We start from the raw sequence: 56,546 nt of genomic DNA, 5'->3' as shown, positions 1-56,546 counted from the left end.
GTGCTCAATGATCTGGTCAATGCTGGCTTTGGCCATATTGACAGGAATGGCGAACCCAATGCCGACATTGCCTCCAGACGGGGCCAGAATAGCGGTGTTGATGCCTATCAGCTCTCCGCGGAGATTGACCAGCGCGCCACCGGAGTTGCCGGGGTTGATGGAGGCGTCGGTCTGAATAAAGTCTTCATAGCCTTCGATGCCCAAGCCTGTGCGTCCCAGTGCGCTCACCACGCCCGTGGTGACGGTCTGCCCGAGTCCAAAAGGGTTGCCGATTGCGACCACAAAATCGCCGACTTCCAGTCCGTCTGAGTCCGCCATCTTCACTTCGCTGAGATCCTCCGCCTCAATTTTCAGCACAGCGATATCCGCGTCAGGATCGCCTCCCAGTACTTCCGCTTTCAAAGTACGACCATCCGTCAACGACACATGCACCTCATCCGCGCCTTTGATGACATGGTAATTGGTGACCACCGTACCCTTATCTTTATCAACGATGACCCCAGAGCCCGCGCTTTGCTGGCGACGTTGTTCACGAGGCCGCCGGTTGTCTGGAATATTAAAGAAGTGACGAAAGAAGGGGTCTTGCATCAAAGGACTGTAGCTTTCCTGCCTGGCGTAGGTCGCGATGTTGACGACAGCGGGGTTCACTTCCTTGAGCATGGGCGCCAAGGTAGGCAGTGGCTGGCCCTGGGAGTCGGCCAGCGGCAGTGCGGCGGCGCTGGAGGCCGCCCAGCCGACGCAAGCGGCCAGTACACATAATCTCAATCCAGTCAGGGTTTTACCCATCAACATGTATCATTCCTCCGCTGACGCAGACGGGCCGACGGCGAACGCACGCCACACGGCCTGACAGCGCGTTTGAAAATTTCCTTAGTTATAACGTCCTATGAGATGGGAGCGGTTTTGTCATAAATCCAGGTTAGATTTACAATCGCGGCTCTCTGTCACGTATGCTTCCATAACCTGCCCAACGCGGATATTACCAGAGTATGAATTTTTCTAAATCAGCGCCTAATGGACTGAATGCTATTACTTTTTGCTGCGCCTTGGCGCTGGGCGTCAACGCCCTTCCCGCCCATGCTCAGTTGCAAACCAATGATCAGGATGAAACCGAAACCTGCGTGTTCAAAGCGCTGACTCAGGGGCCTGGCGATATGACCATCGACGAGCTGAAAAACCGTTGCGGCCTAGAAATCCCGAAGATTCCTGAAAACGCCAGTCCGGCAGTGAAAAACGGTGACAGCGTTATCGTCAAACGCATCATTCGTGAGCAGCTGTCCGGCGACAGCCGCAGCGTAATCACGCCACACCTGCGCAACTACCTGATGCCAGTGTCTTACCTGAAAAACCCCAACAGCGAACCGTTACGCGAGGCCTACGACCTTGGGGAGGAGGCGGAACTGGATAACCTGGAGGCCAAGTTTCAGATCAGCCTGAAAGTACCGCTGGCGCAGGAAACCTTCATCGACTCGGACGCCATATTTTTCGGCGTAACCCTCAAGTCCTTCTGGCAGGTGTATAACCACGATTACTCCGCGCCATTTAGGGAGACCAACTATGAACCGGAAGTGTTCTGGATTGCGCCGGTAGACTGGACCTTTTCCACCGCGGATTTCAGTCTGCTGGCGGTGGGCTTCAGCCATCAGTCCAACGGCCGTTCACAGCCGCTGTCGCGGAGCTGGAACCGTATCTACGCCAACTTCATCTGGGAGCATAGCCGCTTCGTTTTCAGTCTGAAGCCCTGGTGGAGGATTCCGGAAGATCAGAAAAAGGACAAGCTCGATCCCAAAGGCGACGACAATCCCGATATAGACGACTACATGGGACACTTCGAGTTCACCACCGCCTATCGTTGGGATAACTACGAAGCCAGTCTCATGCTGCGCAACAACCTGCGCGAGGATAACAAAGGCGCGGTGGAGTTGGGGTTCACCTTCCCATTATGGAAGCGGCTGCGCGGTTACGTGCAGTACTTCAATGGCTACGGCGAAAACCTGATGGACTATAACGCGTCAGTAGAACGTATTGGCATCGGCGTGTTGCTGACGGACTTGCTCTGATCAGGCGCTGCAGCCCGTCAATTGGCGAGCAGGCGGTCGAACATTTTTTCCAGTTCCGCCTGCCGGTCATAATGGGAGATCTGATATTGAGGCTCCAGGGCGCTCGACAGATCCTCGCCATAACGCGCCAGGCCGCGTAGAGACTCCAGAGCGTTCTGCGCCTCCGCAAGCGAGTCGTTATCCGGTAAACCCGCTTGCGTCAGCGCAGCGACGCTCTCTCCTGACGAAGGGACGAGCAAACGCCACTCGCCGCGGCTGTATGGCGCTATTGGTTCTCCTCGCCACAAACCCGGCGCGTCCAGACCAAACGCTCGCAAACGCAGCCAGCCCTGCTCCGGCGCAAATACGCGCAGCCCCCCCGGCGTTAAACGCCAGGGGCTTTGATTGTCCACTTGCACCAACAACTCGCCCTGTCCGACAACCTCGTCATAAAGACGCTTATCCACGCTGATGTGCGTACGCCCGTCCACTATCAGCCGCCGCACGGAACCGATATCGACGACCTTATGCAGGGACAGCAGGTTATACACTGGATAGGTGGCGGCGACGATACCGGTTTTGAGGCCACCCCAACGCGGGGCTTCCGCCGCCTTGCCCAGCAAACCAATCAGACCCAGCGTCACCGCAAATACGATAAAAAACTGGGTGGTGCGACGACCGTATAGGTTAGGAAAGGCTACGCCAGCGGCGCAAAATACAGCGAACGCCAGCCACCATAATATGGCTGTCGGCGTCACCCAGCCGAATGGCAGCGCCAGCACGCCAATCGCCGCGAGAATAGCGACGCCGGCGAAAACAAAACGCCGGGAGCGAAGGTGAGAAGCGAGCGTTTTTTTAACGTCCGGGCGCACCACCCGCACCGCCCGGTTCATCGCTTTGGGTTCGGCGGCGACGCCATTGCCGGTTTTAAAAGTCGCCGGCTGGGGTTGCGGTTTTGGTTTGGGGGAGGACTTTTTCAGCTGCAGGTTCCAGAACTTATGCTCCAGCCCCTGCCTGCACAGGCTATCGACGATGCCTTGATTAATAGCGTCCTGAATCCCGCTGTCTTTATCTGACCCGCTGGGCGCATCAAGCAACACCACGCCCAAACGCTCCTGCAGCTGTTCGCCCAACTTGCGCCAGACGGTTTCCACCTGCGCCATCGCCGTCTGCAACTCTTCCGAGTCCGCCGCCCGGTTGTTGCTCATCGCCCTGCCGACCAGTTCATTCTGCAAGCGCGTCCAAAACGCCCGCCAGGCCGATGGCGACAGAATGTCGTCCACCGTCCCCCGGGATTTTATAAATTCTTCGATCTGCGCTTTTTCCATTCCGTCGTAATCCGCCGTCACCTAGAGTTTATTCGGCAAAGGCTATCGTTGATATTAGTCGCGCCCACTTGGGGACGCATGAGTTCAAAGGGTTCCGCCAGACATTTCCCGGGAGGGAAGCTTTTTATCCACGCTATTGGCGGAATCCTCCGGGGCGGCGTCCGGAGTCATCCCCCCAGCCATCAGCACCCTGCGCAGGTTATTCAATGATTTCTCCGCCTGCGCCAGCGCCCCTTTCGCATATTTCTCCAGCCAATGGCGGAACAAACGCTCCTGCTCCGCTTTTCGCTTTGCGGAGAATGCGTCTTTTATAGACTTATCCCGGCTCAGCCGATCATAAAACTGCTGCATCGCCAACAAATTGTCGGCAATCTCTTTTTCCACCTGCTCATGGGTCTCCTCGATCTTGCCACGTAACTTACCCTTGGCGGCGGTGGCGTCATGCAAATCCAGCAGCGCCTCCGTTTGCGCAAGCTTGCCAAGCAGGTAACCGTCGTACTCCTGCAGACACTCCAGCCGTTCGCCCAGCTCTTCCACGCCGGACTCAGTGAACGCCAGCAGGTATTCCTCACACCCGAAAGCCTCCACCGATTTGACGCCAAACCGCTCCGTTTGCTGTAACAAGTAGTCATATTGCGCCTGCAGGCGCAGCGCCTCATTGGTCTCATCCCGCCACACGCGCCGATACAAACTCTGCTCCCACTCCAGCTTCTGGGCGCGCGCCTGTTTATCCAGCTCAGCCACCCTTCGGCTGCGGGCGACGTCTTCGCGCGCCATGTCGGAACGCACGCGCAATGCCTGCTGCGTCAGGGCGTCCCGACGCTCGGGCTCAAGCATGGGGTCCAGCATGCCGGCGTCAAACTTGGCGAGAATTGCTTTTAGTTTGTCCCGATAAACCATGGGCGTATGCGCGCTTTTATAGGCGCTCAGCTTTTCACGAATGGGAGTTAACGACAGGTGATGCGCTCTGGCGATGACATCGAGCTGGCTGAACACACGTACTTCCAGATTACGGATTTCTTCGAACGGATAGAATTCGGCGGCCCAGCGGCGCAAACCTGACAAGTCCCAATTCACCTTGGCGATACGCACCCGGGTCGGGGTAAAGCCCTTGCGCACGACGCCCTTGGCCTGATCTTCGGTCAACCACAGTCGGCCTTCTTCTCCCGGCAGCCAAAACAGATTGCTCCAGTCGAGCTGACGCGGCAGCGAAAGCGACCACTCCCCACCTCCCGCTTTCGCCATACCTGGGTCCACATCCAGACAAACCGGTTTTTTGAATGCGTTATTTGGACCACAAAGGTACATGCTGATGTCATAAGGCAAGATGGTGTCGGCGACCTCAGGCGGAATACTGTCGCCTTGCACGCCGGCGCCCAGCTCGGCGTCCACCAGACCGGCCTGCATCCTCCATTTAATCGAGCCGCTCACAGCGGGGCCGCTCAGCAATGGATACAGCTCCCAACGCAGGGAGTACGATATCGGACGCAGACCGCCCTGATCTTGATGCTCCCCGGAGATCTCGCCTTTATGGCCGAAGGGGGAAACGGAAGGCGCGGCCGCCAGAGGCGCGGTGAATATAAGTAGGATAAGCGCTGACCACCAATGATTATTCAAAGCGCCAACCATGATGAACTCTCATTGCCATTCCTGTTGATGACCTGATTTACACTTTACTTCCATTTGCTCGGTCTTCCCCTGACCGTCAAGCGAACAGCGATCTCTTAACGGTGGGCTCCAGCCGGTGTGTGATTGTGCATATCCCTAAAAAAATAGTAATCCCGCCTTGCACTTAGGCCGAATGCCCGAGCTGGAGTCAACTACTCCCTCCCTCAGTTTATACATCCACTTAATGACTATATTGCCAAAATGCGGAATTGAACAGATAATGCCCTCCGATTTACGGCGACCAAACGGTTTCCACGCCGATTTCCCGGTCGTCGCCCAAGCAGATTCATATATCAAACCATCCAGAGTTAGCGCTGGTTGTTGTGCACGGAGTGTGTGGCAATGAGTGTGGACAACCCCTGTTTGTCCTGTGGCGCCTGTTGCGCCAGTTTTCGCGTGTCTTTTTATTGGGCGGAGGCGGACGCCGAGTCCGGCGGCGCTGTGCCGCTGGAGTTTACGGAGAAGCTGAACCCTTGGCGTAGCGTCATGGCTGGCACCAATCAGCCGCAGCCACGCTGTCGCGCGTTATGCGGCGATATCGGCGGTTATACGACCTGCTCCATTTACGAACAGAGGCCCACTCCCTGCAGAGAGTTCGAAGCCGGTTCAGAGGGCTGCCTGAAAGCCAGGGCGAAGCACGGCTTGCCTTTGGACTTTCCCGACTGGCGGGCCGCCTGACACAGGCGCCCGCTCTTCGTTTGAGAACAAGGGCTTAACGCAACCGACTGGCGCAATCCAGGCACTCCGGCACCTGCACGCGCTTGGTGAATGCCGGCGCCGCGCCGCTGTGGAAGGCGTCGCTTTCACTCAGCCTCTTGTAGACAGCCACATCGTAGGTCAATGGATATTGCCGCTCGGAAGATGCATAGCCCGCGCAATCGCCGTCGCTGCGCAATACACAGAACTCAAACCGGTAGGCTCGCGGCCGCACCAGCTCTACCGTTTCTTTCGCTAAACAAACCCGGTCACTGTCGCTCAAACCGCCTGTCACTGCATATTTACTGCAGATTTCAGTGGTCCCGCCATACAGGTATTCCAAGCCATCCGCGCCAATAAAACGGCTGACTTCATTCACTTTGGCGAAGATCAACTTTGAGCCCACGCCATTTGAAGACTTGGCGTGGAAGGTCACCACCGGCATATCCGGTGAATAGAAACGATTCCGATAGATATCGCCCCAGTCCGACTGGGGACCCAATTGCGCAGAAGCCAGCGCAGGAAACAGCGCCAGCATTAAGGACAGCAGTATCTTCATACAGGTTCTCCCCGGGGATTACGATGATCAACTGAGGAAACCGGCTCGGACGCAAGGCCCAGAGCCTTAACCACGTCTGCCGTGGTTAGACTCCGGTGAAAGAAGAAAGTTTCTTGAAAGCAAACAGTTTGTTGCGTTGACGTCCTGTCAGGGAATTTTGACGCCGCAGCCTTTCAGAATAATGCGAATCAGGTTATCCGCCGCAAAATCGAAATCCTTGGAGGTCAGTTTTTTACGCCCCAGCACCGCTTCAATCTGAGTGCTGAAGTCCGCGTAATGCTGAGTCGCGCTCCAAATCAGGAAAATCAGGTGTTCCGGGGAGATCGGATCAATTTTACCTTGATCGATCCAGGACTGAATCACCGCTGATTTTTCTCTGACCCATTGGCGGTTATTGGATTTCAGGTATTTACCCAGTGTGGGCGCCCCGCTGATGATCTCCGTTGCGAAGATCTTGGAAGCCAATGGATGGGTTTTCGCCAACATCACCTTGGAGCGGATATAACGTCCCAGGGCGTCCGCCGGGCTGTCTTCAGGACGGATAGCGTCAAAGGCGGAGTTCCAGAGTTCGACGATGTCGCTCAGCACCGCCAGATAAAGGTCGTGTTTGCTTTTGAAGTAATAATGAACGTTGGCTTTAGGCAGCCCCGCCGTGTCTGCGATCTGCTGAACTGTCGCGCCCTTGAAACCGTGGCGGGCGAATTCAATTTCCGCCGCCCGCAGGATAAGCATTTCATTCTTTTGCCTGATACGGCCCGGATTCTCCACACGGTTTGTTTTCAATACCATAGTCGCCCTAACCATCCCCTGCTGCTTAATGGGTGAACAGTTCGCGGGCCGCCGCGACAACGGCGACGACGCCCACGGTTAACTCACTGAATTAACGTATTGTTCATGTTATGGCGTCAACTGCAAGCAGCTTGGCGCAAACGCAGCGCCGCGGCAGTATGTTCCGCGCGCAATCGAGCCATATCCACATCCATAAGAACACTGTTTTTGACGCGCCAACGGCCGGCCACCATCACCGCATCCGCCTGATGGGCGCCGCACAGCACCAGCGCCGCCAGCGGATCGCCGGAGCCGGAGAAGCGATTCTCATCCAGCTTGAACAACGCCAGATCCGCCTGCTTCCCTGCCGCAAGCACGCCCAGCTCCGGGCGCTTGAGCAGCTTCGCCGAGCCTTTGGTGGCCAGGTCCAGCGCCCATTGATGGGTAATCTCACCCGGCGCATAACGCAAACGCTGTATCAGCAACGCCTGTCGCACTTCCTGAATCATGTTGGAGCAATCATTGGAGGCGGAGCCGTCCACCGCCAGTCCGACGGGAGCGCCCCGCTTCTGCAGATCCAGCGTCTGACACACGCCGGAGCCCAACAGCATATTGGAGCTGGGGCAGTGCGCTACGCCGACGCCGCGCCGTCCCAGCTCGTCCATCTCGTCATCGGTGAAGTGAATACCGTGGGCCAGCCAGACGCCTTCGTGCATCCATCCCACTTCCGCCAGGTATTCCACCGGCCGCACGCCGTAGACCCGCAGGCAGAAGTCGTTTTCGTCCTCGGTTTCCGCCAGGTGGGTGTGCAGCAAAACACCTTCCCGGGAAGCCAGATGATTGGTTTCCTGCATCAGTTCACGGGTAACGGAGAATGGCGAGCAAGGCGCCAGCGCGATCTGCAGCATAGAGCCGTCGTTGGCGTCATGATAAGCGCGGATAAGTCTCAGACTGTCATCCAGGATCGACTGCTCGTTCTGTACAACCGACTGCGGCGGCAGACCGCCGTCTTTTTCCCCCAGGCTCATGGAGCCCCGCGTCAATAAAGCGCGAATGCCCATCTTGCGCACCGCTTCCGCCTGGATGTCGATGGCGTTGTCGATCTGCATAGGAAACAGATAATGATGATCCGCCGCCGTGGTGCAACCTGACAACAGGAGTTCCGCTGACGCCATTTCCGTGGCCAAACGCACCATGTCCGCATCCAGATGCGCCCACACTTTGTACAGGCTCTGCAGCCAGGGGAACAAGGGCTTGTTCAAGGCGTCGGGCAACGCCCGCGTCAAGGTCTGATAGAAATGATGATGGGTGTTGATCAAGCCCGGCAGCAATACATGCTGCGAGGCGTCGAAGGTCTCGTCATAGGCCGTTGCAGGGGCGCCGCCCCTCGCCACCAGTTCAACGATTTCCGAGCCGCGCGTCACGACGCCGCCGCCGGCGTCGCAGTCTGTTTCCTGACCGTATATCGCCAGCGGATTCTTTATCCAGAGAGTCGTCATCTGATCACCCGTATTTTGATCGCCCAGATTACCTGGCGCCGGATAAACCGGCGCCGGGGCCATCATAAGTTAAAGCAGGACGGGCGCCTACTTGGGAAGCTCTCCTTCCACCCCTTCCACATACCAGTTCAGGGAGAGCATGTCTTCATCGCTCATCACTTGGCCAGCAGGCACTTTGATCGCGCCAGTCTGATCTTTGACCGGCCCCTGGAAGGGATGCAGCTTACCGTCAATGATCGCCTGCTTGCGTTCTTCCACCAGTTTGACGACGTCTTCCGGGATCGCCGAATTGAGGGGAGCCAAGGCTGTGGCGCCGGTCGCCAGGCCACCCCAGAAATCCGTAGAAGTCCAGTTGCCGTCTATCACAGACTTCACTTTATCCAGATAGACCGGTCCCCAGTTGTGGGTGGCTGCGGTCAGATGCGCGTCTTTGCCGTACAGAGACATGTCGGAGTGATAGCCGAACGCATACACGCCTTTGGCTTGCGCCGCCTGGATAGGCCCAGGGGAATCCGTGTGTTGGTTAATAATGTCGGCGCCTTGCAGAATAAGAGTTTCCGCCGCTTCCCGCTCTTTCGCCGGATCATACCAGGAGCTGACCCACACAACTTTCACCACCGCCTCGGGATTGACGCTGCGCAGGCCCTGTGTGAAGGCGTCAATGCCGCGCACCACTTCAGGAATCGGGAAGGAGCCGACATACCCGATAACGTTGGACTTGGTCATCTTGCCAGCGATGACGCCGGTCAGGTAACGGCCTTCATAGATACGATCGAAGTAAGTGCCCACATTCTTGGCGCGCTTATAGCCGCTGGCGTGCTCGAATTTCACTTTGGGAAACTGCTTGGCCACCTTTAGGGTAGGGTTCATATAACCGAAAGAGGTAGTGAAAATCAGATCGTTGCCGGATTTGGCCAACTGACGGATTACACGCTCCGCATCCGCGCCTTCCGCTACGCTCTCAACATAGGTGGTTTTCACTTTATCGCCGAGCTGCTCTTCGACATACTTGCGCGCCTTGTCGTGAGAGTATGTCCAGCCCGCGTCGCCGGTGGGTCCGACATAGACAAAACCGACTTTCACCGGTTCCGCCGCTGTCACGGACTGCGCCGACATAAACAGCGCCAGAGCGACGCCCGCGGCCTTGGCGAAGCGCTGCGCCAACGATTTCTTTTCTTGCTTCATACAATGTAACCCCTTCAGCAGGATAGTTTTTGAGTTATCCGCAGCTCCCTGCGCGTCGCCTGACGCAGGCCGTCCGGGCCTGACGCGTAAACAAACGGTATTTAATCCGCCGGGTGAAACGGTTTGCCCAGCGATACCGGCGCATAGAGCTTCACTCTGGCTTTATCCGAAGACAGCATCACCAGCACCACGATGGTCGCCAGGTAGGGCATAATCGCCAGCAGATTCGGCGACACTGAAAAGCCCAGCCCCTGCGCCACCAGATGCATGATGCTGAACGCGCCGAACAGATACGCCCCCAGCAACACCCTCTCGGCCTTCCAACTGGCGAACACCACCAGCGCCAGCGCAATCCAGCCGCGCCCGGCGGTCATGTTTTCCGCCCACAGCGGCGTATAGGCCAATGATAAATAGGCGCCCGCCAGGCCCGCCATGGCGCCGCCGAACATTACCGCCAGATAGCGAATCTTGAACACTGGCAGTCCAGTGGCTTTGGCGGACTGCGGCGACTCGCCCACCGCTTTCAGCGCCAGTCCGGCGTGGGAGCGGTTCAGAAACAGGTAGACGCCGAGAAAGAGTCCGAATGAAAGATAGACCAGAGGGTCATGACTGAACAGAATGCGGCCAATAAAAGGAATGTCCGAGAGCAAAGGAATATGCCAGGGCTGAATGCCTTCCAGCGGCGTCCCCACATAATCGCTGCCGACGAAGGCGCTAAGACCGGCCCCGAATATGGTCAGAGCCAGACCTGTGGCGACCTGATTGGCGCTCAGATTAAGCGAGATGAATCCGAATAACAGCGACATGAGCAGTCCCGCCGTCATGGCGAAGGTGACGCCCAGCCACAAGTTGCCGGTTTCCAGCGCTGCGATAAAACCGATCACCGCGCCCATCAGCATCATGCCTTCCTGACCCAGATTAAGCACGCCCGACTTTTCACACACCAGCTCGCCCAGCGCGACAAGAATCAGCGGCGTGCCCGTGCGCACGGTGGCGTACAGAATATTGACTATCAAATCGTAATCCATGGCGGCGCCCCGTTATTGCGAGTGAGTGGATAATTTTGCGTCTGCGCCGTTCACCAGCGCCGCAGAAGAAGGCTTGCGCATCGTGCTGAAACGCGGATTCAGGCGGATGCGGTATACGATCAGCACATCGCAGGCCAGCAGGAAAAACAGCAGCATGCCTTGAAACAGCCCCGTCAGCGCCAAGGGTAGATTCAGTTCAATCTGCACCAGCTCGCCGCCGATATAAATCAACGCCATCAACATGCTCGACAGGAGAATGCCCACAGGGTGCAGACGCCCCAGAAAGGCGACGATGATCGCCGCATAGCCGTAACCCGGTGAGACCTGCGGGACTACCTGACCAATCGGCCCAGTCACCTCACACACGCCGGCCAAGCCAGCTAGAGCGCCGCTCAAAAGCAGCGCCAGCCACACCAGGCGGCGTTCTTTGAAGCCGGCGAAATGGGCGGCGCGGGTATCCAGCCCCAACACCTTGATCTGAAAGCCGACAAAGGTTTTGCTCAACAGCACCCATACCGCCACCAGGGCGAACAAAGCGAAAAGGATGCCGATATGCATGCGGCTGTCTTCCAGCAACAACGGCAACGTCACGGCTTCCGTGAACAGGGCGGACTCGGGGAAATTGAACCCGCCGGGATCTTTGAGAGGCCCATGCACGCTGAACAGCAACAGGTTCAGCGCAATGTAGTTGAGCATGATGGTGGTGAGAATTTCGTTGGTGTTGAAGTGGGTTTTCAACAAGGCGGGAATCGCCGCCCAGGCCATACCCGCCAGCGCCCCCACCAGCAACACAAGCGGCAAGGCGAATGCGGAATCGCTTTCCAGAAACTGCAACGCCATAGCCCCGCCGACCAACGCGCCGAACAGGAGCTGCCCTTCCGCCCCGATATTCCAGACCTTGCCCCGAAAACACACCGCCAGTCCCAGGGCGCACAGCATAATCGGCGCGGCTTTCACGCCCAGTTCAGTCCAGCCGTACAGGTCCGACACCGGCGCGATAAAAAAGGTGTAAAGGGTTTGTAATGGATCTTTGTCCAACGCCCAGAACAGAATGGAGCCGGTAATCAGCGTCAGCGCCCCCGCCAGTATGGGAGAGAGATACGCCATCCAGCGGGAGTCGTCCACACGACGCTCCAATTTAAATATCATTGCCCGGCCCCCTTCGATAACAAGTCTGCTTCGTTATGCTCTCTCATCCTTCAGGCTCCCACCGCCTGCTGAGGCGCAGGCTGCGACGACTCCAGAAAGTCGCCGCCCATCCAGCCGCCCACTTCAGCAATAGTGGTATCCCTGGTCGCTTTAATCGGCGAGATCTTGCCCACATACAGAGCGCACAGCCGATCACTGATGGCGAAGAGTTCGTCCAGATCCTCCGACACCACCAGAATAGCCGCGCCACGGTCACGCAGCTCGATCAATGCTTTGTGAATCGCCAGGGCGGCGCCCACATCCACCCCCCAGGTCGGGTGCGCAGCGATCAGGAGCTTCGGGTTTTGAAGAATTTCACGGCCAATGATGAACTTTTGCAGATTGCCGCCTGAGAGGCATTTGGCGTGGGTTTCCGTGTTGGGAGCTTTGACGTTGAAGCGGGTGCGCACAGTTTCCGCAAATTTGCGCACCGCCGGCATGCTGATCAGCCCCGCCCTGGTCAGTCCCTGGAAATAGCCGGTCAACAGTCCGTTCTCTTTCAGGCTCATATCCGGCACGGCGCCGCGGCCCAACCGCTCTTCCGGCACAAAGCCCACGCCCAGTTTGCGGCGTTGCCCAGACGTCATCGCCGCCACGGGTTGCGTCAACAGGCGGATCGCCGCCGGGGTGTCCAGAACGACCGTTTCGCCGCTGAGCGCCGCCAGCAACTCTTCCTGGCCATTGCCGGCCACTCCCGCCACGCCGAGAATTTCACCGGCTTTCACGGTAAAGCTGAGGGACTCCAGATTGACGCCGAAAGGGTCGTCCGTCTTCACGGACAGGTTATCCACAATCAGGTAGTCCTCGCCGCCTTCGGTTTTCTCGTGCTCCGCATGCACCGGCGTATCGTCGCCCACCATCAGGCGGGCGATGCTGTGATTGGTTTCTTCCGCGGGAACACAGTGGCCGCTAACGCGTCCCGCCCGCAAAATCGTGGCGTTGTCGCACAGCGCACGTACTTCATTTAACTTGTGGCTGATAAACAGAATGCTGCAGCCTTCCTGAGATAACTGCCGCAGCGTAGCGAATAGCTGGTCGACCTCGTGGGGCGTCAACACCGAGGTCGGCTCGTCCAGAATCAACAACTTGATGTCCTGCAGCAGGCAACGCACGATTTCCACTCGCTGACGTTCGCCTATAGATAAGGTATGCACCAGACGATCCGGATTCAGCGCCATGCCGTACTTGCTGGACACCTCGCTGATGCGGCGGGACAAGGCGGCGCGATCGCGCACCTGCTCTTTCGGCAGGCTGAGAGAGATGTTCTCCGCGACAGTGAGCGTTTCAAATAACGAAAAGTGCTGGAACACCATCCCGACGCCCAAGCGACGCGCCGCCGCAGGATCGGCGATCTCCACTGGCTCGCCTTCCCAATAAATAACGCCGGCGTCTGGCCGGGTGACCCCGTAGATAATTTTCATCAAGGTGCTTTTGCCCGCCCCATTCTCGCCAAGAAGGGCGTGCACTTCGCCAGGACGGATGTTTAGATGAGCGCGATCATTGGCCAGGCAGCCTGGATACTGCTTGGTGATTCCCTGTAGCTGCAGCCGGTAATCCTTACTCGGCGGAGGAAGATCAATATCGATTGTCATGCGCTGCCAAGCCTCTTTGGAATATTTCTGCTGTTTTTATTCTGTCCGGCTCCGGGGTCTGACGCCGGCCCAGGTCAAACAGGGGCCGCATCATCAACATAAACCCCGGCAATTTCAACCGCCCAAACACCGCGAATGACGCGGGCTCAGACTGCTTATGCCGGTTTGCGTTCATTCCGAATGCAAATTTTTGGCCAATTGGTCAGTTTTTTATTATTTGACCAATTGATCAACTTTGGCAAAACATTTGCTAACCTTACATCGACGCCAAAATCCGCCTAATGTTCGATCAGATCTGACTTGAACTATAGGTTGACCGAATTTGTATGTAAATAATAACCTGACCATGTAGACAAGTTTTTTAAAGGGCGTAAGCTATAAGGACAGGCGTGAGAAACCAGCGACTGTCTGCGTATAAAATTAAGCGGCGTCATGTGGACGTTATAACAAAAAATTTTTAGTAAGCTGTATATAAAAAGATCAAGGTACGCCACGGTGATTCGATTTTTACTCAACGACGACGCCTTAGAGCTCGACAACTTTGACCCGGATTTGACCATTTTAGAGTTCTTGCGCACCAATAAGGGGCTAACCGGAACCAAAGAGGGCTGCGCATCCGGCGACTGCGGCGCCTGCACCGCAGTGATCGCCACAGAAGAGAACGGCGCATTAACCTACCGCTCCATCAACACATGCATTACCTTCCTGGGCGGCTTGCACGGCAAACAACTCATCACCGTTGAATATCTTAACCGGCGCGGAAGCCTGCACCCCGTACAACAGGCGATGGTCGATCAACATGCATCCCAGTGCGGCTTTTGCACCCCCGGCTTTGTGATGTCTCTGTACGCGCTTTATCAGCACAAACAGCAAAAGGCGGATACACGGGCTTGCTCACGCCAGGAGGGAGAGGCTTATCTTGCCGGCAACCTGTGTCGCTGCACTGGCTATCGCCCTATTCTGGACGCCGCCAGCCAGGCAACGTCTCCTGAACAACTGGCGCAGATAAGAGAAAATGAAGCCGCCATCTGCGCCAGACTGGCCGCGATCAAGACGCAAGGCCCCGGCTCCGTCACTCGTGATGAACCGGGCGGCGCCAAACATTTCCACCTGCCTGAGTCGCTCGACCAGCTCGCCCAATTTTACGACGCCGCGCCCAATGCGCGTTTGCTGGCCGGCGGCACCGACCTGGCCCTGGAAGTCACTCAGCAGCTGAAGCAAATCGACAACATTATCTATGTCGGCGCTGTCGCAGAGATGAATACTCTGAGCGTCGGCGACGACACGCTGGAAATCGGCGCAGCCGTCACTTACGAGCGCGCCATGTCCGCGCTGACGCAGGAATATCCCGATATGGAGCCCTTCCTGGAACGCCTGGGCTCAATGCAGGTGCGCAACCAGGGCACCTTGGGCGGCAATATTGGCAACGCCTCCCCTATTGGCGACATGCCGCCCGTACTACTGGCTTTAAATGCGGAATTGACGCTGCGAAAAGGCGACCAGAGTCGTCGGCTTCCCATCGATCAGTTTTTCCTGGACTACAAGAAAACAGCGTTACAGCCCGGCGAGTTCATTGCATCGATCAGCATTCCCCGCGCTCAAGCAAACGCCAAACTGCATCTGTATAAAGTCAGCAAACGACTGGAGGACGATATTTCCGCCGTGTGCCTGGCGTGTTATGTCCAAATCGAGAACAAGAAGGTGGCGAATATTCGCCTGGGCGTCGGGGGGATGGCCGCCATCCCCAAGCGCGCCACGCTCGCCGAGCAGGCCATGCTTGGCCAACCCTGGACGCCGGACACTATCAGCGCCGCTCAGGCTGCCATAACACAGGAGTTCTCTCCTTTGAGCGATGTCCGCGCCAGCGCCGACTATCGCAGCAAAGTGGCTGCGAACCTGTTGCAGCGGTTGTATATTGAAAGCGCCGATGGGGCGGTGGCGACGAGGGTATTTCACTATGCGTGATCTGTTGAACAAACTCGGCAAACCACTTGAGGTCAAGCTGGATAGCGCCGCCTCAGCGCAATCCCAGGCTCCGACGACCCAAGGCTCTCCCAAAACCAGCCGCGACGCCAAACATGACAGCGCCCACAAACATGTGGCCGGCGCCGCTCAATATATCGACGACCGTTTTCCTCACGCGGGACAACTGTATGGCTGCGTAGGCAAAAGCCCACACGCTCACGCCCGCGTCATTTCCATGAATCTGGACAAAGTCCGCGCTGCGCCGGGCGTGCTGTGCGTGATTACCGCCGACGACATACCCGGCCACCTAGATATCGGCCCGGTATTCCCCGGCGATATGTTGCTGGTTAAGGATAAAGTGGAATTCGTCGGTCAGCCCCTGTTCGCTGTCGCCGCGGAAAGCCATAGCGCCGCCCGCCGCGCCGTGAAACTGGCGGAGGTTGAGTATGAAGTATTGCCCGCAACCCTCAGTATTGAAGACGCCCTGCAACAACAACTGTTTGTGCGTCCGCCTCATCAGATGCGCCTAGGCGAGCCGGAAGCGGCGCTCGCCAGCGCGCCCAACCGGTTAAGCGGCGATATCGAGGTCGGCGGACAGGAGCATTTTTATCTGGAAGGCCAGATTTCCCTGGCGATTCCAGATGAAGACGGCGGCATGCAGATTTTTTCTTCCAGCCAGCACCCTTCGGAAGTGCAGAAACTGGTGGCGGAAGTACTCGATGTTCCCTTCAACCGCATTACTGTTGACGTGCGTCGCATGGGCGGCGGTTTCGGCGGCAAAGAGACTCAGGCTGCGCCCTGGGCCTGTCTTGCTGCGGTACTGGCGCGCAAAAGTGGCCGACCGGTTAAATTCCGCCTCAGTCGCAGCGACGATATGGAAATGACTGGCAAGCGTCATCACTTCCATAACCACTTTGACGTAGGTTTTGACGACGAAGGCCGTATATTGGGCGCCGACATTACCGTCAACGGCCTGTGCGGCTACTCACCGGACCTGTCCGACGCTATCGTCGACCGCGCCATGTTTCATGCCGACAACGCTTACTACTTGGCTAACGCCAATATTCTCGGCAACCGCTGCAAGACCCATACGGTGTCCAACACGGCGTTTCGCGGCTTTGGCGGGCCTCAGGGGATGATGGCGGCGGAAGCCATGATTGAGGCAATCGCCCGCCGCGTCGGCAAAGATCCGGTGGAAGTGCGTCTGTTGAACTACTACCGGGAAGATCATGAGCGCTATGACTTCAAGCAATGCGGTTATGACATCACGCCCTACCATCAGAAAGTAGAGCAGAACCTCATTCCGCCAATGACTCGCAAGCTGATGGCGGATGCGAACTACCACGCCCGTAAAACGGCCATTCGCGCTTTCAATGCGTCCAGCCCGATCTTGAAAAAGGGTCTGGCGCTGACCCCAGTGAAATTCGGCATTTCCTTCACCGTACAGCACCTGAATCAGGCTGGCGCGCTGATTCATATTTACACCGACGGCAGCATTCACCTGAACCACGGCGGTACGGAAATGGGCCAGGGCCTGTACACCAAGGTGGCTCAGATCGTGGCGCAGGAATTCCAGGTCGATATGGACCATATCGTCGTCTCCGCCGCACGCACGGACAAAGTGCCCAATACTTCGCCAACGGCCGCGTCCTCGGGCACCGACTTGAACGGCAAGGCGGCGCAAAACGCCGCGCAGAAACTCAAGGGCAGACTGATCGAGTTCGCCTGTGAGCAATATCAGGTGACGCCAGAGCAGGTTTACTTCGCGGACAATAATGTCCATGTGGGTGAAAAGGCGTTTCCGTTCGCCGAGTTCATCCAGCAGGCTTACATGGGCCGTGTGTCTCTGTCCGCCACCGGTTTCTACAAAACGCCGAAGATCCATTATGACCGTGACACCGCGTCGGGCCGTCCTTTCTTTTACTTCGCCAATGGCGTCGCCGCTTCGGAAGTGGTCGTCGACACCTTGACCGGGGAATATAAAGTGCTGCGGGCGGACATTCTGCATGACGTGGGCAAATCGCTGAATCCCGCCATCGACATTGGCCAGATTGAGGGCGGCTTTATTCAGGGCATGGGCTGGCTCACCACTGAAGAAGTGTGCTGGGACGCCAATGGTCGTCTGCTCAGCAACAGCCCGGCGAACTACAAGATCCCCACCCTGGGAGATCTGCCGGAAGTGCTGAATGTGGAATTATTGCCGAATGAGCCCAATCGCGAGGAAACCATTTATCATTCCAAAGCGGTAGGCGAACCGCCGTTCATGCTCGCGATGTCGGTCTGGTGCGCGCTTAAGGATGCAATTTCCAGCCTGACCGACTACCGCATTGACGCGCCGCTGCATACCCCAGCGACGCCTGAACGGGTATTGGCGGCGGTAGAGGCGACCTTGAGCGCCTCCAAGGGAGAGTAAGCCATGTATAAGGAACAATGGTTCGAAGTCACCCAGCGGCTCAGTCGCGCTGGGCGGCCTTTCGTGCTGATCACGCTGATCGGCGCTCGCGGCTCTACGCCCCGGGACAGTGGAACCAAAATGGTGGTGTCCGCCGACGCCACCTTTGACACCATCGGCGGCGGCCACCTGGAGTTCAAGGCCACCGCCATCGCGCGGGAGATGCTGGCCAGACAGGATTACAGTCAGCGCATGGAGCATTTCCCTCTGGGCGCCAGTCTGGGCCAGTGTTGCGGCGGCAGCGCCACCGTTCTGTTTGAAGCCTTTGCGCCCTGCCCCACGCAGATCGCACTATTCGGCGCCGGCCATGTCGCCAAAGCGCTGGTGACAGTCCTGGCGGAACTGCCGGTGCAAGTCACCTGGATCGACTCCCGGGAAGAGCTGTTTCCTGAAACGCTTCCCGCCAACACCCATAAACGGGTGGACGCCTATCCCTGCGATGTCATTGACGATCTCCCAGATAACCTCTATTACCTGATTCTGACCCATAATCATCAACTGGATTACGATCTGGCGGAGAAGATCCTGCGCCAGGACCGCTTCGCGTATCTGGGGCTGATCGGCTCAGCCACCAAGTGGGCGCGCTTCCGCCAGCGCTTTGACTATCGCGGCGTGGACGCCAGTCAGGTCGAACGCGTGAGCTGTCCCGTGGGCCTGTCCGCCGTCCCCGGCAAGCAGCCGATGGAAGTCGCGGTGTCTATCGCCGCTGAGCTGATCGGCTTGTATCACACCTCCACGCAGCCCACACAACAGGGCGTGGCCTGGAAAGACATCAAAAGCTGGGCCGCCGATCAGGCAGAGCCGCGGGACGCCAGCGACACGGACTCTTCAACGTCAACGCAAACATCCTCAGGAGAGACTTTATGAGTGGCGTCGCCATTCGCAGCCGCAGAGTGATCACCGATCAGGGCATGCAGCCCGCAACGGTGCTGATCGCTGGCGGCAAAATCGTGGAAGTGCAGCCTTATGATATGTCGATAGACGCCGACTACGAGCTGGTGGATGTCGGCAATGACGTGGTGATGCCCGGCCTGGTGGACACTCACGTGCATATTAACGAACCCGGCCGCACGGAATGGGAAGGCTTCAATACCGCCACCCAGGCCGCCGCCGCTGGAGGCATTACTACCCTGGTGGACATGCCGCTGAACTGCATCCCGGTCACCACCACCGCCGACGCCTTTCGCATCAAACTCGATGCGGTGTCCGACAAGCTCTGGGTCGACTGCGGCTTCTGGGGCGGGGTCGTGCCGGAAAATATCGATGAGCTGCCTGCGCTGCTGGACGCAGGCGTGCTGGGCGTAAAATCGTTTCTGATCGACTCCGGAATCGATGAATTTCCGCCAGTGACGGACAGCGACGTCAAACGGGCCATGCCAATATTGGCGCGCTACGGCGTTCCCTATCTGATTCACGCAGAGCTGGATAAAGAGCACAGTCCGCCGCCGGCAATCGGCAATAGTTATCAGAGTTTCCTCGCTTCGCGCCCCAAAGCCTGGGAAAACGACGCTATCGACCTGATGATCAACGCCGCCCGCGATTTCAAAGCGCAAGGCGTGGACTGCAAAGTGCATATCGTACACCTGTCATCCGCCGAGGCGCTGGCCGCCATCGGCGACGCCAAGGAGTCGGGACTGTCTTTCACCGTGGAAACCTGTCCCCACTACCTGACCCTGTTCGCCGAAGCCATCCCAGATGGCAAAACACTGTTCAAGTGCTGCCCGCCCATTCGTGAAAACGACAACCGCGAGCACTTATGGCAAGCCCTGGAGCAGCGACTGATCGACTTTGTCGTGTCCGACCACTCTCCCTGCACGCCGCAACTGAAAGAGATCGACAGCGGCGATATCGAAAAAGCCTGGGGCGGTATTTCCGCCCTCCAGTTCAGTCTGCCGCTGGTATGGCATGAAGCTCACCAACGGGGCTTGTCGCTGCCTTTTATTTCCCGCCTGATGAGCTGGGAAACCGCCCGCTTCGCCGGGCTGTCCCATCGCAAAGGTCGTCTGGCCCCGGGATATGACGCGGACGTCTTGGTATTTGACGACCATCAAGCGGTCACCATCAGCAAGGACATGATCAAGCACCGCCACAAGATTACGCCTTATGAAGGCATGCAGGCCACCGGCGCCATTCGCCAGACCTGGTTACGCGGACAATGTATTTACAAGGACGATCAGTTTATCGGCGCCGCCAAAGGCCAGCCGCTGCTGAGAGAAAGCAAAGCAGGCTGAGCGCGGACGCAATGAACGACATACAACAACGATTAACCTCTACACTTATTTTGGAATTCTCTGTATGAGTCACGCCATCGATTTTGAACTGCCCTATCCTGGCGCCCTTAACCTGGCGGCCGAACGCCTGGGAACCCAGGTGTTGTCTTGCAGCGACGACTTCTTCGCCTCCAAGGACAACCTGATCAAGTCCGGACGCGGCATTTTCATCGCCGATAAGTACACGGATAACGGCAAATGGATGGATGGCTGGGAATCACGACGTCGCCGCGACGGCGGTTACGACTGGTGCACCCTGCGCCTCGGCGCGCCCGGACGCATTGATTTTATCGACGCCGATACTAATCACTTTCGCGGCAATGCGCCGGCGTCAGTGTCTCTGGACGCCTGTTACTGTCTGGGCGAACCAGACGCCAACACACAGTGGACGGAGATCCTGCCAAAAACCAGCGTTAACGCTCACAGCCAAAACCTGATCAAGGTGGACAGCGCCGACAACTGGACCCACGTGCGCTTGAACATTTATCCCGACGGCGGCGTCGCGCGACTGCGAGTTTACGGCTCTCCCCAGGTGGACTGGTCACGCACCCTGCCCGGCGAGCTGGTGGATCTGGCCGCTATCGCCAACGGCGGTCGCGCGCTGTTGTGCAGCGATATGTTCTTCAGCGACATGCAAAACCTGCTGATGCCCGGACGCGGCGTCAATATGGGCGACGGCTGGGAGACCAAACGGCGTCGCGGCCCAGGCTACGACTGGCTGATCATGCGTCTGGCCGCTCCCGGCGCTTTGCAGAAAGTCATCGTCGACACCTGCCACTTCAAAGGCAACTATCCTGATCGCTTTTCTCTGGAAGGCGCCGTGGCGGCGGACTCAAACACGACGGACGCAGACAGCCTGAAAGCCCTGGACTGGCGAGCCATCATTCCAGAAACCAAGCTGCATGCGCATCGCGAACATCTGTTCATGGACGAAATCCAGGACAAAGCCACCGCGTTCACCCATCTGCGCTTGAATATTTATCCTGACGGCGGCGTCAGCCGCCTGCGCGTGCTGGGGTATCCCAAATGAGCCAGGTCACCCTAGAACAACTCAACGCTATACCGGAGCAGACGGCGCAGGCGACTTTCCTGACCTGTTGCAGCAGCGAAGCCTGGGCGCGGGGCATGACGGCGGCGCGTCCATTCGCCGAGCCAACGGCTGTATACGACACCGCCGACCGCATCTGGGCGGGATTGACGGAACAGGATTACCTGGAAGCCTTCGCCGGCCATCCCAAGATCGGCGACGTTAATTCACTGCGCGCCAAGTACGCTCATACTAAAACCCTGGCCGCCGGCGAGCAGTCCGGCGTCAACAGCGCCGACGAGGATACCTTGCAGCGCCTGGCCGCTGGAAATCAGGCTTACGAAGAGAAATTCGGCTTTATTTTCATTGTCTGCGCCACCGGTAAAAGTGCGGCGGAAATGCTATCGCTGCTGGAGGCGAGACTGCCCAACGCGCGTAGCGAGGAAGTCATAAACGCTGCGGAAGAGCAACGTAAAATCACCCGCATCCGCCTGGAGAAACTGCTATGAGCCAAATCACCACTCATGTTCTGGACACCGCCCAGGGCAAGCCCGCCGCCGGCGTTCCTATTCGCTTCTTTGCTTTTGTCGACGACGACTGGGAACAGATCGGCGGCGGCGAAACCAACGCCGACGGCCGCCTGCCCAATCTATTGGAAGAAAGCGTGGTGCTGCCGGCGGGTCGTTATCTGATGGCCTTCGATACGACGGCGTATTTCAAAAAACTTACGCACACACCCGGTTATCGTGGTCCTGAAACCTGCTTCTACCCCTATGTGGACGTCGTGTTTGAAATCAGCGGCGATGGCGAGCACTACCATATTCCTCTGCTGCTCTCACCCTATGGCTACTCCACCTACCGGGGCAGCTGAGATGCCCGCGCGTCGCTTACGTCCGCAACCGTTGACTCGTGAAGCCTTCGCGCCCTACGGCGACGTCATTGTCGCCGACGCCGGCAGTGAACATTTCACCATCAACTACGGGCAGACGGAACGTTATCACAGTCTGGCGACGGTGGATGTGGCGGAGTCCGATGGCGCGCCCATTATCAGCCTGTTTCGTTCCACGCCCTTAGCGCAGCCGGTCGCCATCCGCATCATGGAGCGGCACCCGCTGGGCAGCCAGGCGTTCTACCCATTGAGTCCCCGTCCCTATCTGGTAGTGGTGGCGCCGCCTGGAGACTTCGACGCAGACAACGTGGAAGCCTTCCTGGCGCAACCGGGACAAGGCGTGAACTACCACAAGGGCGTCTGGCATCACTATTGTCTTGCGCTGGAAGACGTTAGCGACTTTCTAGTTGTGGACCGCAAAGGACCGGGCAATAACTGCGACGAAGTCGAACTGCCCAACGCGCCTTGGACAATTGATTTATAATCCGTTGATTTTGATACAAAATGAGGAACCCTGACACGCCATGACCAGCTCCATCAGCGCCCATCGCGGCCCACTTTTCCACATGATCGCCGATCCGGCGGAAGTGGGCGAAGAAGCCAGTTATCAGTACTGGGAAGACGGCCTGCTTGTTATCGCAGACGGCAAGATAACCTCCGCAGGGGCCTATAGCGATGTGGCTCCGACGCTTCCAGAGGGCGCGGCGGTCGAAGAGCACCCCGACAGCCTGATCGTTCCGGGATTCATCGACACCCATATTCACTATCCGCAAACCGAGATGATCGGCGCTTTCGGCAAACAGTTGCTGGAGTGGCTGAACACCTACACCTTCCCCACCGAGCGCGACTTTCAGGACCCACAACATGCGCGCAGAGTGGCGCGGGTGTTTCTGGATGAGCTTCTGAAGAACGGCACCACCACCGCACTGGTGTTCGGCACCGTGCACCCGGAATCGGTGGATATGTTTTTCGAAGAAGCGCTGGAACGTAATCTGCGCATGATCTGCGGCAAGGTCATGATGGACCGCAATGCGCCGGATTATCTTTGCGATACTGCGGAAAGCAGCTATCAGGACAGTAAGGCTCTGCTGGAAAAGTGGCACGGCAAAGGTCGCCTGCTCTACGCCGTGACGCCGCGCTTCGCCCCCACCAGCACGCCGGAGCAGTTGGCGGCGGCGGGCCGTTTGCGTGAGGAATATCCTGACGCCTACATGCACACACACTTGTCGGAAAACCCCGCTGAGTGCGGCTGGGTGAAAGAATTGTTCCCGCAATGCGCCAACTATCTGGATGTTTATGACCATTACGGTCTGCTCGGCAAACGCGCCGTCCTGGCCCATGGCGTTCATTTGTGTGAAGACGAATGGAAACGACTGCACAGCTCGGACTCCGCGCTGGCGTTCTGTCCAACCTCCAACCTGTTCCTCGGCAGCGGTCTATTCGCATTGGAAGAAGCCGAAAGACATAAAGTCAAAGTGGGCCTGGGCACAGATGTAGGCGGCGGCACCAGTTTCTCCCTGCTGCAAACCTTGAACGAGGCCTACAAAGTCATGCAGTTGCGCGGTCATGCGCTGACGCCGTTCAAGAGCTTCTATCTCGCCACGCTGGGCGGCGCCAAAGCGCTGGAGCTGGATCACGTCCTGGGCGGCTTCACTGCCGGCAAGGAAGCGGACTTCGTGGTGCTGGACAAACGCGCCACGCCGCTGCTGCAACTGCGCATGGAAAACTGCCGCAGTCTGGCGGAGCAGCTTTTCGCCTTCAGCATACTGGGAGACGACCGCGCCATACGCGCGACTTACGCGGCTGGACGCTGCGTTCACAAGAAGCAATAACACGGCCTGACCTGTGCAGGCTTTGTCTGCCTGATAAAGAACAAAAACACTGGAAGCTGCAGACGCGGCTTCGTTGACCAATAACAATTAGACGCTGCTTTGAGGTCAGAATGGACCCGTATTACATCGACTGGATTAATCTTTTCATCCGCTGGTTTCACGTTATCGCAGGCGTGGCCTGGATCGGCGCTTCCTTCTACTTCGTCTGGCTGGACAATTCCCTGCAGGACCCGCCGGACTGGAAAAAAGAAAAGGGAATCAAAGGCGATTTATGGGCCATTCATGGGGGTGGTTTTTATGAAGTCGCCAAGTACCGGCTGGCGCCGGAGCAAATACCGGCCACGCTGCACTGGTTCAAATGGGAGGCGTACACCACCTGGTTGACCGGTTTCATGCTGCTGTCCCTGATGTACTACTTCGGGGCGGAGACCTACCTGATCGATAAGTCCGTGATGGAGCTTAACCAATGGCAGGCTATCGGCCTCGGCATCGGCCTTTTAGTGGCGGGCTGGGCGCTGTACGACGGCTTGTGCCGCTCTCCGCTGTCCCGCAATGGCTACGTCTTTGGCGGTCTGTTGCTGGCCCTCGCCATCCTGGCGAGCTGGGGCCTGACCCAGGTCTTCAGCGCCCGCGGCGCTTATATCCATGTCGGCGCCCTGCTGGGCACATTGATGGCGGGCAACGTGCTGATGACCATCATTCCTTCCCAAAAAGCGCTGGTGAATGCAGTCAAAGCCGGCGCTGCGCCAGATCCCAGGCTGGGAGAGAACGCCAAGTTGCGCTCCACCCACAATAACTACATGACGCTGCCGCTGATCTTCATCATGATCAGCAACCACTACCCCATGACTTACGGGCATGAATGGAACTGGGCCATTCTGTCGGCTCTGGTGGTGATCACCGCCTTCGCCCGCCATTATTTCAATCTCAAGCACAGAGGCGTGAAGCAGCCTGCTATTCTGGTGATAGCCATGCTGATGTTCATCGGCTTGGCGGTGACCGTGAAAAACACGCGTGAGGCAGACAGCGCTGGGTCGCAGCAAACTACAGAGGCGACGACGGACAAAGTCAGCTTCATACAGGCGGCGGCGATTATTCACAACCGCTGCGCCAGTTGCCACGCGGCCAACCCCACCCAGGCTGGTTTTGCTGAAGCGCCTGCAGGCGTCCTGCTGGACTCCACGGACAGCGTCATGAAACATCTGCAGCAGATTCAGCAAGTGTCGGTGGATTCGAACTACATGCCGCTGGGCAACCTGACCAGCATGACGGATGAGGAACGCCGGCAGTTGGGGGCCTGGATCAAACAGGGCGGCGGGACTGAATAAGTCTGGCGGCGTTTTTATCCAAAGGAGAATGTTCCTGGGTAAAAAACACGGCTAGCATATGCAACCTTTTATTTGCCTCAGCGATCCCGGGCGGGGTCGCAGGCCAGCCTGAAAGTGACCTAAGCAGACTATGAGCGACAATAGATACCATCAGACGATCTTTATTTCGTGGGAAGAACTTCATCGGGACACGCGGATGTTATGCCGCAAACTGATTGATATGGGACGTTGGAAAGGCATTATCGCCATTACCCGCGGAGGACTGATTCCCGCCGGCATCATCGCCCGCGAATTGGGCATCCGTTACATCGACACCGTCTGCGCCGTCAGTTATGAAGAGCAAAAGCAGTCGGATGACGTCAATGTCATCAAGAGCTTTGACGCTTCCGTCATCGGCGATGGCGAGGGTTATCTGCTGGTGGATGACCTGGTGGATACGGGCAAGACCGCGAAGGTGGTGCGCAATCTGATTCCTAATGCCTTCTTCGCCACGCTTTACGCAAAACCACTGGGTCGGCCTTTTGTGGACCTGTGCATCAAAGAAGTCTCTCAGGAAACCTGGATGCGCTTTCCCTGGGACATGGAGCTGAACTACTCAACGCCGCTGGTGGACCGGCTCTAAGAGCCGGTCTTTGCAAGCAGAAAGCGCGGACGTTAGCTCTTCTGCTTGGTGCCGAAAATGCGGTCGCCGGCGTCACCCAGACCAGGCAGGATATAGCCTTTTTCATTGAGTCGTTCATCAATGGCGGCGGTGTAGATGTGCACGTCGGGATGAGCTTTCTCTACTGCGGCGATGCCCTCCGGCGCAGCCACCAGCACTAATGCGCGAATTTCGGGGCAGCCTGCTTTCTTGAGCAGATCGATGGTGGAAATCATGGAGCCGCCGGTCGCCAGCATGGGGTCGATGATCAACGCCAGACGCTGATCCAGTTCACCCACCAGCTTTTCCAGATAGGTTTTCGCTTCCAGGGTTTCTTCGTTGCGAACCTGCCCCACCACGCTGACTTTGGCTGCAGGAATCAGGGACAAAACTCCGTCCAGCATACCCAGGCCTGCGCGCAGAATAGGCACGACGGTCACTTTCTTGCCTTTCAGCTTTTCCACTTCCACCGGCCCGGCCCAGCCTTGCACAACCTCCGCGCCCAGGTTGAAATCTTTACTCGCTTCATAAGTCAGCAACGCTCCCACTTCCTGAGCGAGTTCGCGAAAGCTTTTGGTGCTGATTTCAGCCCGCCGCATCAGGCCGATTTTATGACGGACCAGGGGATGGCGGATTTCATGGGTAGGCATAGGATATCTCCGGCAAGATCCGAAAAGCAGGAGCGCTCTCCGGGCATCAGGTAATCTGAATATAAACGCGCAAAATCCTAGCGTATTTTGCGCGTCCACACATCCCTGCAGACGGAAATCTTGCGTGAAAATTGCAGATATATCAGCAAGAAGCCTTTTATTCTTTTTACCTGTCCCGACCTTATCGTTCCAGTTACTCGTCCTGCCCCGCCGGTTTCTGGTTTTTCATGGCGACGCCAAACCCTATTTTTCCGTTTGCGGGGTCGCTGGCGTCAAATACCAGCAGCTCGCCATCGCCGGATACAATTCCCATGCGCCCGCTGTAGCTCAACTCGCCATTTGACTCCACGTTATAAGAGACATTCAGATCCCGCGTCGCAATCCCGGACGAAGCCCGGATCTGGCTATCGACGCCAGCGCCCGCGCCATCCAGCGTCAAACGACTGAAGGTCGCCTGGGGAATATCCTGATCTTCGATCGCCACGCCGAGCCAATATTCGCCCTGCAGTGCGCTGTTATCCAGCTCCTCGCCAGTGCGCAGGCAAATAGAGGAACTCGCGACAGGCCTCCAGCCGCCGGCCTCCGCATTGCCAGGACTTTCATCGTCAGACGGGTTCACAGGCGTTTGTTCTTTCCAGCCCACCCGCGCAAAATGAATAACCCGCCCATCCGCTGACGCGCCGCCCAGGGTGCGCACGCTCAATCGACAGGGGTCATAAACCGGATTGCCGTCATTATCGACAGGACAATCCAACGTATACCCTGCATTTTCGATGTAGTCGTCGAAAGCCGCGTCCAACTCCGGGTCAGACCAGTTGAGGATCGCCTCGTCATCAAAGGAGTAAGAAATAGCGCGGCTTTCAGAACCCGCCCCTGTCGCGGTGCTGCCGATACGCTGCAGAACGCCATCGCCAACTGCATTCAGGGTCGCTTTATGAATCTGCACGGTGAGTTTATTGTCGCCGCCACTGGGAAAGTAGGTTTCCTCAATGCAGAGATAGGCGCCTTGGGTGAGGTCTGGTTTCTGATAGACGATATCGCCATCCGGGTTTTCGGCAGTTGCGGTTTCATCCACTTTGACGCCAGCGTAGAAAGTCGTACTGATGGCCGCCACATCGGTCAGGAAGAAAATGTCTCCCGCTGAACTGATGCCGCCATATCGTGAGCCGGAGGCATTCATGAAGCCCGCGTCGTCAAATTTGTATTTGGGCGTATTGATTTTGGCGTAACCGCCATTGCCGCTTTTATCCAGCAGATCGCCCAGCCCTGCGCGGGAGTTGCCGCTGATGATTGAACGCATTACGCGCCCCTGATCCCGCTGTAGCGAGATTTCCGACGCATATTGCAAGCCGCTGAGAACAAAGTCGGGGCTTGGTACCGTAGGATCTTTAGGTTTGGTTTCCAGCTTTTCGCAGCCCTGCAGCGTTACCGCAACCGCCGCGACGATAAGCGCGCTTCGGGACCAGTGCACAGGCCCCAGGTTGTATTTATTGTTATTCATCGCAATCAATAAGCTCAGTGGGGAGTTACCAACTGCAATCTTAGGTTACACAAAGATAAATTCATTGATGCAATTGGCAAAAGCTCGGAAAAGCGACGCATCGCGCCGCCTGCGCTTAAGCTTTGCGATGGGAGCGGGCTTCCGCCGCCTGCCAGGACATGCCAGTGAGAGAGCGGTACTCTTCTAATGCGTCGATCATCGCACGGGTCAGTTCAGCGGGTTCCGGCAGTAGCGCCCGATCCGCATTGATCCCGATCTGCACCGACTGGTTATAGCTCAGCAGGCTGACGCCAAGTCCTATATCGCCGGTCTGCGGCACCCAGAACATCAGCTCTTTCACTTTACTGCCCGCCAGATAACGGGCTCTCCGCGCGCCGGGCACATTGGAAAGCACCATGGACGTTTTGTTGCTGAACAGCTCCAACAGCGGCTGCTGCACGCCTTGCGGAAACAGCCCCATCGCAGTGAGCAACGCATGAGAAAGGCTGGGCTGCATCGACTCTTTCAGCGCCGTCATATCGTGCTTGATCTTGTACAGGCGTTCTATGGGATTGCCGATGCCCGCCGCCAAGGGCACAAAGACTGTGCCGAACTGATTGCCCAACTCCTGCAACTGCTCTCTGCCCAACCGTGTCTCCAGTGGCCGCAGATTGACGGGTAAAGTGGCGTGCAAACGCACCCCGTCCACCTGATCCATACGCTCCTGCAACAAGCGTCTTAAGCCGCCGCTGACACAGCTGAGCAACACGTCGTTGATGCTGCAGCCAAACGCCTGAGCGACTTCTTTGAACTTATGCAGGGGAATCAATTCCGACCAGGTACAGCATTTCATGACGCCCAACTCGCCACGCAAAGGCGTGGGATCATCCGCCTCCAGCGCCGCCAGACGCGCAATTTCCGCCGCGCCATTCAGGCCCTGCCTGACGCCTTCCACGGCATAACCGGGTTCGCGCAGGATACTTTTACCCTCTTCCGCAATGCGATAGCGCAGCTTGGTGCACTTTTCCACCGCGCGGGACAGTGTCTCCATGCCCATAACAAAAGACTGCCGTGCGCGAACGCCATCGTCTCGCTGTTTGCCGGGGTCCAGAGGAAATGGATTAATGTTGGGAGACTGATCGGAGAGCGAACCAAACACCGCCACCAGCGCCAGGCCGTCCGCATAGCAATGATGCACCCGCATCACGCAGACATGATGGTCGCCATAATTTTCAATAAGATAGACCTGCCACAACGGTTTTCCCGGATCCAGAGGCGTGCTCATCAGTTCGCCGATGAACTTTTCCAGGGCGTTTTTATCCGCTGGCTGCGGCAATGCGACTTTGCGAACGTGATAATCCAAAGAAAAATAAGGATCTTCTTCCCAGAAATAGAATCCTGAGTGATTGACAGGTTTCTGGCGAAAGCGGGGAAAAGCCAGAAAACGGGAGTTGATCAATTCTTTCAGCTTGTTGAAGGGGATTGGCTCCACCACCGCCATGGCGGTGATCACCATCAGGTTTGTCGGACGATCCAACCGTAACCAGGCTGAATCGACGCCGCTTACCGGCTCAAAGTGGTTATCTGACATGAGCTTTCGCCGCACCTCCTCCTACAGTTCAGTCATTAGCCATACTGGCTGAAAATCGCAAACTTCTTTACAGAGCGATTACAAATTTTAACACTGGCTCAAAAGCGGCAATCCTATAATCAATGTGCGACAACCTGACTGCCTGGTTGGATTTTGCCGGAAATTTTGAGCAAAAACCGGCGAGTTTACGGAATGCGCCCCGGCAGTTTAGCTGATGTATCCATAGTGAAACCATAGAGCATCAGGCGACACTTTATATATAAGACTTAAGATTAGCCTCCACGCTTACGAAATAGGCGCCATAATTAACCTATAGGCGCAATCAACCGAAGTGTCGTCCAGTTGCGAGCACACATAAATATAAAAAACCCGTTGTAGTTTCAGCCACGGGAGGCGAACGTCTCCAAGCGTGCGGAAAACGGGGCGGCGCGACGGTGGGAGTTACTACCATGAAAGCAGTCCATGCCCGTAAGTTGTTACGACCAATTGATCCGGCCTACACCGAGATGTTTTCCGGTAAGGTCTACTCCGTGGGAAAAGGCGCGGTGTCACTCCGCAACCATAGCGCTCCGGCGGAAAACACCGTCATCGGCGTCCATGGGTTCCTCGAAAATCACTGTTATTTCACCCAGACCTATCAGGCTCCTGATACTGAGCTCATCCTGCTCACCTGCAGCAATTACCACATACCTGTAAGTGGCCCCACGCTGGAAACCGCTCCCTGGCAAACGCAAATCAAGTATCTGGAAGCGACGATTGAGTACGACGCGGCGATTCTGAACCAGGTTCTGCAAAATATGCCCAGCACCAACCGGGTGCGAGTGCATGGCCACTCCCGAGGCGGCGCAGTGATACTGGAAGCCATCAAACAGTGGCCCGAGCTTTACGCCAACGTAGACGTGGTGCTGGAAGCCCCCGTGCTGCCGCAAGGCAAGCTGCATGCGCTGGCCCGCGCCCTGCTCGACCCAGTCAGTCACGGCATGTGGCCCTGGGTGATACGTCTGGTCAACAGCGCGCCTTCCACCGCTTATGGGCAAACGTTCTTCGGCAAGATGAATCCACGCAAACGCGTATTACTGGATCGACTGTTCTCATCCACCCGCGACCATCTCACTATCGTGCGCAATATCGAGAACAGTCTGGCCTGGATGGAAAAAGGCGACATGACGCCTTACGAGCACATGCGCCACGGCACTATCCTGATCCCCAAGATCGACCGTATTCTTGACCGGGAAGCCATGCTGCAAAGCGCCGAACGCTCCCCCAACGCCATACGCATCATTGAAACCGGCGCCACCAGCCACTTCATCACCCTGGACAGCCTGGAATGGGTGCCGCCGCTATCGCTGCTCCCCAACGCAGCCGCTGCCGGCGCCTGACATCCCGCAACTATTCTTCCGGCCAGGGACGCGCCGGTTTGACCGCCCCCAAGTCATCACAACTGAGCAACCAATCACAAACTACAGGAACGCGACAAAAAGTTAGGTAGGCTTTTCTAATCTATCTTTAGTAAACTTGCCGCCATTCATTCATAGGTAGCGATGAGTCATCGCATTAACGCCGAAAGACTGTTTTCTGAAGCCAAAATGGCGGGGATCGCTCATGTCCAGAGAGAAACTGTTAAGCGTCAACGCAAGAACCGTTAACGCCCGACGCCTGCAACAGTTACTGCTGGACTACCATAACTACCGACTGCAGAGAGACGAACATCCTCTGGCTCAGGACATTGACCGGTTATGCGACTGGCAGGCGGATCGCCTCAAAAGGACCCATAACGATCTGTACAGCAACCATCGCTACCATGACGCGTTAGACTTCCTGCTGAAAGATCTCTATTCCCCGAAAGAATTCACCCGCCGCGATGCGGATCTGGAGCGGGTCTTTCCGGTGATAGTGAAACTGCTCCCCGATTCCGCCCTGCACACGATCGCAGACTTAGTTGAGTTAAACCTGCTTACGCAACAGTTGGATGAGCATATCGCTTCAGTACTGCGGGAAATGAATATTGAGCGCATTACTGAAGATAACTATGCAGAGGCTTTTCGACGCTGCGACAACTTCGCCTCCCGACGCAGACAGATCACGCTGATCGATAAAACCGGCCATGAGCTGGAAAAATACGTGAAGAGCCGCTTCATCAGCTTCAGCCTGAAAATAACAGAAGGACCAGCGGAAATGGCTGGCTTGGGACAGTTACACAACTTCCTGGCCAGAGGCTTCAAGGCGTTCAAAGAGATGGGTGGAGTCAGTCAGTTATTGCGCGTGATCATGCAGAGGGAAAGCCACATCCTGGAGCAGATCCAGATTAATGCGGACTCCCCCTTCACCTTGCCGGAAAATCTGCGCGCTTACGCCTGAAGTGGTTGGCGCACAGACTGGAGATATCAGGCTTTTTTCAACAGACCATCCAAGTGGCTGTGAATTTCCTGTTCAATGCGGTCTTTGAAGGGGCGGAATAAAAAGCCCAATTCCATGTGCAGATGAATCTGGCTCTCAGCGACTTCCAACTGCCCCTTAACCCCGCTGCGATGAAAACGCAGAACTTTATCTTCCCACTCGTAGTCGACGCTGAACCGCTCGGACAGGCTCTGCGCCAGTTCGTCCGCCGCCTGCACGGCGTGATCCATATCAAGATTATGCTCACGGGTGAGTTCGATCACTGACATCTATAAAACTCTTTGGTTAATTGCGGAGGCTACTGTTTATGGGTTTTCGTCCTGTAAATCAAGCAAAAAAATCCCGCAGCAGGCTGCGAATCGCGGGTAGGACTTTCCCCGGGACACAGGTAGAATACCGCACAATTATTTTTACGGGAGCAACCTAATGACAGAGCGGGACACCACCCACTTCGGTTACAAACAGGTGCCGGTCACAGATAAAGAAAGCCACGTGGCCAAAGTGTTCGACTCGGTCGCCGCCAAGTACGACTTGATGAATGACCTCATGTCGATGGGCATTCACCGCCTCTGGAAACGCTTCACTATCGATAAAAGCGGCGTCCGCACTGGCGCATCAGTGCTGGATATCGCCGGCGGCACCGGCGACCTGACCAAAAAGTTCTCACGTCTGGTCGGCCCGTCCGGCAAAGTGGTTCTCGCAGATATCAACGCTTCCATGCTGCAGGTTGGCCGTAACCAATTGCTGGATCACGGTTACGGCGACAACATCGAATTTGTGCAAGCCAACGCCGAAGCGCTGCCTTTCCCCGATAATAATTTTGATTGCGTCAGCATTGCATTCGGTCTGCGCAACGTGACCGACAAAGATCAAGCGCTGCGGGAAATGCAGCGAGTGCTGCGTCCTGGCGGACGACTACTGGTGCTGGAATTCTCCAAGCCCACCAACCCCATCGTCTCCAAGGCTTATGACGCGTACTCCTTCTCTGCATTGCCATTGATGGGCAGTCTGGTGGCCCAGGACAGCGAAAGTTATCGCTACCTCGCCGAATCCATCCGCATGCACCCGGATCAGGAGACTCTCAAGTCAATGATGGAGCAGGCCGGACTCTGCCTGTGCAAGTACTACAACCTCACCAGCGGCGTAGTCGCGCTGCATACCGGCGTCAAAGCCTGATATGAGCCCCTTTGACCCGCTTCTCCTCACCGCCCTCAATGCGTCGGCGGAACGCATCGCGGCGGAGATACTCCGCTACGACGCGGGGTCCTCCGCACGCCTGGCGGAGCTGGACGGCAAGTGGGCTCAGCTGACGCTAACGCCCTTCGATGTGTCATTGTACGTCAGGCTGGGCGAGCGTCCCCGCTTTGCAGATGAAGCTGGCGGCGACGTAGACCTCGTCATTCAAGGCTCCCCTGGCGACTTCCTGAGTTACTTGCAAAACAAAGGGGGCGCGCAGAACATCCACATCCAGGGCGATATGGGGCTGGCGCAACGTCTCGCCGCCGTCGCCAACAATCTGGAAGTGGACTGGGAAGCCAAACTGGCCGAGCACCTTGGCGATATGCCCGCCCACTTTCTGGGAACGCGATTGCGCGGTTTCGGCCGCTGGGTGAAGCATGTCGGCGACAGCTTTCGTCGTGACGCGGAAGAGTACGTACACCATGAGGCGCGCGCAACGCCGAGCAAAGATGAAATGAGCCACTGGACGGATGAGGTTGATCGCGTCCGCATGGACTACGATCGTCTGGAAGCCCGCCTGCAGCGCCTGCAACAAGCCTTTAATCCCGCAGTAAAAGACACCGATAAGTGAGAAGAATAAGCCGCCTTATACAAATCGTCTGGGTGATCTGCCGTTACCGGCTTGATGAGTTCGCCCCTCTGACCTTATTACCGCTTCCTCTACGTCTGTTGTTTTTGCTCGCGCCCTGGCGCCTGTTCCCCAAACCGCAGATTCCTCGCGGTGAGCGCCTGCGGCGCGCACTTGAGGAATTGGGGCCAATATTCGTCAAATTCGGCCAGATACTCTCCACCCGCAAGGACCTGCTGCCCGAAGATCTCGCAGACGAGCTCAAGCGCCTGCAAGATAAAGTCCCGCCATTCGCCAGCGACATGGCTGTACGGATTATTGAGGAGTCGCTGAAATCCCCAATTTCAGAGCTGTTCGCCGACTTTCAAACTTACCCGATGGCGTCCGCTTCCATCGCCCAGGTGCATGCCGCCACCTTGAAAAACGGCAAAGAAGTGGTGGTGAAAGTCATCCGACCCAATATCGAAAAGACCATCCGTCTGGATATCGCACTGATGTTATTGGTGGCGCGACTGGTCGAAAACTACTGGGAAGACGGTAAACGCCTGCACCCGGTGGAGGTCGTAAAGGATTATGAGCACACCATCATAGATGAACTCGACTTGCAGCGGGAAGCCGCCAATACGTCCCAGCTCAAGCGTAATTTCGCCGGCTCCGAGCTGATCTATATTCCCGAGGTCTATTGGGAGATGACCCACTCCCGCGTTCTGGTGATGGAGCGTATCTACGGCGTTCCCATCGCGGATGTGGAGCAATTGCGCAAAGCCAACGTCAACATGAAGTTATTAGCAGAGCGCGGCGTGGAGATATTCTTCACCCAGGTGTTCCGCGACAGTTTTTTCCACGCAGACATGCACCCTGGCAACATTTTTGTGGACGTCAGCAATCCGGCGAATCCACGTTATATCGCGATCGATTGCGGCATCGTAGGAACCTTGACCCCGGAAGACCAATCTTATCTGGCCAGAAACCTGCTGGCCTTTTTCCGCCGCGATTATCGTCAGGTGGCGGTGCTGCATATTTCTTCCGGCTGGGTTCCGGGCCATACTCGCGTCAATGAATTTGAAGCCGCCATTCGCACAGTCTGTGAGCCGATCTTCGAGCGCCCACTGAAAGACATTTCTTTCGGACAGTTCCTGGTGCGCCTGTTTCAGACAGCCCGCCGTTTCGACATGGAGGTGCAGCCGCAACTGGTATTGCTGCAGAAAACTCTACTGAACATAGAAGGACTGGGCCGCCAGCTCTATCCAGATCTTGACCTGTGGTCCACCGCGCAACCGTATCTGGAAAACTGGATGAAGCAGCGCATCGCGCCGCCAGGGCTTCTGAAAGCCATCAAACAACACGCGCCCGACTGGATCGAGCAAACGCCCGAATTACCGCAAATTTTGTACGAGGCCTTTGACCAGCTGCGTCACCTGGACCGCTACAATCAGGCTAATCAGGACAGCCTGGCGAGCCTGAGTCAGGCGTTTGAAAAAGACAAGCAGCAACGACGAGACTTCTGGCTCGCAGGTCTGGTGCTCGCTTCCGCTGCGGCGATGGCCATCGGTGATCAGCCGTTGCGCTTAACGGAGTTACCCTGGCCTTCCGTTATGCTCGCCAGCATCGGCCTCTACTTGCTTATACGCCCCAAATAGCGCGATAGTAAGAATGCACCTTACAAATTTGTGACAACTTCCGACTTAAGAAATAAAACGGTAACAATGACAGAGCAGAATTGGCGCCTCGCGATAAAGTGGAATAACGACGGCCTTATCCCCGTCATCGCTCAGGACAGCGACACCGGAACCGTGCTGATGATGGCGTGGATGAACGAAGACGCGCTGGCTGAAACAATAGCCAAACAGGAAGCGGTATATTGGTCCCGCTCACGAGGAAAGCTCTGGCATAAAGGCGAAACCTCCGGACATGTGCAGAAAGTGAAAGAGATTCAACTGGACTGCGACGGAGACACCTTACTGTTAAAAGTTGAACAAATTGGCGGAATCGCTTGTCATACCGGACGTGAAAACTGTTTTTTCCGAACTCTTGACGCACACGAGTGGAAGGTCAACGCACCGGTAAAGAAAAACCCGAGAGACATCTATGGCTAATCGCCTGCGTTTACCTGCGGAGCGACAGCCTGACAGGCAGAGTGAGTTTTGACAACTTTTTCAGAGACTTGGAAAGGCGCGATATGAACGACATATTGACCCAGCTCGGCAAAGTGCTCGAAGAGCGCAAGCTGGCCGACCCCGATTCTTCCTACGTCGCCAGTTTGCACGCGAAAGGATTAAATAAAATTCTGGAGAAAGTCGGTGAAGAGTGCACTGAAACCCTCCTTGCCGCTAAAGATGCAGAACAGGACGGTTCAACGCATAATGTGATTTATGAAACGGCGGATCTGTGGTTTCACAGCTTGGTGATGTTGAGTCACTTAAACATCACCCCGCAGGAAATCATGCAGGAACTGGCGCGACGCTTCGACATTTCGGGGCTTGAAGAGAAAGCTTCTCGGGGCAAGAAATAATAGCGGACAGCCCGCACCGGCGCTAACGTCGGATTTGTAGGATTTGGTAATCAGGCAGTAATACTTCAAAGGAGCACAATCATGGGCATATCCATGTGGCAACTACTCATCGTTCTGGTAATTATCGTGCTGCTGTTCGGTACGAAAAAGCTGAAAAACATTGGCGGCGATCTGGGCGGAGCAGTGAAAGGCTTTAAGAAAGCCATGAGCGACGGCGAATCTGAAGAAGACAAAGAGCCCAAAAAACTGTCGCAAAATGAGAGCCGCACCATCGAAGGCTCCGTAGAGCGCAACGACGCGAAGACTGAATCCAAGCACAGCTGATCCACACCGGACGATCAATAGCTTATGTTCGATATTGGATTCCCAGAGCTAGCGCTGGTTGCTGTCATAGGCCTGCTTGTGCTCGGCCCGGAGCGCCTGCCCTACGCTGCGCGCAAGACCGGCCTATGGGTCGGCCGCATTCGTCGGATGGTCAGCCAGATGTCTTCAGAAATAGATAGACAGCTGAAAGCTGAGGAGATGCGGGAGCGATTGCGCAAAGAGGGCGATACGCTTGGCCTGGAGAAAATCCAGCAAACCGTCAACGACGCCCTGGCTGAAGCGAAGAAATATGAGGATATGGTCGAGAAGAATCCGGTCACGCCGATGTCTTCCAAAGCCCCGCCATCACAACCGCCAGCTTCCGAGCACGGCTCACAAGCTGTAGAATCCCACTCCCATTCCGACGACGCCTCCAAGCAGCATGACCGCTCCTGAAATGACTCCGCGCGACAACAACATAGATAAAGAACTGCCTTTATTTGATCATCTGGTCGAATTGCGTAACCGTCTGCTGCACTCCGTCTTGGCGGTGCTGCTCGCCTTTTTGCCCCTCTATATGTTTCGCAATGAAATCTACGCCTATATGGCCGAACCACTGCGAGCAGCGATGCCTGAAGGGGCAACCATGATAGCAACCGAAGTGGCGTCGCCGTTCCTGGCGCCCTTCAAATTGACCATGGTTCTGGCGATCTTTCTTATGATCCCATTCATCCTCTACCAGATCTGGTCATTCATCGCTCCCGCACTCTATAAACATGAGAAGAAGCTGGCGATCCCTCTTCTGGTGAGCAGCGTACTCCTGTTTTATTTGGGAGTCGCCTTTGCCTATTACGTCGTGTTTCCACTGGCGTTCAACTTTTTCGCCAGCGCCAGCCCTGAAGGCGTCACGGTCATGACGGACATCAATAAATATCTGGACTTCATTCTCAAACTGTTCTTCGCGTTCGGCTTCGCCTTCGAAATCCCTATCGCCACCGTGTTGATGGTTAAGGTCGGTATTACAAACGTGGCCAGCCTGCGGGAAAAACGCCCCTATATTGTGGTTATCTGCTTTATCATTGGCATGCTGTTGACGCCTCCTGACGTGATATCCCAAACCTTGTTGGCAGTGCCCATGTGGCTGCTGTTTGAGGTCGGCGTTTTCTGTAGTCGCTGGGTAGAGCCGGCGGCGGAGTCCAGCTCAGAATCCGTTAACACCTGACTTCCAGCTTTGCTCTGACTTTATGAATATTCTGTTGTTCTCTGCGGAAGAGCTTTCCGCATTCGGCCAGCTCTCGCTCACTGACAGACGCGCAGAGCATTTGCGCAAAGTATTAAAAGCCCAGGCTGGCGACGATATCCGCGTCGGCCGGATCAATGGCAAGATGGGAACCGCTCGCTTACTTGATATCAACGAGGAACGCGCGCGTCTGGAAGTGACTCTGAACGCCGAAGCGCCGCCGCCATTGGACCTGACCCTGATTCTGGCCCTGCCCCGTCCCAAGATGATGCGCAGAGTCATTCAGAGCACCGTGTCTCTGGGAATAAAGCACATCTACCTGATCAACTCCTACAAGGTGGAAAAAAGCTATTGGCAAACGCCTTGGTTGGAGGCCGCCTCGCTGAGAGAGAACAGCCTTCTCGGTCTCGAGCAGGCGGTAGACACTGCGCTCCCTGAAATCCATCTGCGCAAACTGTTCAAACCCTTTGTGGAAGACGAGCTGCCGCAAATCATCGCTGGCAGCGACGCCTGGGTGGCGCACCCCACCTCCGAGGCGCAATCGCCACAGGTCAGTGGGCCACTGACGCTGGCGGTAGGTCCCGAAGGCGGTTTTACGCCTTATGAAGTGAAAAAGCTGGAGGAAATCGGCTTTAAGGGCTTCACCCTGGGTAAGCGCATACTTCGCGTTGAGACCGCGATTCCGGCACTGATAGGAAAGTTATACCTATAAGTTCCTGGCCCTGCAGCGTGTTTAGCGGGGCCAGTTAAACGCCCATCGCCTGACGAATCAGCTCTTTCTTGATAAGCGGCGTTCTGTTTACCAACGACAATCCCGCGTTCCTTACGCCTGCAATCATGGTTGATGGATGCCCAAAACCCCGTTTGAACGCCTCCATCAGCGTCATCATGGAAAGGTTTGCAGCCTGACGCCGCCGTTGATAGCGGCGCAACATTTCTTCATGGCCCAATGGAACGCCACGCGCAATCGCGCGCCGCACCTCATCCAACAATGCAGTGACATCTTCAAAACCTAGATTGACGCCCTGCCCCGCCAAGGGGTGAATAGTATGCGCCGCGTCGCCGATAAGCACTGCGCCGCCATCAAAATAGCGTTTAGCGTGTCGCTGCCGGAGCGGGAAAGCAAAACGCCGACTAAGCTCCACGACCTCGCCCAATGCCTGCTCGGAGGCTTCACATAGCGCAGCTTTGAAACAGACGTCATCGAGCTCCATCAGCCTGCGGGCCTCTTCGGTATCCGCCGACCATACGATCGAAGTACACCGATAATTCCTATCCGCATCCAGTAGAGGCAACAACGCCAACGGCCCTGTAGACAAAAAGCGTTGTCGAGCAGTGAATTGATGAGGGCGGGCTGTAGCAATCGTTGCAACAATCGCCTGTTGCCCATAATCCCATTCCCGCGTTGGGATGTTCAACCACTGGCGAATACGCGACATGGCGCCATCCGCGCCTATCAGCATTCTGCAGGAAACAGTCTCGCCGCTCCCGGTTTCAAGGGAGTAGCCCGAGGAGTCAAACTTCAGCGCCTGCACCGGGTCTTTAAAAACATAGATGTTGGACTGCTCGGCAATGCGTCGATGCAAAGAGGATGTCACCACCCGGTTTTCAACAATCAAACCCAAGCTGCTTTCATACACTTCCGCCGAGGAGAACAGTATCCGTCCGCTTCCCGCACTGTCCCATACGTCCATATCGGTGTAGCGCAAGCTATATGGTTCTATCTCTCCCCATACGTTCAACTCGCGCAGCAGCCTTTCACTCGCCAGCGTCAGAGCGCTAACGCGGGGATCAAAACTGTGGGCGTCATTGCACTTGGGCGGCGTCGCCGCGCCCAGCCCGCCGGGGTCAATCAGGGCTACCTCAATATCCAGCGCAGATAAACCCAGCGCCATTGCCGCGCCAACCATACCGCCGCCAACGATGGCGACAGGAAACTGTGTCTTCACAATAGAAGCCTCTACTTTGCAGACCCCGGAAAATCAATATTCAGCGCCATTGCGGAGCGCGCTCCGCGACGCCCATAGCATATTCAGCAAAACGGCGTTTCGCTGCGGGCGCCAGATTCAGGCTAATCAAGCCAAACTGCCTGATACTTTCCAACCAGGCGGACTTTTCGCCAAATAATCGAATCAGCCCGTCGCTGGCCGTTACAGTGCGTTTTTGGTCCGCCTGTTGGCGCGCCAGATACTTATTCAGTATCGGCAGCCCACCTAATTCTTCACTAGTGACGGCCTCATTCAGCGCTTCCGCCAAATGCAGCGTATCCCTCAATGACAGGTTATACCCCTGCCCCGCCACGGGATGCAGCGTGTGCGCCGAGTTACCCAGCAGCACCAGCCCTTCTCGAACCTGTTCCTGAGCGGTTTGCAGCGTAAGCGGGTAATGATTGATATCGCCGACCTGGACAATACGTCCTATGCGGTAGCCGATCTGAGACTGCAGCGCCTCAGCAAAACTGACCTTGTCCAGAGATAGCAGCCCCTGCAAGCGATTACTCGGCACAGTCCAGACCACCGCCATGTGATCATGACGCGCAGACGCCAACGGTAAAAAGGCGACGGCGCCGCCATCGATGAAGCGCTCATACGCGATATTATCGTGTGAACGGGAGAGGCCCACGTTGACAGCCAGCGCATGTTGACCATAGTCCACACGATGACTGGCAATACCAAGTCCGTCCGCCAGACTGGAACGCCCACCGTCAGCAAGCACCAGCAGTTTTCCGACTATGTCCCGCTCACGCCCACCTTCCCGCAGACGCACCCTCATTCCCTCAGGACTGCTCAGCGCGGACACCGCTTCCGCAGGCGCCAATACTGTTAAGTCAGGCCATCCCTCAAGAGAAGAGATAAGGCTACGCCCAATAGCCGCATTGGGAACCACATAGCCAAAGGCGTCCAGCCCCTGTTCGTGAGCAAGCAGGCGGGTCGCGCCCCATTTTCCCTGCTCGGAGACATGGATGCTATGAATCGCCCCGGCATGAGGCGCCATACTGGCCCACACGCCCATCTGTTCATACAGCACACGCGAGCCAAAGGATAATGCGGTGGAGCGCATGTCAAAACTAGGGGTGAAAGGGCCCTCAGACGAAACCTGCAGAGGATGAGTTTCCACCAGCGCCACCTGAAAGCGACGCCGGGAAGACTGCTGCAACGCCAAAGCCAGGGTCGCTCCAACCAACCCACCACCGACGATAATGAGGTCGTAGTGACGGGTCATCATTTACCCCGCATCAAAGCCTCAATGTCATCGACCGTCTTCGGCGTTCCCGAGGTGATGACCTCGCCGCCTTGCCTGGTTACGATCACATCGTCTTCAATACGTACGCCGATCCCCTTCCAACGAGGGTCTACGTCTTCCAGTTCCGGCGCGATGTAAATGCCCGGCTCAACCGTAAGCGCCATTCCAGGCTCCAACACGCGCCACTCACCGCCAACCTTATAGTCGCCAACGTCATGGACATCCAGGCCCAGCCAGTGACCTGTACGGTGCATGAAAAACTTTTTATATGCTTCCGTTTCAATCAACTCATTCAGCTCGCCTTTCAATAAGCCAACTTCACGCAGCCCTTCTGTGATCACGTTCATCGCCGCCTCATGAGGCTGGTTCCAGTGCCGTCCGGGACGAACCTCTCTAATAGCGGCTTCCTGCGCCGCCAGCACAATTTCATAAATGGCGCGCTGCTCTGCGCTGAACTGGCCTGAAACCGGGAAAGTTCGAGTGATGTCGGACGCATAGCAATCCAACTCGCAGCCAGCGTCGATCAATACCAGGTCGCCGCTTTTCAGCTTGTCGTTGTTGGTGACGTAGTGAAGAATACAGGCATTTTCACCACCGCCGACAATGCAGTTATACGCCTGCGCCCGCGAGCCTTCCCGAAGAAATACGTGCTGTATGGCCGCCTCAAGCTGATACTCGTACATGCCCGGCTTGCAGATACGCATGGCTTCATTATGCGCCTCAGCGCTGATACGCGCCGCCTGCTTCATGATTTTGACTTCAGCGGAAGACTTGAACAGACGCATATCATGCAGCGTATGCTCCAACGCCACGAACTCGCCAGGTGGGTGGGCGCCATGCTTGATCTTACTGCGGATCACATTGATCCATTCCATAACCCTGCGATCAAACTTCTCATCCAGCCCCATGGAATAATAGACCCGCTGCTTCCCCTCCAGCAGTCCCGGCAAGATTTCATCAATATCATCAATAGGAAAAGCGTCGTCGAAGAGATAGCGTTCAATCGCCCCTTCCTGCCCCGCCAGCTTTCCATTCCAACGTTCGTAATCAGGATTCTTTTCTTTGCAGAACAAAATAGATTCCCCGTGCTCTCGCTCCGGGATAAGCACCATCACCGCGTCCGGCTCTGCAAATCCACTAAGGTAGTGAAAGTCGCTGCTCTGACGGTATGGGTACTCTGAATCACGGTTGCGCACGCGAACCGGCGCTGCGGGAAGTATGGCGATGCTGTTGGGCGTCATCACATCAAGCAGGTGGCGCCGACGTTTCTGATATTCACGAATCGATAATGCTTGCACGTCTATCTCTCTTAAACTTTTGGTTATCCGTAATACGGCGCACATCCGTACATTCCGCCGGCGGCCTGATCCTTAAACCGTTAATGTAGCGTCTTCTTTTCAGAGGCGGCGTTTTTTTTACCGGCAGTGAGCTCCTGCAGCACATTCAACGCCGCCACTTTCACAAATTCTGTTAGCTCCAGCAGCTCTCTTTCATCCTGCTCATCGCCGTCCACTTCCGGGTCCACTTCGCCGATGTCCACCAGGTCCTGAAGAATTTCCTGAACATCCTCTGAGCAGGACGACAGTCTGCCGCCCAAAACCGAAGTCAGTCCTTCCACAAAGCCCCTGCACCAGTCCGCCAGCGCCGCAACGCGCAGCGTGCACTCCACCGCATCTTCCGGCAGCCAGGGCTGAAAACTCATATTATCCTGCGTTAAAGCAGCTTCCGCGTAGCCGTATACGGCTTTGAACGCCGCCTGCAGGTTGTCTTCTATCTCATTGACGCTGCCGGCGAAGCGCTGCGTGTAGCTCCACCAGTCGTTATCCTGCGCCCGGTCTCCCGCCGCCATTCTTCCACACCAGAGACCGTGAACCCCCGCTGGAGTCGCGTCTGCGTCGATGCGGTTTAATAGTTGTTGCAGGGCATGATAGGGTTGGGACATTCGTTTAATTCTCCAGTCGGGCTGAATCCGCCCGCTTCCACAGGTTTAGCCATCATCGTTCGCAACAGCGAATGGCGTAACCTTATTAAATAGAATTCATTTGGCAAAAACGCCCGCTCTGCTTTAATAAGGCGCTTCAGGCGTAATTGAATATATATGCGACGGCTCAGGCTTTCGCCATCATGTTTTTTACGGTTCTGACGCCAATTTTATCAGGATCGACTCACGCCAGAATAATGCTGCGTATGCTAACATGACGCCCACTTATATCGCCACGCGGGTGCGCACGTTGACCCCCTTACATCGGCGACTTATATTTAATTGGACGCCCATGCGCCTACAGTTTGGTTTTCTAACATTTTTCCGCTTTGATTTGCGTCCGTCATAAGTCGAGTCATGTTAGAAAACTCTTCCTGAAGAACCCTAGCAATACCACTGGAAAAACTTATGGATGTTTCTCAGTTGCAGCAGTTAAGCGATAAAATTGACCGCCTGATACAGAAGTGCAAACAGCTCGAAGCAGATAATCAGGCGCTACGCCAGCTGCAGGAAGACTGGCAAAAGGAACGCATGCAACTATTACAGAAGAACGATCTGGCCCGCTCCAAAATCGAGGCTATGATCAGTCGTTTGAAAGCATTGGAGCAACGTTAATGAGTCGCACCAACCATACCGCCACCGTCACTATTCTAGACAAAGAATATTTGGTCGCGTGCCCACCGGAAGCGCAACGCCAACTGGAAGATGCAGCGCGAGCGCTGGATCAGAAAATGAAAGAAATCCGTGCATCGGGGAAGGTATACGGAACCGAGAGAATCGCCGTCATGGCTGCTTTGAACTTGACATATGATTTGATGCAACAAGGACAGAAAACCGAACAGGTCTCTTCCACCCTAAGTTCGCTACATGAAAAGCTGGACGCCGCACTGAAAAACAAATAACTTTACAAAACATACAATTACGTAATCATAAAAGAAAAAAATATTGAATTTTCCCAGTTCACCCCACTGCTTTTTTTACATTTTTCGTTATAATAGGACCCAAGCTCCCTGAACTGCTCGCCAGTCAGATACGTCCTCGAGCCGATGAATTTTATTATTGGTTACCTCCTGCGAGTGATGTGTGCAAGTCCCTCTTGAAGGGAAAGCCTAATTCATTCCAGCGGTTACCTCCTTGAACCAAAGGGTTCAAGGGCCACGTCAGACAGCGGCTGTCTCGGGGAGTTTACTTTTTCTGCTATGAATAAAGCGTCTATTCGTCGCGCCATGCGCAAGAAACGCAGAGCGCTGACACCCGCTCAGCAACGCACAGCCGCCTCCGGCTTGCGAAAATCACTTAACTCATCTATCCATCTCAGTCGTAGCGCCCGTTGGGGTCTATATCTCGCCAACGATGGGGAGATCAATCCGTTCCCTACTATTCAGCGCCTGTGGCGTAGAAAAAAAGCCTGTTATCTACCCGTACTACACCCCCTGTACCACAACCGTCTGTGGTTCGTTCGGTATCAGCCCGACGCCAGACTCAAACCCAACAAGTACGGTATTCCTGAACCTGTGCTTCGGGGGGCAAAAAGAGTTCCACCCTGGTCATTAGGTGTGGTGTGCTTTCCTCTAGTCGCCTTTGATAAGAAAGGCAACAGACTGGGAATGGGTGGCGGCTATTACGATCGCACGTTTGCGGATCGTCGCGTGATAGTCAAAAGGCCAAAGTTGATAGGGCTGGCTCATCACTTCCAGCAGCTCCCAGAGTTACCTCACGAGCCCTGGGATATCCCCCTGACCGCCGTCGCCACGGATCAGCAGTTACATCATTTCAGAAACAAAAAAGCCCTGCGTTAACAGGGCTTTTTTCGAATCGTCTGGAAGGCGGGAACTAACTAACGTCCTCGCCTGCGACGGAAACATATGTGGGCGACGTGCGTGCTTCCTTGTGGCCAAAGGTTGTGAAGCCGCTGACGACCAACCCAAGGCAAAATACGATCACAAGCGTAAGCATGACGTCAGGCTTGCGCTTCATGCATCCCCCTAATTTTCATTGGCGTTTTTTTAATTTTATAAATCAGACAAATAGGTAATTGTCTTAACTTGAAATTATAGAAAAGTATTGTAACTCCTGCCTGATTTAAATCAAAGCTTTAAAACACAATAGTGTGACCGTTTCTGCCTTTATATTAAAACCACTTAATTATCAAGCACCTAGAAACAGTTTGTAGGCAGGGTTATTGGTTTCCTCCCAATACCGGAACCCCACGGTATCCAGCATTTTCCGGAACTCCGCCATTTCGTCATCGTTCACCTGTGCGCCCATTAATACACGACTATACGCAGCGCCATGATTACGATAATGAAACATAGTGATATTCCAGCGTGCGCCAAACGCCATGAGAAACTTCATCAGCGCCCCCGGACGCTCAGGAAATTCAAAGCGGAAAACTTTCTCATTGGTTAACGCAGGAGAATGGCCGCCCACCATGTGACGGATGTGCATCTTGGCGACTTCGTTATCGGTAAGATCAAGCACCGAATAGCCTTTCTCTTCCAATACACCAACCAGCTCTTTGCGCTCTTCCTGTCCGGTACTGATCTGGACGCCCACAAAAATTTGCGCTTCTGTCGCATCACAATAACGGTAATTAAACTCAGTGATATTGCGGCGGCTTAATGCTTGTATAAAACGCTTGTAGCTTCCCGGACGCTCCGGGATTCTTACCGCCAGAATCGCTTCACGCTCCTCGCCCACTTCGGTGCGTTCGGTAATGTAACCCAAGCGGTCAAAATTCATGTTCGCGCCGCTTACTATCGCAATCAGGTTTTGATCCTGAACTTTTTCCCGCGCCACATACTTCTTCAAGCCAGCTATAGCCAGAGCGCCAGCGGGTTCAGCAATAGAGCGGGTATCTTCGAAAACATCTTTGATGCCTGCGCAGATTTCATCTGTGGAAACAAGAACAACTTCGTCCACATACTGACGACAAACCTCCCATGGGGCCTTGCCAATCTGTTTGACGGCTACGCCGTCAGCAAAGATGCCCACCTCCGGCAAGGTCACCCGTTTCCCCGCCTTCAATGCAGCATAAAGACAGTTAGAATCTTCCGGCTCTACGCCGATAACTTTGACGTCAGGCCGCAGATACTTGATGTACGCAGCAACACCTGCAATCAGCCCGCCACCGCCAACAGGTACGAACACCGCATGGATGGGAGACGTGTGTTGCCACATAATCTCCATCGCCACAGTTCCTTGACCGGCAATAACCTCCTCGTCATCGTAAGGAGGAATATAAATGTACCCTTTTTCTTTCACCAACGTCTGTGCGTACGCCGCCGCCTCATCAAAAGCGTCGCCTTTCAACACGACTTTTGCGCCTTTAGCACGCACTGAGTTCACTTTGATTTCCGGCGTAGTCTGCGGCATCACAATAGTCGCCTTGACGCCCAGCTTCTGCGCCGCCAACGCCAGGCCCTGCGCATGGTTGCCCGCCGAGGCCGCAATCACGCCCTTTTCTTTTGCAATTCCAGCCAACTGCGCGAGTTTGTTGTACGCCCCACGCAACTTGAAAGAGAAAACAGGCTGCAGGTCCTCACGCTTCAATAAAATATGATTATTGAACCTGTGGCTCAGCAGGTGGGCCGACTCCAAAGGAGACTCTATCGCAACATCATAGACTTTGGCGTCCAGGATCTTTTTTATATATCGGTGGGGCATGATGGGAACTTACTAAATCGCTAGCGGAATTAAGCGCCAAATAATATCGGCATTACGGACCCAACGTCTACTATTGAAAGGGCGCGGAGTCTATAATTGCCAATTTTTTGAGGGCGGGCTTATGAACCAGGACGAATTAAAACAGGCAGTCGCTAAAGCGGCGCTGGACTACATCAAACCCCACCTGCAGTCGGACACCATCCTCGGCATCGGCACAGGCTCTACCGCCAATTACTTCATCGACGCGCTTGCGGAAGTAAGAACCCAGTTCGAGGGCGCAGTGGCCAGTTCAGAAGCCTCCGCAGAACGCTTGAAGAAGCATAATATTCCCGTATACGAGCTTAATTCCGTTTCCGGCCTGGAGTTTTATATTGATGGCGCGGACGAAACCAATCCACGTCTGGAGCTGATCAAAGGCGGCGGAGCGGCGTTGACGCGAGAAAAAATCGTCGCCGCCAACGCCAAAACCTTTATCTGTATCGCCGACGAGTCCAAATGGGTGGACGTACTTGGCGATTTCCCATTACCAATAGAAGTCATTCCCATGGCGCGTAGCTATGTCGCAAGGGAGTTGGTTAAACTGGGCGGCGACCCGGTCTATCGAGAAGGCTGTGTGACGGACAATGGCAATATTATCCTCGACGTGTTCAATCTGCGTATTCTGGAGCCCGTCAAACTGGAGCAACAGATCAATCAAATCACTGGCGTGGTCACCAACGGCCTGTTCGCCATGCGCCCTGCTGACGTACTCCTGCTGGGATCGCAGGAAGGCGTAAAGACCATCAAAGCCAACGACTGATTGAGAATCTGGCGCGCTCCCAGGATCGCGCCATTTATCTCTCCCGCCTCCAGTCGACCAAAGCGTCTTTCAAAATCCTCTCAGGATTCGGTATTTACCCATTTTTCAGAATCCCCCTATTCTCTCCTCTCTCCCTCAATTAAAAAACAAGCGCTTGCTTGGCTTTTAATTGATCGATAATCTGAGCCCTGATAACAACTAGATAAGGGATTGGCGCATGTTCAACGAGACTCATCAAATGGCGCGGCGCACAACCGCCGCATTCATCAAACAACATGTCGCGCCTTATATTCAGGAATGGGAAGAAGCTGGCTCGTTTCCTCGGGAGATCTATCGTCTGGCTGGAGAGGTAGGCATACTGGGCGTTGGCTTCAATGAAAAGTGGGGAGGCTCCGGCGAAAACGATATATTGATGAAGATCGCTGTCAGCGAAGAGCTCATGCGCAGTACTTCCGGCGGGTTTGTCGCCAGCCTGGGTTCATTGGATATCGCCTTGCCGCCCATTGCCCGTTGGGGCAGCTCTATACTGCAGGATAAAGTGATTCCACCTGTGCTCCAGGGCGAAAAAATCGCCGCACTCGCCATTACAGAACCTGGCGGTGGTTCCGATGTCGCCAATCTGCAAACTCGCGCCGTACGAGAGGGTGACGCTTATCGTATAAATGGCTCCAAAACATTCATTACCAGCGGCCATCGGGCGGACTTCTACACGGTGGCCGTACGCACCGGCGGCGAAGGCCATGCAGGTATCAGCCTGATTTTGGTGGAGCGGGAGCGAGAGGGATTTAGCTCTGGCCAACCCCTGAAAAAGATGGGCTGGTGGGCGAGCGATACAGCAGAGCTGTTTTTTAATGACTGCCTTGTTCCGGCTGAAAATCTCATCGGTCCGGAGAACAGCGGCTTCATCGCCATTATGAGCAACTTCTTGATGGAGCGCCTGGCGCTTTCCATTATGGGCTATATGACCGCGCAAATCGCTTATGAACAGGCATTGAGCTACGCTCGCCAGCGCGACGCGTTTGGTAGAAAAATCGCCAAGTTTCAGGTCATCAAGCATCGTCTCGTTGAGATGGCGACACAGGTGGAAGTTGCCCGCAACTACACATTAAATATTGCTCAACGCATACAAAACGGTGAGAACCCGATCAAGGAAGTCGCCATGGCGAAGAACTTTTGTTCTCAAGCCGCTCAAGAGGTGACGGACGCCGCCGTCCAGATTCACGGCGGCATGGGTTACATGCGCGAATCCGTAGTGGGACGCTTATACCGGGACGCTCGCATACTCAGCATTGGCGGCGGCTCCACCGAAATCATGAACGAGATTATCGCCAAGCAACTCGGTCTCTAAGCTCGGACAGACGCCTTATTGGTTTTAGCGGGGCAAAGCTCCTATAATTTGCTGCCCAGCTTTTTAATAGAATGGAAAGTACAGATTATGAACTTTGACAATATTTCCGCAGGTAAAGAACTGCCAGACGACATTAACGTCGTAATCGAAATTCCTGCGCAAAGCAGCCCGATTAAATACGAAATCGACAAAGACTCCGGTGCGGTAGTTGTCGACCGTTTCATGGCCACGCCCATGTTCTACCCCTGCAACTACGGCTTTATCCCTCACACGCTGTCTGACGACGGCGACCCGCTAGACGTACTAGTAGTTGCGCCCTACCCGATCCAGCCAGGCGCAGTGATCCGTTGCCGTCCAATCGGTGTGTTGAACATGACTGACGAAGCCGGCGAAGACGCCAAGCTTCTGGCCGTACCCCACTCCAAGCTGACCCCGCTGTACAAAAACGTCAACGAGCCGACTGACCTGCCTGAGCTACTGATCAAGCAGATCGAGCATTTCTTTGAGAACTATAAGGATCTTGAAGAAGGCAAGTGGGTGAAGATTGCTGGCTGGGCGAACCGCGAAGCGGCCCGTAAGGCTATTCAAGACGCAGCGGCGGCCTACAAAGGTTAATGTTGCGGACTCCGGCGACGCCTCTGCGTCGCCGGCTATTTCCCCTCAAAATAAGTCTTCGCAATGCGGGGCGGCTACTTCTCCTGATCCTTGCGAATCTTTTCAACGATAGCGGTGGTTGAACAATTATCCAGAAAGTCCAACGCCCGAACTTCTCCCCCATAGCCTTCGACGATTTCCCAACCGACGACTTGTTCTTTGCTGTAATCGCCGCCTTTGACCAGGATATCCGGCTTCAGAATCTCTAATAAACGCTCTGGCGTGTCATCTTCATACCAAGTAACCCAGTCCACCGCTTCCAGACCAGCAAGCACCGCCATTCTGCGTTCAAGAGGGTTAATCGGACGCGCCGGTCCTTTCAAACGGCTCACTGAGGCATCGCTGTTAATCGCGACGACCAAGCGATCTCCCAGTTTCCGCGCCTGATCCAAATAACCCACATGGCCAGCGTGGATAATGTCGAAACAGCCATTAGTGAAAACAATTTTCTCCCCATGAGCGCGAGCGTCGTCCAACGCCACTTTCAGTTGATCCACCGTCATAGCGCCACGCCCTGCGCCTTGCTCTTGTTGCACCGCACGACGCAACTCTGGCGCGCTGACTGACGCCGTACCGAGTTTGCCGACCACAATACCGGCGGCAATATTGGCCAACGCCACCGCCTGCCCCATTTCACTACCTGCCGCCAAAGCCGCGGCGAGAACAGAAATAACCGTATCGCCGGCGCCCGTAACATCGAAGACTTCTTTCGCCTGCGCGGGCAAATGCAACTCAGGTCGCCCCGCTCTCAGCAAAGTCATTCCCTGTTCGCTGCGAGTCACCAGCAACGCTTCAAGCTCCAGTTCCTCCACCAGTTTTAAACCACGCTGAACCAGCTCCGCTTCGCTTGCGCAATGCCCCACTACCGCTTCAAATTCAGATAAGTTTGGGGTGATCAGGGTCGCGCCGCGATATTTTTCGAAGTCGCTGCCCTTGGGGTCGACAAGCACAGGGATTTGCTTGCTTCGCGCCAATTGAATAAAAGCTTGCGGATTGCGTAATGCCCCTTTGCCGTAATCGGATAGAATCAAAGCGCCTGCGCCAGCCAGCCGCCCAGCAACCTTCTTTTCCAGGGGCTCCTGAGGAACGCCAGCGAAACTCTCCTCGAAGTCCATCCTGATCAATTGCTGATGACGGCTGACAACTCTCAGTTTTGTGATAGTGGGCAGGGTTGCATGTTCCTGAAAATCCGCCAATATGCCTGCGGACTCCATTCGCGCCGCCAGTGACTGGGCGGCTTCGTCTTTACCGGTCACTCCCAAAATCACCGCCGCACTGCCCAGCGCTGCGATATTCAGAGCCACGTTAGCTGCGCCGCCGGGTCGGTCTTCCAACTGTTCAACTTTAACGACGGGCACCGGCGCTTCAGGTGAAATCCTTGATGTCGCTCCATACCAGTAGCGATCCAACATAACGTCGCCAACCACTACGACCCGTGAATTTTGAAACATTGGAAGCTGTATCTGCATGCCCGCCCTCAAACCTGAAGCCTTCATTTAACTGTTTGCGATGGAAGGATCGCGTCGCAATATTAGCACGCCTCCCCCCTCACAGCACCTTACCGCCACGTCAACTGACCGGACAAACTGGAGAGCGGGACAGGATCGGGCTAAAATGCGCTTCTTTTATTTTGGGAACGCCATTAAGTGTCCGAAGAGAAACGAGATCTGACCTATTCAGACTTTATTCACCCCCGTTACTGGGCCACCTGGATGGGAATCGCCGCATTATGGCTGATCGCCCACCTCCCTTTATCCTGGCAACGCGCGCTGGGTGTTCTAATAGGGCGCGCGGCTTACTATTTACTCCCCAAGCGACGCCACATCGCGGAGGTGAACATCAGTCTATGTTTTCCCGAACTATCTGCGATGCAGAAGGAGGCGCTGGTCAAATCCGCTTTCGACAACAACGCTATTGGCTATTTTGAGGCCGCATCCGCCTGGTTTACAGGAAAAGAGCGCTTTCGCTCCATCACCAGGGCGCACGGACTGGAAAACCTGCAAGCAGCGCAAGCGAAAGGCAAAGGCGTTATCCTATTAGGCGGCCATTTCACAACGCTGGATCTCGGCGGCGCGTTATTTGATATTTACTCCAGCGCAGCCAGCATGCAACGAGACCACGATAACCCCCTGTTCAATCTGGTGATGACCCGCGCCCGTAGTAAGTTCTGCCATCCGCTATTAGGCAAGGATGACTTGCGTGGCCTTATCCGTCTGCTGAAAAGCGGCAAAACCATCTGGTACGCTACAGATCAGGATTACGGCCGCCTTGGTAGCGTGTTCGCGCCCTTCTTCAAGGTTCCAGCCGCCACCATTACCACGACCTCTCGCATCGCACAAAAAACCGGCTCACTAGTCGTCCCATTCAGCCACTTTCGTAATAAAGATGGCGGCTACGATGTTTACTTTGAACCTGCGCTATCCAATTACCCCACCGGCGACGATGTCGCAGACGCTACAACAACCAACCTGGCGATAGAGAACGCTATCCGCCGCTATCCCGCCCAGTATCTGTGGATGCATCGACGGTTCAAAACTGAGCCGCAAGGGAAAAGTCACCGTAAATATTCTGGAAAATAAGCGATATATGAAAATTGCGCATATCGAAAGCAGCATCAACTGGGGCGGACAAGAACTCCGAGTCATCGAGCAAATTGAGTGGCTATTGGCTCACAACCATGAAGCTCAATTAATTGCTCGGGCGGACTCAAAAATTTACCAGGAAGCCCAGAAGCGCAATCTGCCTGTTCATGCTCTGGATCTGCGTGGCTCCGCAAATCCTGGCGTCATCCGCCGCTTATGTCAGCTAATAAAGCGTGAGCACTATGACATACTGGATTGCCATAGCAGTCGAGACGCTAGCTACTCTGCGCTCGCCAAATTGATTACAGGTCAGACTGTGGTGCGTTCACGTCATGTCATAGACCCTATCAAAAATGACTTTTTACACCGGCTTGTTTGGCGAATTGGCAATGATTTCATCATCACGACGGCGGAACACATCAGACAGCAAATTATCCGCCTCAGGCTCTCCACAGCAGACCGCATCTATGTGGCGGAAGCTGGCGTGGATGCGGTCCGGTTCAACTCGGAATTGCGTCATTCTAACCAAGCTCTGAAACACGCGCTGGGAATCCCTGCAAACCACTTGGTTATCGCCAATGTGGGAATGATTCGCCGTGATAAAGGCCAGCTGTATTTTGTACAGGCCTGCGCGGAAGTCGCCGAGCGCATCCCAAATGCTACGTTTATTCAAGTCGGAGAGGCGACGGACTCCACGCGCAGCTATAAAGAAGAAGTACTGGCGGAAATTTCACGCTCTCCGCACAAAGACAGGTTCAAGTTCATAGGCTATCACGCAGATGTCGAAAACTATCTTGCCATCAGCGATATCGTAGTCGTATCTTCCGTGGAAACCGAAGCCAGGACCCGATTGGTCTCACAAGCATATTTATGCGGCGCAAATGTCGTAGCGTCAAATATAGGCGGCCTTCCAGAAATGGTTGCACACGAGAAAACCGGGCTGATCGCTCCTGCCGCCGCCCCCAAAGGAATCGCTGAGCAAATCCTTCGGCTGTACGAAAATAAAGCTCTGGCGGAAAAGCTCCGCAAAAACGCCACCCAATACGCTCTCGACAAGCTGACAATGGAAGGTATGATGGGCGGGATGCTAGACGCTTACGAGAAAGCCCTATCACTGAAAGGCGCCAAATGAGCTACCTGCCTGATGCGATTGATTTTGGCCAGATCAAACGGATTCTGGTCACCAAACTGCGCCACCATGGCGATGTGTTATTGACGAGCCCCGTCATTCACGCAATAAAGCAACAACATCCTCATATTGAAGTCGACCTGCTGATTTACGCTGACACCAAAGCATTGGTCGAGCACAACCCCGAACTGAGCCAAATATTTTGCATCGATAAAAAGTGGCGCAAACTGCCTCTGCTTCGACATTTGCTGGCGGAAAGAGCATTGCGCAAGCAGCTGCGAGAGCGGAACTATGATCTGTTGGTGCATTTGACTGATCACTGGCGTGGCGCGCGATTGGCTAGAGCCTTAAAAACGTCGTACTCCGTGGCGGCAAACTATCCTAAGCGAGCTAAGTCATTCTGGTGGAAGAAAAGCTTTACCCATTTATTTCCTATTCCTGAGACGCCACGACATACCGTGGAGACCAATCTGGATGCACTCAGAAGAGTAGGTCTATACCCTCGCCCCGAACATAAAAAGTTGGTGCTGCAAGCCAGTAGTCAGGCTGAGGCGTCAGTAGTGGAACTTCTGCAGCAGCTACAGATGAACCAGTTTTGGATTATCCACCCGACTTCACGCTGGATGTTCAAAAGCTGGCCAGTTGAGAAGAATATAGAGCTGATAAAGATGCTGCAGGATGCGGGCGTTCCATTGATTATGACAGCCGCACCGGACGCAAAGGAGCTCGAAATGATAAAGCAGATCAACGCAGGACTGGATGCGCCGCCCATCACCCTTGCAGGTGAATTGTCGCTTGATCAATTAACTGCCCTCATTGCAAAAAGCAGCGGTTTCATCGGTGTCGACACTGCGCCGATGCACATGGCCGCTGCGCTGGACAAACCTGTTGTGGCGCTTTTTGGTCCCTCAGACGAGAAGAAATGGGCTCCCTGGGGAGAACAATCCGAGGTCATTACTCACAGCGGCTTCAGTTGTCGCTCATGTGAGCTGGATGGTTGCGGCGGAGGCAAACTCAGCGAGTGCCTCGCCAGCATTGAAGCCAGAACTGTTTTTCAAACCGTTCAGCGCTATCTTCCAGATAGTGAAGCGTATGCTTCGGAGAATACTTTTTCCATTCGCTGAACCATCAGTTCGCGGGAAAATCGCTCCTCTCCAAATGTGCGAGCGTTCCACCCCATCGCACGCAAGTGTTCTCTATCGGAGATCATTTGCGTAATCGCATCCGCCATCGCCGCCACATTCTTTGGCGGAATCATCATTCCCGTTGAGTTTTCCACAATAATTTCCCGAACACTGCCAACATCCGTCGCAACAACAGGCAATCCAGTTAACATCGCTTGCATGATGCTCTGGGGAACCCCTTCATTGTCATAGGAAGCCAGCACAAATAAATCCATTGCATGCAAGTAATCCAACACATTATCCACTGTGCCGGTTAACGTGACGTAATCAGCAATTCCCAAATCCGAGATTTGCTTTTGCACATTTTCGAACTCTTCGCCGCCGCCCACCAACAATAAGTGCGCTTCTTTTCCTTTCTTTAGTAAGTCAGCGAATGCCTCAACAAGATAGCGGTGCCCTTTCCAGTCCCGCATAATCGCGACTTTCCCTATAATTGGGCGATCTACAGGCAGCCCTAATGCCGACTTAGACTTATCTTTATCTTCCGCCAGCGGATATTTATTAATTTCCAAGCCTGTAGGAATTGACACAACTTTCTGTTTCGAGAAACGCTCCTGACAGGTTAAATAGTCTCTCAATGCGTCTCCTGTAGTCACGATGTAGTCGGCGCCCTTTGCGTATAGCCAAGTAGTGGGCCAGTTATCGTGAACTGGAGCGGAAACATGTCTTGAGCGAACGACAGCAGGACGTTTGGAGAGCCAGCGACTGGCCAGAGTAAATAACCAACTGTCGGTGGAGCTATGTGTATTGATAATCATGGTTGGATTGCTTTTTAGCCAACGGTAGGCGGCCATCAACCCTTTTACGTTCTTGCGCTCAATGGGCAAAGGAAAAACTGGAATACCCCGCTTTTGGGCAGCCGAATATATCGGGGCATGCTCAGGGCAAACGATTGTCACCTTATGACCTTCAGAGATAAACCCTTCGCTTTCCCCTAGAATTCTTAGCTCTTGACCGCCCCATCCACAGGAAGACTCGGTATGAAGGATATTGAGTTTCAAGCTTTACTCCAATAAATCAGTGGATACTGTCATTACTTTTTAATTTGGCGGCCACATCGAACCTGGAAAAAACGGCTGCGATTTGTGTATCGTTTCGCCCACTTAGGTTGGCTGTCTGCAAAGCGCTAAAGCGCGCGCCCCTTGTCTCAAAAAAGTTGCGTTTGAAGCAACCCAGTTTCAGACAAGAGGTCGAAGTCAGCGCGGACATGGCTTTAAACCAGATATCATCTCCATAGGCGCAGAGTTCCATAAAACACGCCGAGTCAAATACTGCGTCAGCAAGACTTCCAGGCGGATATAGAACGCCGCCAGTGCCAACTGGCATAACGGAGACGCCTGCATCCGGTCCATGAATATTCGGCCAGTAGCGATAGCTGTTAAGCTCGCCCGCTGCGTTGAAAGTAATGTAGCGGGCGCGGTGACATATTATCTGAGCCGGGTTGGCCTTATGGGCGTCAAACAAAGTCGCCAGCCAGTCATGCGGATATAGAACATCGTCGTCGGCCGTTACTATAGGTGAATGGGGGCACTCTTTCAGCGTGAAAATAAGCTTCTTGTAAGATCTAATATCCTCACACTCGTTGATTTCCAAGCCCCGCTCCCGCAACTTGACGACCTTCGCAGGCAGCTTATCCATGTCAGACTTCGCAATCCAAAGCATAAGCCGGGCAGGTTTAATGCTCTGACTTAAGATAGATTCCAGACAGAGATACAGCTGGTCGAATCTTGGCGGATAGCTGGTCAGACTAACGATAGGCGCACTGGAGCTTCTATCCACTCCAAGTCGACGGGTAAGTAGGGACTTCATTCTCAAGTACAACTCAAAACGCCATTGCTTGCGTTCAAATCTACGTATGCTTCGCCCTGTTTGCTTTTTCAATTTCAGGCCTCACTGGCTCCAAGTCTCTAATCCTGCCCAGAAACTACTTTCGTTTGTAGAAAGGTTTCATCACCCCCAGGCACAGCTTAAGAAGCGCCACCGCGCATTTGTCCTTCAACGGCGTTTTCTTTGGCTTAGCAAGCGCT

At 55.2% G+C, this 56,546-nt stretch carries 56 protein-coding genes and 1 other RNA gene (2 of these 57 cut by a window edge); 34 read left to right on the top strand and 23 right to left on the bottom strand.

Features of this window, described 5'->3' with window-relative positions; all coding sequences use genetic code 11:
• Positions 1-792: the 5' portion of a DegQ family serine endoprotease gene (locus tag AC2IBB_RS06470; RefSeq protein WP_486332081.1), read on the bottom strand. 579 nt of this gene lie to the left of the window's left edge; only the first 792 of its 1,371 coding nucleotides appear in the window; the start codon lies at positions 790-792; the stop codon falls past the left edge of the window.
• Between the two features lie 197 nt (positions 793-989).
• Here AC2IBB_RS06470 and AC2IBB_RS06465 point away from each other — a divergent pair, with 197 nt between their 5' ends.
• Entirely contained in the window at positions 990-2,060 is a 1,071-nt protein-coding gene (locus tag AC2IBB_RS06465; protein ID WP_486332080.1) for a phospholipase A, read from the top strand.
• A gap of 17 nt (positions 2,061-2,077) precedes the next feature.
• Here AC2IBB_RS06465 and AC2IBB_RS06460 read toward each other — a convergent pair whose 3' ends face one another.
• Both AC2IBB_RS06460 and AC2IBB_RS06455 read right to left on the bottom strand, forming a co-directional pair.
• Positions 2,078-3,367 carry a hypothetical protein gene (locus tag AC2IBB_RS06460; protein WP_486332079.1) on the bottom strand — a complete coding sequence of 430 codons (1,290 nt, stop codon included), beginning with the start codon at positions 3,365-3,367 and terminating at the stop codon, positions 2,078-2,080.
• Positions 3,368-3,451: 84 nt separating this feature from the next.
• Positions 3,452-4,996, bottom strand: coding sequence for a hypothetical protein (locus AC2IBB_RS06455; protein WP_486332078.1), 1,545 nt, complete (start codon positions 4,994-4,996; stop codon positions 3,452-3,454).
• 381 nt (positions 4,997-5,377) lie between these two features.
• On the opposite strand from AC2IBB_RS06455, the gene AC2IBB_RS06450 reads away from it, so the two are divergent.
• Positions 5,378-5,713 (top strand): YkgJ family cysteine cluster protein, encoded by a 336-nt coding sequence (locus tag AC2IBB_RS06450; RefSeq protein ID WP_486332077.1) that lies wholly within the window; start codon positions 5,378-5,380, stop codon positions 5,711-5,713.
• A gap of 34 nt (positions 5,714-5,747) precedes the next feature.
• Here AC2IBB_RS06450 and AC2IBB_RS06445 read toward each other — a convergent pair whose 3' ends face one another.
• The 7 genes from AC2IBB_RS06445 to AC2IBB_RS06415 form a co-directional block, all read right to left on the bottom strand.
• A complete protein-coding gene (locus AC2IBB_RS06445) occupies positions 5,748-6,290 on the bottom strand; it encodes a hypothetical protein (protein WP_486332076.1) in 543 nt (180 codons plus the stop codon).
• Between the two features lie 147 nt (positions 6,291-6,437).
• The gene (locus AC2IBB_RS06440; protein ID WP_486332075.1) at positions 6,438-7,079 is read right to left on the bottom strand and encodes a TetR family transcriptional regulator C-terminal domain-containing protein; all 642 of its coding nucleotides are present in this window, start codon (positions 7,077-7,079) and stop codon (positions 6,438-6,440) included.
• Between the two features lie 116 nt (positions 7,080-7,195).
• Positions 7,196-8,557: an 8-oxoguanine deaminase gene (locus AC2IBB_RS06435; RefSeq protein ID WP_486332074.1), complete on the bottom strand. Its 1,362-nt coding sequence runs from the start codon at positions 8,555-8,557 to the stop codon at positions 7,196-7,198.
• An 87-nt stretch (positions 8,558-8,644) separates the two neighbouring features.
• Positions 8,645-9,742, bottom strand: coding sequence for a BMP family ABC transporter substrate-binding protein (locus AC2IBB_RS06430; protein ID WP_486332073.1), 1,098 nt, complete (start codon positions 9,740-9,742; stop codon positions 8,645-8,647).
• 101 nt (positions 9,743-9,843) lie between these two features.
• A complete protein-coding gene (locus AC2IBB_RS06425; RefSeq protein WP_486332072.1) occupies positions 9,844-10,770 on the bottom strand; it encodes an ABC transporter permease in 927 nt (308 codons plus the stop codon).
• Positions 10,771-10,782: 12 nt separating this feature from the next.
• Positions 10,783-11,919, bottom strand: coding sequence for an ABC transporter permease (locus AC2IBB_RS06420; protein ID WP_486332071.1), 1,137 nt, complete (start codon positions 11,917-11,919; stop codon positions 10,783-10,785).
• Between the two features lie 50 nt (positions 11,920-11,969).
• Positions 11,970-13,550: an ABC transporter ATP-binding protein gene (locus AC2IBB_RS06415; RefSeq protein WP_486332070.1), complete on the bottom strand. Its 1,581-nt coding sequence runs from the start codon at positions 13,548-13,550 to the stop codon at positions 11,970-11,972.
• A gap of 495 nt (positions 13,551-14,045) precedes the next feature.
• On the opposite strand from AC2IBB_RS06415, the gene xdhA reads away from it, so the two are divergent.
• From xdhA to gpt, 11 genes are all read left to right on the top strand, one after another.
• Complete coding sequence (gene xdhA, locus AC2IBB_RS06410; RefSeq protein WP_486332069.1) at positions 14,046-15,515, top strand: xanthine dehydrogenase small subunit; 1,470 nt, start codon at positions 14,046-14,048, stop codon at positions 15,513-15,515.
• On the top strand, positions 15,508-17,928 hold the full coding sequence (gene xdhB / locus AC2IBB_RS06405; protein WP_486332068.1) for a xanthine dehydrogenase molybdopterin binding subunit: 2,421 nt from the start codon (positions 15,508-15,510) through the stop codon (positions 17,926-17,928). Before xdhA ends, xdhB begins: the two co-directional genes overlap by 8 nt.
• A gap of 3 nt (positions 17,929-17,931) precedes the next feature.
• Complete coding sequence (xdhC, locus tag AC2IBB_RS06400; RefSeq protein WP_486332067.1) at positions 17,932-18,834, top strand: xanthine dehydrogenase accessory protein XdhC; 903 nt, start codon at positions 17,932-17,934, stop codon at positions 18,832-18,834.
• Positions 18,831-20,198: an allantoinase AllB gene (gene allB / locus AC2IBB_RS06395; protein WP_486332066.1), complete on the top strand. Its 1,368-nt coding sequence runs from the start codon at positions 18,831-18,833 to the stop codon at positions 20,196-20,198. Before xdhC ends, allB begins: the two co-directional genes overlap by 4 nt.
• Positions 20,199-20,262: 64 nt before the next feature.
• Positions 20,263-21,267, top strand: a complete 1,005-nt coding sequence (gene alc, locus AC2IBB_RS06390) for an allantoicase (protein ID WP_486332065.1) — start codon at positions 20,263-20,265, stop codon at positions 21,265-21,267.
• Positions 21,264-21,773 (top strand): 2-oxo-4-hydroxy-4-carboxy-5-ureidoimidazoline decarboxylase, encoded by a 510-nt coding sequence (gene uraD / locus AC2IBB_RS06385; protein WP_486332064.1) that lies wholly within the window; start codon positions 21,264-21,266, stop codon positions 21,771-21,773. The genes alc and uraD overlap by 4 nt, the downstream gene beginning before the upstream one ends.
• Positions 21,770-22,135, top strand: coding sequence for a hydroxyisourate hydrolase (gene uraH, locus AC2IBB_RS06380; RefSeq protein ID WP_486332063.1), 366 nt, complete (start codon positions 21,770-21,772; stop codon positions 22,133-22,135). The genes uraD and uraH overlap by 4 nt, the downstream gene beginning before the upstream one ends.
• Position 22,136: 1 nt before the next feature.
• Positions 22,137-22,637: an ureidoglycolate lyase gene (locus tag AC2IBB_RS06375; RefSeq protein ID WP_486332062.1), complete on the top strand. Its 501-nt coding sequence runs from the start codon at positions 22,137-22,139 to the stop codon at positions 22,635-22,637.
• A gap of 40 nt (positions 22,638-22,677) precedes the next feature.
• Positions 22,678-23,985, top strand: a complete 1,308-nt coding sequence (gene guaD / locus AC2IBB_RS06370) for a guanine deaminase (protein WP_486332061.1) — start codon at positions 22,678-22,680, stop codon at positions 23,983-23,985.
• A gap of 110 nt (positions 23,986-24,095) precedes the next feature.
• On the top strand, positions 24,096-25,313 hold the full coding sequence (locus tag AC2IBB_RS06365) for a urate hydroxylase PuuD (RefSeq protein WP_486332060.1): 1,218 nt from the start codon (positions 24,096-24,098) through the stop codon (positions 25,311-25,313).
• Between the two features lie 130 nt (positions 25,314-25,443).
• Positions 25,444-25,935 carry a xanthine phosphoribosyltransferase gene (gene gpt / locus AC2IBB_RS06360; RefSeq protein ID WP_011395044.1) on the top strand — a complete coding sequence of 164 codons (492 nt, stop codon included), beginning with the start codon at positions 25,444-25,446 and terminating at the stop codon, positions 25,933-25,935.
• A gap of 32 nt (positions 25,936-25,967) precedes the next feature.
• On the opposite strand, the gene upp is transcribed toward gpt, so the two are convergent.
• The 3 genes from upp to AC2IBB_RS06345 all read right to left on the bottom strand — a co-directional run bounded on the left by upp (position 25,968) and on the right by AC2IBB_RS06345 (position 29,674).
• Complete coding sequence (gene upp / locus AC2IBB_RS06355; RefSeq protein ID WP_486332059.1) at positions 25,968-26,603, bottom strand: uracil phosphoribosyltransferase; 636 nt, start codon at positions 26,601-26,603, stop codon at positions 25,968-25,970.
• 193 nt (positions 26,604-26,796) lie between these two features.
• Positions 26,797-28,104 carry a hypothetical protein gene (locus tag AC2IBB_RS06350; RefSeq protein ID WP_486332058.1) on the bottom strand — a complete coding sequence of 436 codons (1,308 nt, stop codon included), beginning with the start codon at positions 28,102-28,104 and terminating at the stop codon, positions 26,797-26,799.
• A 115-nt stretch (positions 28,105-28,219) separates the two neighbouring features.
• Positions 28,220-29,674: a WS/DGAT/MGAT family O-acyltransferase gene (locus AC2IBB_RS06345; protein ID WP_486332057.1), complete on the bottom strand. Its 1,455-nt coding sequence runs from the start codon at positions 29,672-29,674 to the stop codon at positions 28,220-28,222.
• A 449-nt stretch (positions 29,675-30,123) separates the two neighbouring features.
• Here AC2IBB_RS06345 and AC2IBB_RS06340 point away from each other — a divergent pair, with 449 nt between their 5' ends.
• Both AC2IBB_RS06340 and AC2IBB_RS06335 read left to right on the top strand, forming a co-directional pair.
• Positions 30,124-31,053 carry an alpha/beta fold hydrolase gene (locus tag AC2IBB_RS06340; RefSeq protein ID WP_486332056.1) on the top strand — a complete coding sequence of 310 codons (930 nt, stop codon included), beginning with the start codon at positions 30,124-30,126 and terminating at the stop codon, positions 31,051-31,053.
• Positions 31,054-31,276: 223 nt separating this feature from the next.
• The gene (locus tag AC2IBB_RS06335) at positions 31,277-32,032 is read left to right on the top strand and encodes a DUF8198 family protein (RefSeq protein ID WP_486332055.1); all 756 of its coding nucleotides are present in this window, start codon (positions 31,277-31,279) and stop codon (positions 32,030-32,032) included.
• Between the two features lie 26 nt (positions 32,033-32,058).
• On the opposite strand, the gene AC2IBB_RS06330 is transcribed toward AC2IBB_RS06335, so the two are convergent.
• Positions 32,059-32,340: a polyhydroxyalkanoic acid system family protein gene (locus AC2IBB_RS06330; RefSeq protein ID WP_127973390.1), complete on the bottom strand. Its 282-nt coding sequence runs from the start codon at positions 32,338-32,340 to the stop codon at positions 32,059-32,061.
• Positions 32,341-32,497: 157 nt separating this feature from the next.
• Between AC2IBB_RS06330 and ubiE the strand changes: the two genes are divergently transcribed.
• From ubiE to AC2IBB_RS06285, 9 genes are all read left to right on the top strand, one after another.
• The gene (ubiE, locus tag AC2IBB_RS06325) at positions 32,498-33,247 is read left to right on the top strand and encodes a bifunctional demethylmenaquinone methyltransferase/2-methoxy-6-polyprenyl-1,4-benzoquinol methylase UbiE (RefSeq protein WP_486332054.1); all 750 of its coding nucleotides are present in this window, start codon (positions 32,498-32,500) and stop codon (positions 33,245-33,247) included.
• 1 nt (position 33,248) lies between these two features.
• Positions 33,249-33,881 carry a ubiquinone biosynthesis accessory factor UbiJ gene (locus tag AC2IBB_RS06320; protein ID WP_486332053.1) on the top strand — a complete coding sequence of 211 codons (633 nt, stop codon included), beginning with the start codon at positions 33,249-33,251 and terminating at the stop codon, positions 33,879-33,881.
• Positions 33,878-35,518 carry a ubiquinone biosynthesis regulatory protein kinase UbiB gene (gene ubiB / locus AC2IBB_RS06315; protein ID WP_486332052.1) on the top strand — a complete coding sequence of 547 codons (1,641 nt, stop codon included), beginning with the start codon at positions 33,878-33,880 and terminating at the stop codon, positions 35,516-35,518. Before AC2IBB_RS06320 ends, ubiB begins: the two co-directional genes overlap by 4 nt.
• A gap of 66 nt (positions 35,519-35,584) precedes the next feature.
• Complete coding sequence (gene hisI, locus AC2IBB_RS06310) at positions 35,585-35,974, top strand: phosphoribosyl-AMP cyclohydrolase (RefSeq protein WP_486332051.1); 390 nt, start codon at positions 35,585-35,587, stop codon at positions 35,972-35,974.
• A gap of 83 nt (positions 35,975-36,057) precedes the next feature.
• A complete protein-coding gene (locus tag AC2IBB_RS06305; RefSeq protein ID WP_486332050.1) occupies positions 36,058-36,390 on the top strand; it encodes a phosphoribosyl-ATP diphosphatase in 333 nt (110 codons plus the stop codon).
• A gap of 81 nt (positions 36,391-36,471) precedes the next feature.
• Positions 36,472-36,714 carry a Sec-independent protein translocase subunit TatA gene (gene tatA, locus AC2IBB_RS06300; protein ID WP_216737942.1) on the top strand — a complete coding sequence of 81 codons (243 nt, stop codon included), beginning with the start codon at positions 36,472-36,474 and terminating at the stop codon, positions 36,712-36,714.
• Between the two features lie 24 nt (positions 36,715-36,738).
• Positions 36,739-37,149, top strand: a complete 411-nt coding sequence (gene tatB, locus AC2IBB_RS06295; protein ID WP_486332049.1) for a Sec-independent protein translocase protein TatB — start codon at positions 36,739-36,741, stop codon at positions 37,147-37,149.
• A complete protein-coding gene (gene tatC, locus AC2IBB_RS06290) occupies positions 37,136-37,915 on the top strand; it encodes a twin-arginine translocase subunit TatC (RefSeq protein ID WP_486332048.1) in 780 nt (259 codons plus the stop codon). The genes tatB and tatC overlap by 14 nt, the downstream gene beginning before the upstream one ends.
• Before the next feature lie 22 nt (positions 37,916-37,937).
• Positions 37,938-38,645: a 16S rRNA (uracil(1498)-N(3))-methyltransferase gene (locus AC2IBB_RS06285; RefSeq protein WP_486332047.1), complete on the top strand. Its 708-nt coding sequence runs from the start codon at positions 37,938-37,940 to the stop codon at positions 38,643-38,645.
• A 34-nt stretch (positions 38,646-38,679) separates the two neighbouring features.
• Here AC2IBB_RS06285 and AC2IBB_RS06280 read toward each other — a convergent pair whose 3' ends face one another.
• From AC2IBB_RS06280 to AC2IBB_RS06265, 4 genes are read right to left on the bottom strand one after another with little or no spacing between them, the layout of a single operon-like run.
• Positions 38,680-39,882, bottom strand: coding sequence for an FAD-dependent monooxygenase (locus tag AC2IBB_RS06280; RefSeq protein ID WP_486332046.1), 1,203 nt, complete (start codon positions 39,880-39,882; stop codon positions 38,680-38,682).
• Between the two features lie 40 nt (positions 39,883-39,922).
• Positions 39,923-41,158: a 2-octaprenyl-6-methoxyphenyl hydroxylase gene (gene ubiH, locus AC2IBB_RS06275; protein ID WP_486332045.1), complete on the bottom strand. Its 1,236-nt coding sequence runs from the start codon at positions 41,156-41,158 to the stop codon at positions 39,923-39,925.
• Positions 41,155-42,519, bottom strand: a complete 1,365-nt coding sequence (pepP, locus tag AC2IBB_RS06270; protein ID WP_486332044.1) for a Xaa-Pro aminopeptidase — start codon at positions 42,517-42,519, stop codon at positions 41,155-41,157. The genes ubiH and pepP overlap by 4 nt, the downstream gene beginning before the upstream one ends.
• A 35-nt stretch (positions 42,520-42,554) precedes the next feature.
• The gene (locus tag AC2IBB_RS06265) at positions 42,555-43,118 is read right to left on the bottom strand and encodes a UPF0149 family protein (RefSeq protein ID WP_486332043.1); all 564 of its coding nucleotides are present in this window, start codon (positions 43,116-43,118) and stop codon (positions 42,555-42,557) included.
• Positions 43,119-43,565: 447 nt separating this feature from the next.
• On the opposite strand from AC2IBB_RS06265, the gene AC2IBB_RS06260 reads away from it, so the two are divergent.
• The 4 genes from AC2IBB_RS06260 to AC2IBB_RS06245 all read left to right on the top strand — a co-directional run bounded on the left by AC2IBB_RS06260 (position 43,566) and on the right by AC2IBB_RS06245 (position 44,956).
• Positions 43,566-43,772, top strand: coding sequence for a TIGR02449 family protein (locus AC2IBB_RS06260; protein ID WP_011395022.1), 207 nt, complete (start codon positions 43,566-43,568; stop codon positions 43,770-43,772).
• On the top strand, positions 43,772-44,059 hold the full coding sequence (locus tag AC2IBB_RS06255) for a cell division protein ZapA (protein WP_486332042.1): 288 nt from the start codon (positions 43,772-43,774) through the stop codon (positions 44,057-44,059). The genes AC2IBB_RS06260 and AC2IBB_RS06255 overlap by 1 nt, the downstream gene beginning before the upstream one ends.
• Positions 44,060-44,161: 102 nt before the next feature.
• A non-coding RNA gene (gene ssrS, locus AC2IBB_RS06250) (6S RNA) lies at positions 44,162-44,344 on the top strand.
• 12 nt (positions 44,345-44,356) lie between these two features.
• Positions 44,357-44,956: a 5-formyltetrahydrofolate cyclo-ligase gene (locus AC2IBB_RS06245; RefSeq protein ID WP_486332041.1), complete on the top strand. Its 600-nt coding sequence runs from the start codon at positions 44,357-44,359 to the stop codon at positions 44,954-44,956.
• Between the two features lie 349 nt (positions 44,957-45,305).
• On the opposite strand, the gene ilvA is transcribed toward AC2IBB_RS06245, so the two are convergent.
• Positions 45,306-46,823 (bottom strand): threonine ammonia-lyase, biosynthetic, encoded by a 1,518-nt coding sequence (gene ilvA, locus AC2IBB_RS06240; protein WP_486332040.1) that lies wholly within the window; start codon positions 46,821-46,823, stop codon positions 45,306-45,308.
• Between the two features lie 121 nt (positions 46,824-46,944).
• On the opposite strand from ilvA, the gene rpiA reads away from it, so the two are divergent.
• The 3 genes from rpiA (at position 46,945) to ppa (ending at position 49,585) form a co-directional block, all read left to right on the top strand.
• On the top strand, positions 46,945-47,622 hold the full coding sequence (rpiA, locus tag AC2IBB_RS06235) for a ribose-5-phosphate isomerase RpiA (RefSeq protein WP_486332039.1): 678 nt from the start codon (positions 46,945-46,947) through the stop codon (positions 47,620-47,622).
• A 217-nt stretch (positions 47,623-47,839) separates the two neighbouring features.
• On the top strand, positions 47,840-48,970 hold the full coding sequence (locus AC2IBB_RS06230) for an acyl-CoA dehydrogenase family protein (RefSeq protein ID WP_486332038.1): 1,131 nt from the start codon (positions 47,840-47,842) through the stop codon (positions 48,968-48,970).
• Positions 48,971-49,057: 87 nt separating this feature from the next.
• The gene (ppa, locus tag AC2IBB_RS06225) at positions 49,058-49,585 is read left to right on the top strand and encodes an inorganic diphosphatase (protein ID WP_486332037.1); all 528 of its coding nucleotides are present in this window, start codon (positions 49,058-49,060) and stop codon (positions 49,583-49,585) included.
• Positions 49,586-49,659: 74 nt separating this feature from the next.
• Here the strand turns inward: ppa and hldE are convergent, their stop codons facing one another.
• A complete protein-coding gene (gene hldE, locus AC2IBB_RS06220) occupies positions 49,660-51,093 on the bottom strand; it encodes a bifunctional D-glycero-beta-D-manno-heptose-7-phosphate kinase/D-glycero-beta-D-manno-heptose 1-phosphate adenylyltransferase HldE (RefSeq protein ID WP_486332036.1) in 1,434 nt (477 codons plus the stop codon).
• 177 nt (positions 51,094-51,270) lie between these two features.
• On the opposite strand from hldE, the gene lpxL reads away from it, so the two are divergent.
• From lpxL to rfaQ, 3 genes are read left to right on the top strand one after another with little or no spacing between them, the layout of a single operon-like run.
• Positions 51,271-52,203, top strand: a complete 933-nt coding sequence (gene lpxL / locus AC2IBB_RS06215; protein WP_486332035.1) for an LpxL/LpxP family Kdo(2)-lipid IV(A) lauroyl/palmitoleoyl acyltransferase — start codon at positions 51,271-51,273, stop codon at positions 52,201-52,203.
• A 7-nt stretch (positions 52,204-52,210) separates the two neighbouring features.
• Positions 52,211-53,338: a glycosyltransferase family 4 protein gene (locus AC2IBB_RS06210; RefSeq protein WP_486332034.1), complete on the top strand. Its 1,128-nt coding sequence runs from the start codon at positions 52,211-52,213 to the stop codon at positions 53,336-53,338.
• Positions 53,335-54,459 (top strand): putative lipopolysaccharide heptosyltransferase III, encoded by a 1,125-nt coding sequence (gene rfaQ, locus AC2IBB_RS06205; RefSeq protein ID WP_486332033.1) that lies wholly within the window; start codon positions 53,335-53,337, stop codon positions 54,457-54,459. Before AC2IBB_RS06210 ends, rfaQ begins: the two co-directional genes overlap by 4 nt.
• Here the strand turns inward: rfaQ and AC2IBB_RS06200 are convergent.
• From AC2IBB_RS06200 to AC2IBB_RS06190, 3 genes are all read right to left on the bottom strand, one after another.
• Positions 54,405-55,520, bottom strand: coding sequence for a glycosyltransferase family 4 protein (locus tag AC2IBB_RS06200; protein ID WP_486332032.1), 1,116 nt, complete (start codon positions 55,518-55,520; stop codon positions 54,405-54,407). The two genes, rfaQ and AC2IBB_RS06200, sit on opposite strands and share 55 nt — an antisense overlap.
• Positions 55,521-55,536: 16 nt before the next feature.
• Complete coding sequence (locus tag AC2IBB_RS06195) at positions 55,537-56,157, bottom strand: hypothetical protein (protein ID WP_486332031.1); 621 nt, start codon at positions 56,155-56,157, stop codon at positions 55,537-55,539.
• Positions 56,158-56,443: 286 nt separating this feature from the next.
• Positions 56,444-56,546 carry the 3' portion of a glycosyltransferase family 2 protein gene (locus AC2IBB_RS06190; RefSeq protein ID WP_486332030.1) on the bottom strand. The gene runs 734 nt beyond the window's last position, so 103 of the gene's 837 nt are visible here — the last part of the coding sequence; the start codon falls outside the window, past its right edge — the gene reads right to left on this strand; its stop codon occupies positions 56,444-56,446.

Source organism: Hahella sp. NS-SX17 (assembly GCF_057367735.1).
The sequence above is the reverse complement of the archived record's forward strand: the minus strand, read 5'-3'. Positions and strand labels throughout refer to the sequence as shown.

Excerpts from the sequence above, each read along its gene's own strand:
- AC2IBB_RS06465 (WP_486332080.1), top strand. The coding sequence starts at position 990 with ATGAATTTTTCTAAATCAGCGCCTAATGGACTGAATGCTATTACTTTT.
- AC2IBB_RS06460 (WP_486332079.1), bottom strand. The coding sequence starts at position 3,367 with ATGGAAAAAGCGCAGATCGAAGAATTTATAAAATCCCGGGGGACGGTG.
- AC2IBB_RS06455 (WP_486332078.1), bottom strand. The coding sequence starts at position 4,996 with ATGGTTGGCGCTTTGAATAATCATTGGTGGTCAGCGCTTATCCTACTT.
- AC2IBB_RS06450 (WP_486332077.1), top strand. The coding sequence starts at position 5,378 with ATGAGTGTGGACAACCCCTGTTTGTCCTGTGGCGCCTGTTGCGCCAGT.
- AC2IBB_RS06445 (WP_486332076.1), bottom strand. The coding sequence starts at position 6,290 with ATGAAGATACTGCTGTCCTTAATGCTGGCGCTGTTTCCTGCGCTGGCT.
- AC2IBB_RS06440 (WP_486332075.1), bottom strand. The coding sequence starts at position 7,079 with ATGGTATTGAAAACAAACCGTGTGGAGAATCCGGGCCGTATCAGGCAA.
- AC2IBB_RS06435 (WP_486332074.1), bottom strand. The coding sequence starts at position 8,557 with ATGACGACTCTCTGGATAAAGAATCCGCTGGCGATATACGGTCAGGAA.
- AC2IBB_RS06430 (WP_486332073.1), bottom strand. The coding sequence starts at position 9,742 with ATGAAGCAAGAAAAGAAATCGTTGGCGCAGCGCTTCGCCAAGGCCGCG.
- AC2IBB_RS06425 (WP_486332072.1), bottom strand. The coding sequence starts at position 10,770 with ATGGATTACGATTTGATAGTCAATATTCTGTACGCCACCGTGCGCACG.
- AC2IBB_RS06420 (WP_486332071.1), bottom strand. The coding sequence starts at position 11,919 with ATGATATTTAAATTGGAGCGTCGTGTGGACGACTCCCGCTGGATGGCG.
- AC2IBB_RS06415 (WP_486332070.1), bottom strand. The coding sequence starts at position 13,550 with ATGACAATCGATATTGATCTTCCTCCGCCGAGTAAGGATTACCGGCTG.
- xdhB (WP_486332068.1), top strand. The coding sequence starts at position 15,508 with ATGCGTGATCTGTTGAACAAACTCGGCAAACCACTTGAGGTCAAGCTG.
- xdhC (WP_486332067.1), top strand. The coding sequence starts at position 17,932 with ATGTATAAGGAACAATGGTTCGAAGTCACCCAGCGGCTCAGTCGCGCT.
- allB (WP_486332066.1), top strand. The coding sequence starts at position 18,831 with ATGAGTGGCGTCGCCATTCGCAGCCGCAGAGTGATCACCGATCAGGGC.
- alc (WP_486332065.1), top strand. The coding sequence starts at position 20,263 with ATGAGTCACGCCATCGATTTTGAACTGCCCTATCCTGGCGCCCTTAAC.
- uraD (WP_486332064.1), top strand. The coding sequence starts at position 21,264 with ATGAGCCAGGTCACCCTAGAACAACTCAACGCTATACCGGAGCAGACG.
- uraH (WP_486332063.1), top strand. The coding sequence starts at position 21,770 with ATGAGCCAAATCACCACTCATGTTCTGGACACCGCCCAGGGCAAGCCC.
- AC2IBB_RS06375 (WP_486332062.1), top strand. The coding sequence starts at position 22,137 with ATGCCCGCGCGTCGCTTACGTCCGCAACCGTTGACTCGTGAAGCCTTC.
- guaD (WP_486332061.1), top strand. The coding sequence starts at position 22,678 with ATGACCAGCTCCATCAGCGCCCATCGCGGCCCACTTTTCCACATGATC.
- AC2IBB_RS06365 (WP_486332060.1), top strand. The coding sequence starts at position 24,096 with ATGGACCCGTATTACATCGACTGGATTAATCTTTTCATCCGCTGGTTT.
- gpt (WP_011395044.1), top strand. The coding sequence starts at position 25,444 with ATGAGCGACAATAGATACCATCAGACGATCTTTATTTCGTGGGAAGAA.
- upp (WP_486332059.1), bottom strand. The coding sequence starts at position 26,603 with ATGCCTACCCATGAAATCCGCCATCCCCTGGTCCGTCATAAAATCGGC.
- AC2IBB_RS06350 (WP_486332058.1), bottom strand. The coding sequence starts at position 28,104 with ATGAATAACAATAAATACAACCTGGGGCCTGTGCACTGGTCCCGAAGC.
- AC2IBB_RS06345 (WP_486332057.1), bottom strand. The coding sequence starts at position 29,674 with ATGTCAGATAACCACTTTGAGCCGGTAAGCGGCGTCGATTCAGCCTGG.
- AC2IBB_RS06340 (WP_486332056.1), top strand. The coding sequence starts at position 30,124 with ATGAAAGCAGTCCATGCCCGTAAGTTGTTACGACCAATTGATCCGGCC.
- AC2IBB_RS06335 (WP_486332055.1), top strand. The coding sequence starts at position 31,277 with ATGTCCAGAGAGAAACTGTTAAGCGTCAACGCAAGAACCGTTAACGCC.
- AC2IBB_RS06330 (WP_127973390.1), bottom strand. The coding sequence starts at position 32,340 with ATGTCAGTGATCGAACTCACCCGTGAGCATAATCTTGATATGGATCAC.
- ubiE (WP_486332054.1), top strand. The coding sequence starts at position 32,498 with ATGACAGAGCGGGACACCACCCACTTCGGTTACAAACAGGTGCCGGTC.
- AC2IBB_RS06320 (WP_486332053.1), top strand. The coding sequence starts at position 33,249 with ATGAGCCCCTTTGACCCGCTTCTCCTCACCGCCCTCAATGCGTCGGCG.
- hisI (WP_486332051.1), top strand. The coding sequence starts at position 35,585 with ATGACAGAGCAGAATTGGCGCCTCGCGATAAAGTGGAATAACGACGGC.
- AC2IBB_RS06305 (WP_486332050.1), top strand. The coding sequence starts at position 36,058 with ATGAACGACATATTGACCCAGCTCGGCAAAGTGCTCGAAGAGCGCAAG.
- tatA (WP_216737942.1), top strand. The coding sequence starts at position 36,472 with ATGGGCATATCCATGTGGCAACTACTCATCGTTCTGGTAATTATCGTG.
- tatB (WP_486332049.1), top strand. The coding sequence starts at position 36,739 with ATGTTCGATATTGGATTCCCAGAGCTAGCGCTGGTTGCTGTCATAGGC.
- tatC (WP_486332048.1), top strand. The coding sequence starts at position 37,136 with ATGACCGCTCCTGAAATGACTCCGCGCGACAACAACATAGATAAAGAA.
- AC2IBB_RS06285 (WP_486332047.1), top strand. The coding sequence starts at position 37,938 with ATGAATATTCTGTTGTTCTCTGCGGAAGAGCTTTCCGCATTCGGCCAG.
- ubiH (WP_486332045.1), bottom strand. The coding sequence starts at position 41,158 with ATGATGACCCGTCACTACGACCTCATTATCGTCGGTGGTGGGTTGGTT.
- pepP (WP_486332044.1), bottom strand. The coding sequence starts at position 42,519 with ATGTGCGCCGTATTACGGATAACCAAAAGTTTAAGAGAGATAGACGTG.
- AC2IBB_RS06265 (WP_486332043.1), bottom strand. The coding sequence starts at position 43,118 with ATGTCCCAACCCTATCATGCCCTGCAACAACTATTAAACCGCATCGAC.
- AC2IBB_RS06260 (WP_011395022.1), top strand. The coding sequence starts at position 43,566 with ATGGATGTTTCTCAGTTGCAGCAGTTAAGCGATAAAATTGACCGCCTG.
- AC2IBB_RS06255 (WP_486332042.1), top strand. The coding sequence starts at position 43,772 with ATGAGTCGCACCAACCATACCGCCACCGTCACTATTCTAGACAAAGAA.
- AC2IBB_RS06245 (WP_486332041.1), top strand. The coding sequence starts at position 44,357 with ATGAATAAAGCGTCTATTCGTCGCGCCATGCGCAAGAAACGCAGAGCG.
- ilvA (WP_486332040.1), bottom strand. The coding sequence starts at position 46,823 with ATGCCCCACCGATATATAAAAAAGATCCTGGACGCCAAAGTCTATGAT.
- rpiA (WP_486332039.1), top strand. The coding sequence starts at position 46,945 with ATGAACCAGGACGAATTAAAACAGGCAGTCGCTAAAGCGGCGCTGGAC.
- AC2IBB_RS06230 (WP_486332038.1), top strand. The coding sequence starts at position 47,840 with ATGTTCAACGAGACTCATCAAATGGCGCGGCGCACAACCGCCGCATTC.
- ppa (WP_486332037.1), top strand. The coding sequence starts at position 49,058 with ATGAACTTTGACAATATTTCCGCAGGTAAAGAACTGCCAGACGACATT.
- hldE (WP_486332036.1), bottom strand. The coding sequence starts at position 51,093 with ATGCAGATACAGCTTCCAATGTTTCAAAATTCACGGGTCGTAGTGGTT.
- AC2IBB_RS06210 (WP_486332034.1), top strand. The coding sequence starts at position 52,211 with ATGAAAATTGCGCATATCGAAAGCAGCATCAACTGGGGCGGACAAGAA.
- rfaQ (WP_486332033.1), top strand. The coding sequence starts at position 53,335 with ATGAGCTACCTGCCTGATGCGATTGATTTTGGCCAGATCAAACGGATT.
- AC2IBB_RS06195 (WP_486332031.1), bottom strand. The coding sequence starts at position 56,157 with ATGGATAAGCTGCCTGCGAAGGTCGTCAAGTTGCGGGAGCGGGGCTTG.